58 protein-coding genes, 1 pseudogene and 3 riboswitches (1 of these 62 running past the window's edge) are annotated in these 57,671 nt (G+C 36.3%); of the genes and pseudogenes, 43 read left to right on the top strand and 16 right to left on the bottom strand.

Annotation, left to right across the window (positions count from 1 at the left end; translation table 11 throughout):
• Positions 1-2,184, bottom strand: partial view of an ATP-binding protein gene (locus ACIQ7T_RS22935; RefSeq protein WP_370078947.1) — the 5' portion only. The gene continues 9 nt to the left of window position 1, outside the view; only the first 2,184 of its 2,193 coding nucleotides appear in the window; its start codon is at positions 2,182-2,184; its stop codon lies beyond the left edge, outside the window.
• Between the two features lie 208 nt (positions 2,185-2,392).
• Between ACIQ7T_RS22935 and ACIQ7T_RS22930 the strand changes: the two genes are divergently transcribed.
• The 8 genes from ACIQ7T_RS22930 to ACIQ7T_RS22895 all read left to right on the top strand — a co-directional run bounded on the left by ACIQ7T_RS22930 (position 2,393) and on the right by ACIQ7T_RS22895 (position 10,468).
• Positions 2,393-3,313, top strand: a complete 921-nt coding sequence (locus tag ACIQ7T_RS22930; protein WP_370078945.1) for a hypothetical protein — start codon at positions 2,393-2,395, stop codon at positions 3,311-3,313.
• A gap of 73 nt (positions 3,314-3,386) precedes the next feature.
• On the top strand, positions 3,387-4,364 hold the full coding sequence (locus tag ACIQ7T_RS22925) for a thymidylate synthase (protein WP_370078943.1): 978 nt from the start codon (positions 3,387-3,389) through the stop codon (positions 4,362-4,364).
• Between the two features lie 1,093 nt (positions 4,365-5,457).
• Positions 5,458-5,670: a hypothetical protein gene (locus ACIQ7T_RS22920; RefSeq protein WP_402873855.1), complete on the top strand. Its 213-nt coding sequence runs from the start codon at positions 5,458-5,460 to the stop codon at positions 5,668-5,670.
• A 45-nt stretch (positions 5,671-5,715) separates the two neighbouring features.
• Positions 5,716-5,922 carry a thymidylate synthase gene (locus tag ACIQ7T_RS22915; RefSeq protein WP_370078932.1) on the top strand — a complete coding sequence of 69 codons (207 nt, stop codon included), beginning with the start codon at positions 5,716-5,718 and terminating at the stop codon, positions 5,920-5,922.
• 113 nt (positions 5,923-6,035) lie between these two features.
• Positions 6,036-6,446, top strand: a complete 411-nt coding sequence (locus ACIQ7T_RS22910) for an Rrf2 family transcriptional regulator (RefSeq protein ID WP_402873852.1) — start codon at positions 6,036-6,038, stop codon at positions 6,444-6,446.
• A 76-nt stretch (positions 6,447-6,522) separates the two neighbouring features.
• On the top strand, positions 6,523-7,152 hold the full coding sequence (locus ACIQ7T_RS22905; protein ID WP_402873849.1) for an NAD(P)-dependent oxidoreductase: 630 nt from the start codon (positions 6,523-6,525) through the stop codon (positions 7,150-7,152).
• 448 nt (positions 7,153-7,600) lie between these two features.
• Entirely contained in the window at positions 7,601-9,019 is a 1,419-nt protein-coding gene (gene aspA, locus ACIQ7T_RS22900) for an aspartate ammonia-lyase (protein WP_370078926.1), read from the top strand.
• A 198-nt stretch (positions 9,020-9,217) separates the two neighbouring features.
• Positions 9,218-10,468, top strand: a complete 1,251-nt coding sequence (locus ACIQ7T_RS22895) for a methyl-accepting chemotaxis protein (protein WP_370078924.1) — start codon at positions 9,218-9,220, stop codon at positions 10,466-10,468.
• Between the two features lie 118 nt (positions 10,469-10,586).
• Here the strand turns inward: ACIQ7T_RS22895 and ACIQ7T_RS22890 are convergent, their stop codons facing one another.
• Together ACIQ7T_RS22890 and ACIQ7T_RS22885 are read right to left on the bottom strand one after the other, a co-directional pair.
• Entirely contained in the window at positions 10,587-11,012 is a 426-nt protein-coding gene (locus ACIQ7T_RS22890; RefSeq protein ID WP_402873845.1) for a DUF4181 domain-containing protein, read from the bottom strand.
• Between the two features lie 46 nt (positions 11,013-11,058).
• Positions 11,059-11,736: a hypothetical protein gene (locus ACIQ7T_RS22885; RefSeq protein ID WP_402873843.1), complete on the bottom strand. Its 678-nt coding sequence runs from the start codon at positions 11,734-11,736 to the stop codon at positions 11,059-11,061.
• 203 nt (positions 11,737-11,939) lie between these two features.
• Between ACIQ7T_RS22885 and ACIQ7T_RS22880 the strand changes: the two genes are divergently transcribed.
• Positions 11,940-13,412 carry an amidase family protein gene (locus ACIQ7T_RS22880; protein ID WP_402873840.1) on the top strand — a complete coding sequence of 491 codons (1,473 nt, stop codon included), beginning with the start codon at positions 11,940-11,942 and terminating at the stop codon, positions 13,410-13,412.
• 94 nt (positions 13,413-13,506) lie between these two features.
• Positions 13,507-13,721: riboswitch (cobalamin riboswitch) on the top strand.
• Positions 13,722-13,797: 76 nt separating this feature from the next.
• The gene (locus ACIQ7T_RS22875; RefSeq protein WP_370078916.1) at positions 13,798-14,676 is read left to right on the top strand and encodes a hypothetical protein; all 879 of its coding nucleotides are present in this window, start codon (positions 13,798-13,800) and stop codon (positions 14,674-14,676) included.
• A gap of 626 nt (positions 14,677-15,302) precedes the next feature.
• Here the strand turns inward: ACIQ7T_RS22875 and ACIQ7T_RS22870 are convergent.
• Positions 15,303-15,422, bottom strand: coding sequence for a YjcZ family sporulation protein (locus ACIQ7T_RS22870; protein ID WP_370078913.1), 120 nt, complete (start codon positions 15,420-15,422; stop codon positions 15,303-15,305).
• 106 nt (positions 15,423-15,528) lie between these two features.
• On the opposite strand from ACIQ7T_RS22870, the gene ACIQ7T_RS22865 reads away from it, so the two are divergent.
• From ACIQ7T_RS22865 to ACIQ7T_RS22825, 9 genes are all read left to right on the top strand, one after another.
• Positions 15,529-15,972 (top strand): hypothetical protein, encoded by a 444-nt coding sequence (locus tag ACIQ7T_RS22865; protein ID WP_370078911.1) that lies wholly within the window; start codon positions 15,529-15,531, stop codon positions 15,970-15,972.
• A 184-nt stretch (positions 15,973-16,156) separates the two neighbouring features.
• A riboswitch (cobalamin riboswitch) is annotated at positions 16,157-16,340 on the top strand.
• A gap of 112 nt (positions 16,341-16,452) precedes the next feature.
• Entirely contained in the window at positions 16,453-17,364 is a 912-nt protein-coding gene (locus ACIQ7T_RS22860; RefSeq protein WP_402873836.1) for a tyrosine-type recombinase/integrase, read from the top strand.
• Positions 17,365-18,176: 812 nt separating this feature from the next.
• Positions 18,177-18,503, top strand: a complete 327-nt coding sequence (locus ACIQ7T_RS22855) for a hypothetical protein (protein WP_370078907.1) — start codon at positions 18,177-18,179, stop codon at positions 18,501-18,503.
• Between the two features lie 137 nt (positions 18,504-18,640).
• Complete coding sequence (locus ACIQ7T_RS22850) at positions 18,641-19,750, top strand: hypothetical protein (RefSeq protein ID WP_402873833.1); 1,110 nt, start codon at positions 18,641-18,643, stop codon at positions 19,748-19,750.
• Between the two features lie 12 nt (positions 19,751-19,762).
• The gene (locus ACIQ7T_RS22845) at positions 19,763-19,942 is read left to right on the top strand and encodes a hypothetical protein (protein WP_402873830.1); all 180 of its coding nucleotides are present in this window, start codon (positions 19,763-19,765) and stop codon (positions 19,940-19,942) included.
• 115 nt (positions 19,943-20,057) lie between these two features.
• Complete coding sequence (locus ACIQ7T_RS22840) at positions 20,058-20,288, top strand: hypothetical protein (protein ID WP_402873827.1); 231 nt, start codon at positions 20,058-20,060, stop codon at positions 20,286-20,288.
• A 272-nt stretch (positions 20,289-20,560) separates the two neighbouring features.
• Positions 20,561-21,436 carry an SU10 major capsid protein gene (locus ACIQ7T_RS22835; RefSeq protein WP_402873824.1) on the top strand — a complete coding sequence of 292 codons (876 nt, stop codon included), beginning with the start codon at positions 20,561-20,563 and terminating at the stop codon, positions 21,434-21,436.
• 266 nt (positions 21,437-21,702) lie between these two features.
• A complete protein-coding gene (locus ACIQ7T_RS22830) occupies positions 21,703-22,377 on the top strand; it encodes a hypothetical protein (protein WP_402873821.1) in 675 nt (224 codons plus the stop codon).
• Between the two features lie 956 nt (positions 22,378-23,333).
• Positions 23,334-23,600 carry a hypothetical protein gene (locus ACIQ7T_RS22825; RefSeq protein ID WP_370078895.1) on the top strand — a complete coding sequence of 89 codons (267 nt, stop codon included), beginning with the start codon at positions 23,334-23,336 and terminating at the stop codon, positions 23,598-23,600.
• A 240-nt stretch (positions 23,601-23,840) separates the two neighbouring features.
• Here ACIQ7T_RS22825 and ACIQ7T_RS22820 read toward each other — a convergent pair whose 3' ends face one another.
• Positions 23,841-24,230, bottom strand: a complete 390-nt coding sequence (locus tag ACIQ7T_RS22820; RefSeq protein WP_370078893.1) for a spore coat protein — start codon at positions 24,228-24,230, stop codon at positions 23,841-23,843.
• A gap of 500 nt (positions 24,231-24,730) precedes the next feature.
• Positions 24,731-24,914: riboswitch (cobalamin riboswitch) on the top strand.
• A gap of 30 nt (positions 24,915-24,944) precedes the next feature.
• Here ACIQ7T_RS22820 and ACIQ7T_RS22815 point away from each other — a divergent pair.
• A complete protein-coding gene (locus tag ACIQ7T_RS22815; RefSeq protein ID WP_370078891.1) occupies positions 24,945-25,070 on the top strand; it encodes a hypothetical protein in 126 nt (41 codons plus the stop codon).
• Between the two features lie 87 nt (positions 25,071-25,157).
• Positions 25,158-25,922, top strand: a complete 765-nt coding sequence (locus tag ACIQ7T_RS22810) for a hypothetical protein (protein WP_402873816.1) — start codon at positions 25,158-25,160, stop codon at positions 25,920-25,922.
• A 296-nt stretch (positions 25,923-26,218) separates the two neighbouring features.
• Here ACIQ7T_RS22810 and ACIQ7T_RS22805 read toward each other — a convergent pair whose 3' ends face one another.
• The gene (locus tag ACIQ7T_RS22805) at positions 26,219-28,159 is read right to left on the bottom strand and encodes a GTP-binding protein (RefSeq protein ID WP_402873813.1); all 1,941 of its coding nucleotides are present in this window, start codon (positions 28,157-28,159) and stop codon (positions 26,219-26,221) included.
• Between the two features lie 318 nt (positions 28,160-28,477).
• On the opposite strand from ACIQ7T_RS22805, the gene ACIQ7T_RS22800 reads away from it, so the two are divergent.
• The 10 genes from ACIQ7T_RS22800 (at position 28,478) to ACIQ7T_RS22755 (ending at position 38,306) form a co-directional block, all read left to right on the top strand.
• Positions 28,478-29,479: a LacI family DNA-binding transcriptional regulator gene (locus tag ACIQ7T_RS22800; protein WP_370078885.1), complete on the top strand. Its 1,002-nt coding sequence runs from the start codon at positions 28,478-28,480 to the stop codon at positions 29,477-29,479.
• 39 nt (positions 29,480-29,518) lie between these two features.
• Positions 29,519-30,481, top strand: coding sequence for a nucleoside hydrolase (locus ACIQ7T_RS22795; RefSeq protein WP_370078883.1), 963 nt, complete (start codon positions 29,519-29,521; stop codon positions 30,479-30,481).
• A 22-nt stretch (positions 30,482-30,503) separates the two neighbouring features.
• Positions 30,504-31,103 (top strand): ECF transporter S component, encoded by a 600-nt coding sequence (locus ACIQ7T_RS22790; RefSeq protein ID WP_370078881.1) that lies wholly within the window; start codon positions 30,504-30,506, stop codon positions 31,101-31,103.
• 59 nt (positions 31,104-31,162) lie between these two features.
• On the top strand, positions 31,163-31,906 hold the full coding sequence (locus ACIQ7T_RS22785) for an energy-coupling factor transporter transmembrane component T family protein (RefSeq protein ID WP_370078879.1): 744 nt from the start codon (positions 31,163-31,165) through the stop codon (positions 31,904-31,906).
• Entirely contained in the window at positions 31,903-32,769 is an 867-nt protein-coding gene (locus ACIQ7T_RS22780; protein ID WP_370078877.1) for an energy-coupling factor ABC transporter ATP-binding protein, read from the top strand. The genes ACIQ7T_RS22785 and ACIQ7T_RS22780 overlap by 4 nt, the downstream gene beginning before the upstream one ends.
• Complete coding sequence (locus ACIQ7T_RS22775; protein WP_402873807.1) at positions 32,762-33,571, top strand: energy-coupling factor ABC transporter ATP-binding protein; 810 nt, start codon at positions 32,762-32,764, stop codon at positions 33,569-33,571. Before ACIQ7T_RS22780 ends, ACIQ7T_RS22775 begins: the two co-directional genes overlap by 8 nt.
• Positions 33,572-33,589: 18 nt before the next feature.
• Positions 33,590-34,477: a ribokinase gene (rbsK, locus tag ACIQ7T_RS22770; protein ID WP_370078873.1), complete on the top strand. Its 888-nt coding sequence runs from the start codon at positions 33,590-33,592 to the stop codon at positions 34,475-34,477.
• Between the two features lie 180 nt (positions 34,478-34,657).
• Positions 34,658-36,646 (top strand): S9 family peptidase, encoded by a 1,989-nt coding sequence (locus ACIQ7T_RS22765; protein ID WP_402873804.1) that lies wholly within the window; start codon positions 34,658-34,660, stop codon positions 36,644-36,646.
• A 275-nt stretch (positions 36,647-36,921) separates the two neighbouring features.
• The gene (locus ACIQ7T_RS22760) at positions 36,922-37,710 is read left to right on the top strand and encodes a hypothetical protein (RefSeq protein ID WP_370078869.1); all 789 of its coding nucleotides are present in this window, start codon (positions 36,922-36,924) and stop codon (positions 37,708-37,710) included.
• Between the two features lie 167 nt (positions 37,711-37,877).
• Positions 37,878-38,306 carry a DUF3888 domain-containing protein gene (locus ACIQ7T_RS22755; RefSeq protein WP_370078867.1) on the top strand — a complete coding sequence of 143 codons (429 nt, stop codon included), beginning with the start codon at positions 37,878-37,880 and terminating at the stop codon, positions 38,304-38,306.
• 172 nt (positions 38,307-38,478) lie between these two features.
• Here the strand turns inward: ACIQ7T_RS22755 and ACIQ7T_RS22750 are convergent, their stop codons facing one another.
• From ACIQ7T_RS22750 to ACIQ7T_RS22740, 3 genes are all read right to left on the bottom strand, one after another.
• Positions 38,479-39,021 carry a GNAT family N-acetyltransferase gene (locus tag ACIQ7T_RS22750; protein WP_370078865.1) on the bottom strand — a complete coding sequence of 181 codons (543 nt, stop codon included), beginning with the start codon at positions 39,019-39,021 and terminating at the stop codon, positions 38,479-38,481.
• A gap of 410 nt (positions 39,022-39,431) precedes the next feature.
• The gene (locus ACIQ7T_RS22745; RefSeq protein WP_402873800.1) at positions 39,432-40,628 is read right to left on the bottom strand and encodes a class I SAM-dependent rRNA methyltransferase; all 1,197 of its coding nucleotides are present in this window, start codon (positions 40,626-40,628) and stop codon (positions 39,432-39,434) included.
• 63 nt (positions 40,629-40,691) lie between these two features.
• On the bottom strand, positions 40,692-41,609 hold the full coding sequence (locus ACIQ7T_RS22740) for an alpha/beta hydrolase (protein ID WP_370078861.1): 918 nt from the start codon (positions 41,607-41,609) through the stop codon (positions 40,692-40,694).
• A 177-nt stretch (positions 41,610-41,786) separates the two neighbouring features.
• Here ACIQ7T_RS22740 and ACIQ7T_RS22735 point away from each other — a divergent pair, with 177 nt between their 5' ends.
• The 3 genes from ACIQ7T_RS22735 to ACIQ7T_RS22725 all read left to right on the top strand — a co-directional run bounded on the left by ACIQ7T_RS22735 (position 41,787) and on the right by ACIQ7T_RS22725 (position 43,812).
• Positions 41,787-42,266: a dihydrofolate reductase gene (locus ACIQ7T_RS22735; RefSeq protein WP_370078859.1), complete on the top strand. Its 480-nt coding sequence runs from the start codon at positions 41,787-41,789 to the stop codon at positions 42,264-42,266.
• A 169-nt stretch (positions 42,267-42,435) separates the two neighbouring features.
• Positions 42,436-43,269 (top strand): alpha/beta fold hydrolase, encoded by an 834-nt coding sequence (locus ACIQ7T_RS22730; RefSeq protein WP_402873797.1) that lies wholly within the window; start codon positions 42,436-42,438, stop codon positions 43,267-43,269.
• 48 nt (positions 43,270-43,317) lie between these two features.
• Positions 43,318-43,812 carry an HIT family protein gene (locus ACIQ7T_RS22725; protein ID WP_370078855.1) on the top strand — a complete coding sequence of 165 codons (495 nt, stop codon included), beginning with the start codon at positions 43,318-43,320 and terminating at the stop codon, positions 43,810-43,812.
• A 43-nt stretch (positions 43,813-43,855) separates the two neighbouring features.
• Here the strand turns inward: ACIQ7T_RS22725 and trhA are convergent, their stop codons facing one another.
• On the bottom strand, positions 43,856-44,491 hold the full coding sequence (gene trhA / locus ACIQ7T_RS22720) for a PAQR family membrane homeostasis protein TrhA (protein WP_370078853.1): 636 nt from the start codon (positions 44,489-44,491) through the stop codon (positions 43,856-43,858).
• Between the two features lie 274 nt (positions 44,492-44,765).
• On the opposite strand from trhA, the gene ACIQ7T_RS22715 reads away from it, so the two are divergent.
• The 5 genes from ACIQ7T_RS22715 to msrB all read left to right on the top strand — a co-directional run bounded on the left by ACIQ7T_RS22715 (position 44,766) and on the right by msrB (position 48,267).
• Positions 44,766-45,608 (top strand): DegV family protein, encoded by an 843-nt coding sequence (locus tag ACIQ7T_RS22715; RefSeq protein ID WP_370078851.1) that lies wholly within the window; start codon positions 44,766-44,768, stop codon positions 45,606-45,608.
• A gap of 179 nt (positions 45,609-45,787) precedes the next feature.
• Positions 45,788-46,720, top strand: a complete 933-nt coding sequence (locus ACIQ7T_RS22710; RefSeq protein ID WP_370078849.1) for a GDSL-type esterase/lipase family protein — start codon at positions 45,788-45,790, stop codon at positions 46,718-46,720.
• Positions 46,721-46,724: 4 nt separating this feature from the next.
• On the top strand, positions 46,725-47,300 hold the full coding sequence (locus ACIQ7T_RS22705; RefSeq protein WP_370078847.1) for a YpmS family protein: 576 nt from the start codon (positions 46,725-46,727) through the stop codon (positions 47,298-47,300).
• A 12-nt stretch (positions 47,301-47,312) separates the two neighbouring features.
• On the top strand, positions 47,313-47,846 hold the full coding sequence (gene msrA / locus ACIQ7T_RS22700) for a peptide-methionine (S)-S-oxide reductase MsrA (protein ID WP_370078845.1): 534 nt from the start codon (positions 47,313-47,315) through the stop codon (positions 47,844-47,846).
• A complete protein-coding gene (msrB, locus tag ACIQ7T_RS22695; RefSeq protein ID WP_370078843.1) occupies positions 47,839-48,267 on the top strand; it encodes a peptide-methionine (R)-S-oxide reductase MsrB in 429 nt (142 codons plus the stop codon). Before msrA ends, msrB begins: the two co-directional genes overlap by 8 nt.
• Positions 48,268-48,882: 615 nt before the next feature.
• Here the strand turns inward: msrB and ACIQ7T_RS22690 are convergent.
• The 3 genes and pseudogenes from ACIQ7T_RS22690 to ACIQ7T_RS22680 form a co-directional block, all read right to left on the bottom strand.
• Positions 48,883-49,020, bottom strand: a pseudogene (locus ACIQ7T_RS22690) (formylglycine-generating enzyme family protein); the annotation flags it as partial.
• Complete coding sequence (locus tag ACIQ7T_RS22685; protein ID WP_370078839.1) at positions 49,002-49,220, bottom strand: hypothetical protein; 219 nt, start codon at positions 49,218-49,220, stop codon at positions 49,002-49,004. The pseudogene ACIQ7T_RS22690 and the gene ACIQ7T_RS22685, both read right to left, overlap by 19 nt.
• Positions 49,221-49,364: 144 nt before the next feature.
• Positions 49,365-51,203: a methyl-accepting chemotaxis protein gene (locus tag ACIQ7T_RS22680; RefSeq protein ID WP_402873789.1), complete on the bottom strand. Its 1,839-nt coding sequence runs from the start codon at positions 51,201-51,203 to the stop codon at positions 49,365-49,367.
• Positions 51,204-51,462: 259 nt separating this feature from the next.
• Between ACIQ7T_RS22680 and ACIQ7T_RS22675 the strand changes: the two genes are divergently transcribed.
• The gene (locus tag ACIQ7T_RS22675; protein ID WP_370078835.1) at positions 51,463-51,681 is read left to right on the top strand and encodes a YozE family protein; all 219 of its coding nucleotides are present in this window, start codon (positions 51,463-51,465) and stop codon (positions 51,679-51,681) included.
• Between the two features lie 113 nt (positions 51,682-51,794).
• Entirely contained in the window at positions 51,795-52,502 is a 708-nt protein-coding gene (deoD, locus tag ACIQ7T_RS22670) for a purine-nucleoside phosphorylase (protein ID WP_370078833.1), read from the top strand.
• Positions 52,503-52,792: 290 nt separating this feature from the next.
• Here deoD and ACIQ7T_RS22665 read toward each other — a convergent pair whose 3' ends face one another.
• Positions 52,793-53,242, bottom strand: a complete 450-nt coding sequence (locus tag ACIQ7T_RS22665) for an NUDIX hydrolase (RefSeq protein WP_402873785.1) — start codon at positions 53,240-53,242, stop codon at positions 52,793-52,795.
• Positions 53,243-53,669: 427 nt separating this feature from the next.
• Between ACIQ7T_RS22665 and ACIQ7T_RS22660 the strand changes: the two genes are divergently transcribed.
• Positions 53,670-53,810, top strand: coding sequence for a hypothetical protein (locus ACIQ7T_RS22660; protein WP_402873782.1), 141 nt, complete (start codon positions 53,670-53,672; stop codon positions 53,808-53,810).
• Positions 53,811-53,873: 63 nt separating this feature from the next.
• Here ACIQ7T_RS22660 and ACIQ7T_RS22655 read toward each other — a convergent pair whose 3' ends face one another.
• Positions 53,874-55,052 carry a hypothetical protein gene (locus ACIQ7T_RS22655; RefSeq protein WP_402873779.1) on the bottom strand — a complete coding sequence of 393 codons (1,179 nt, stop codon included), beginning with the start codon at positions 55,050-55,052 and terminating at the stop codon, positions 53,874-53,876.
• A 393-nt stretch (positions 55,053-55,445) separates the two neighbouring features.
• Between ACIQ7T_RS22655 and ACIQ7T_RS22650 the strand changes: the two genes are divergently transcribed.
• Complete coding sequence (locus tag ACIQ7T_RS22650) at positions 55,446-56,228, top strand: hypothetical protein (RefSeq protein ID WP_402873776.1); 783 nt, start codon at positions 55,446-55,448, stop codon at positions 56,226-56,228.
• Between the two features lie 520 nt (positions 56,229-56,748).
• On the opposite strand, the gene ACIQ7T_RS22645 is transcribed toward ACIQ7T_RS22650, so the two are convergent.
• Positions 56,749-57,282, bottom strand: a complete 534-nt coding sequence (locus ACIQ7T_RS22645) for a hypothetical protein (RefSeq protein WP_402873773.1) — start codon at positions 57,280-57,282, stop codon at positions 56,749-56,751.
• Positions 57,283-57,671 lie beyond the last annotated feature (389 nt).

Here is a 57,671-nt window from a genome sequence, read left to right as displayed (position 1 = left end):
TGATTCCACGTCCTCTTGTATTTGAATAAATATTTGCATTCCTTCATTATGATTGGAGGTTATCGTGATGTCTCCATTAAAAGCACGGACTCGTTCTCGAATACCGTTAATACCCATTGAAGCTGAAGATTGCATTAAATCTTCAATATCGCAGCCAATACCATTATCTTCGTATTGTAGGATAAAACCGCAATCGATCACTTGTAGTTTTAGCGAAACTTCAGTGGCCTCGGCATGCTTAATGGCATTATTTAAAAGCTCCTGCACAAGGCGATAGACGACTAAATGTAAGGTTGCATCCTGAAATTGGACGCGTTCTATTTGGGCGTTTAATAAAAAGTCGGCACGTATTTTCACCTTTTGAATCAGTTTTTTTAAGGCGATTTGAAGCCCAAATGTGTCAAGCAATGGGGGGCTTAGATTTTCACAATACTCACGTAAATCCTTCGATGCATTTAGCAATTGCTCTCGAATATCTAATACCTTATCTTTTTTTATATTAGGTGAGCTAGCAAGTACATCTAACTCTCTCGCTAAATGAAGTTGTTCCTGTAATATAGTGTCATGTAATTCCTGCGCTAAAATACTTTTTTCCTTTTCAATGATATTCCATAATAATTTATCGAGCCAAGGAAGCTGTGTATCATTGTGATCCTTCATAAGCCTTATTTCACATACTAAATCTTCTATGAGCTTTAAATTATCAATAAACATTGAAACATAGAGGGCAAGTAACTCTAACCAAAGAAGCTCTTCTTTTTGTAATGCATGTTGAATGTTTAACATGATTTTCTCTTCACCTGTATCATGTAATAACAGGTGAGTCATGTTATTCCCAAAGTTGACTTCACCGCGAGTGAATGGCGTATCTTCCGTTATAGTTGTAATCGTAAAAGCTGTAGTACCAAGCTTTTCTGTTATCTCATATTTAAATTGATCCAGCAATTCTTGCTGATCTTTTGCTTTACCCATTCGATTAACGGCAGCATATAAATTATGTACATAATTGCCAGAAGATGAAAAAATAATTTTTCGATACTTAAAATCAAGCTGCTCTTTTATATAAAAGCTAGCAATAATAACGAGGAATATAAGTATAAAGACGCTCGTAATTTGAATAATCGATAATGTATCAATAAATAATATGGTAATACCTGTAGTTAAGATTAATGCACTAAAAAAAGCAAGTGTTGAATAATAGCGCAAACGAGATAATTGATATTCAATATCGAATAATCGTTCGTTCACTTGAATGAAAATAAAAGAAAAAGGAATAAACAATAAAAATAATGCAGCTACCTCACCATGAAAAATAGGGTTCTGACCTAAAATTACGGGTATAACGAAACATAGTAAAAACGGCAAAAAAGGCGTAATAAATGCAATGGAGATCAGACGGATTTTTGCCAGTTTAGTTCGTAAATAACTCATTAGTAAAATATAGATGGCATAGAGAACAAGTACAGCAAATATGCCTAAATAAATTAATGCTGTTATTACCCTAAAATCAGACTTAACTCTCATTATGAAATTACAGCAAGGTATAAGTAGTAGTAATAAATAAAGCCATTTGGTATTGAGGTACGACCATTTTAGATGGAGGTATCGGAAATAAAATTGTAAAAAGTGAATAAAAAGTAACATGCATAAAACGATACCAATACCTATTACTGCTTCTCCAATTAAATTTCCTCTACTTGAGGCTCCACAACTTATATAAGTCAAAGAACAAGTTAATAAAAATAATGTTAGTAAACTAGTTAGTTGATTATCTTTATTTCTTTGCCATAAATAGATGGCAACTACAAAGGATAGGACAAAATAAAACAGCGGAAAAATAATTTGTAAATAAAATTCTTCCGGAATATCTTTATGCTTAACTTTAACAGTATGAACATCACCATTAGGTTTCATAAACGTCAGTTCTTTAGCACCTCTAACGAAAGAATTGAGTTGGATAGAACGAACATTTTCTGCAGGCTTGCCATCGATTGTCAGTAAAAGATCGCCTTTTTCAATGTTATTTTGCTCGGCCCATATTGAGTAATAGAACTCAGTTATGACCGGTTTTTGACTAGTTGTGTCCACTAAAATACCAATTAAAGGGATTCGCATTGCCACTACGAGCACATAAATACCGAGGAGTAGGTAGGTTATGAAAATACTATATGTCCATTTACTCATCGTTTTCTCTCAAATATTTGCATGATAATATTGCCCCATTTCAATCTTAATTACCTATTTATTATCCATAATTTTTAGTAATTTTGGAATACCGAAATAAGGTGTTTCGGAAAACCACTATTGCTTTTTCGGAAAAACGAAGTGGTTTTTTCGGTATTGCCTATGATAGTGTAAATCTAGCATATGTGTCGAAAAGGGGGATCGTTGCGTGAAAAAGAAAGGATTGCCACTAATCCTTTTTTTTCTAGTCGTCATAATGTCGTACCCGAGTACAATAATCGCTAAGAACTTTGAGAATGATGCGGTGAAAGTTGATATTTGCATTATTGGGGGTGACAATCGTTTTGTCTATAAGATTCCTAAGCATTTACATAATGATACGCCGTATCCTGAAATGAAGAATAATATTGAATCTTCCTTAGAAAGTCATTGGAAGATCGGGGACGCTCGTTATGAAGCTCACCAGACAGATGTTACGTATACTTTTCCCATTAAAGATTTAATTAATGAAAAGCAAAATGGGCAAATGAAGGTAGCGATACCATATACTTTTTTAGTAGGAATGTTTGGTGAAAATGATGCTATTCAACTGCGTATTTTGGCAAGCAAATTAATCGACTGGGAAACCAACTCAAAGGATTGGGCAACGCTCGGCTTTGTGGAACCGCCCACATATTTTAGTAAGCAGGAATATGTTTATGAGGGAGCGGTTAACAAGCTACTACAGCAGCGGGTAGGACATTTTAATGGCACGGTTATGAAAGGGCAAATGGTTTTACATAGTGTTATTTATTTAAGCTTTATTATTGCACAGCTTATCGCCTGTATAGTTTTATCAAGGCGCTTAAAAAAGAGAATTATAGAAGATCCAGAAAACATGCATCAGTTCCGAAAGCTTAACTATATGTACCAAATCATTCCGTTAATGATTATCGGTGTCCAAATTTTATTTTTAGTCATATCAGGGTTACTGACTGCTTTTAGTGTCTATTTTTCCCCAGGGATGGATCTTTTACTGATTATCGTTCCTATTTTATTTAATATTATTTTGTTACCAACGTTTTTTTTCACAATTGAGAGTGAAATCTCAAAAGAGCTAGAAAACAATTTTTTTGGCTCAGAAATGTAAATATTGTTTTTATTTTTGGACGTCCTAGATGTTATAATGGTCAACAGCATACTTGAAGGAGCTGTTGATTAACATGGCGCATCCAGAAATCGCGTACTTAAATTTACTACAACATATACTAGAGAATGGCGTGAAAAGAGAAGATCGTACAGGTACGGGTACATATAGTGTATTTGGCTATCAAATGCGATTTGATTTAAGCAAGGGCTTTCCTCTTTTAACGACTAAACGTGTACCATTTAAACTTGTAGCAAGTGAGCTACTTTGGTTCATTAAAGGGGACACAAATATTCGTTATTTACTGCAAAATAATAATCATATATGGGATGAATGGGCTTTTAAAAAATGGGTCGAGTCTGATGAATATTCAGGTCCTGATATGACAGACTTTGGCCGTCGTTGCTTAGTGGACGAGTCTTTCAATGCTGACTACAAAAAAGAGTTAGCTTCATTTTGTGAGCGTATTTTAACAGACGATGAATTTGCACGTAAATACGGCGAGCTAGGTAATGTTTATGGCAAGCAATGGCGTAATTGGACAACATCAACAGGGGAAAGCATCGATCAATTGCAAGATGTAATCGATCAAATTAAACACAATCCAGATTCACGACGCATTATTGTCAATGCATGGAATCCAGAGGATGTTATCAATGCAGGAGCAAAAGGCAGTAAAGCTGCATTACCTCCTTGTCACGTGATGTTCCAATTTTATGTCGCAAATGGAAAATTAAGCTGTCAGCTAATGCAAAGAAGCCTAGATACATTATTAGGCTGTCCATTTAATATTGCCTCATATGCATTACTGACACATTTAATTGCACATGAATGTGGTTTAGAAGTTGGCGAATTTATTCACAGCATTGGGGATGCTCATATATATTTAAATCACGTGGAGCAAGTAAAAGAACAGCTTTCACGCGAGCCTAAGGACCTACCAACCTTAAAAATTAATCCAAATAAAACGTCAATCTTTGACATAGAACTCGAAGATCTTTCGATTGAGGGCTATGATCCACACCCAACAATTAAAGCTCCAATTGCCGTTTAAACTGAAGCAGCAGCCGTTTTGGTTGCTGTTTTTTTAAAGCGAACTAACTGCGAAGCGTCGAGTAGAAGAGTTGGGACGACGGAAAGAACTGGCGGAGCGAGGGATAGAAGTCAGAGCGATGGAAATTTGAGGCAATGCGAGGGGAAGATTTCAGAGCGACGGATAGAAGGGTCGAAGCGACGGAAAGAATGGCCAAAGTGACGGAAAGAACAGTCCAAGTGACGGATAGCGGACGCAAAGCGACGGAAAGAATACAGAGCGACGGATAGAAGAGTCGAATTCGTGGATAGAACTGGCAGAATCGTGGATAGAAGAACCGAATTCGTGGATAGAACCGGCAAAATCGTGGATAGAATGGCCAAAGTGACGGAAAGAACAGTCAGAGCGACGGATAGAAGAGTCGAAGTGACGGAAAGAACCGGCAGAGCGACGGATAGAAGGGTCGAAGCGACGGAAAGAATCGTCAAAGCGACGGAAAGCAGAGGCAAAGTGACGAAAAGAGATCAGAGCGACGGAAAGCGGAGGCAAAAGTGACGGAAAGAACAGTCAGAACGACGGATAGAAGAGTCGAAGTGACGGAAAGAATACAGAGCGACGGATAGAAGAGTCGAATTTGTGGATAGAACCGGCAGAATCGTGGATAGAAGAGCCGAAGTCGTGGATAGAACCGGCAAAATCGTGGATAGAATGGCCAAAGTGACGGAAAGAATACAGAGCGACGGAAAGAAGGGTCGAAGCGACGGATAGAACCGGCAGAGCGACGGAAAGAAGGGTCGAAGCGACGGAAAGAACCGTCAAAGTGACGAAAAGAGATCAGAGCGACGGAAAGAATGGCCAAAGTGACGGAAAGAATAGTCCAAGCGACGGATAGCGGACGCGAACCGACGGAAAGAACCAATCAAGCGACGGATAAAAGGCCGAACCGACGAATAGAACCGATCAAATAGCTGGATACTACCGCCAAAAGAGAGAGCTTGATTTATTTAGAGCTAAATCCCCTAGCGCTTTATATGAAGGATATTTAAATACATGAAAATTTTTCCGATATAAGTTTTAATATGGAAGTCCTAATAAAAATTTAGAGGTGAATGATGTGAGGAGATCGTTGATTTTTCAAATAGACGGAAGAGGGTATGAGCAACGTTTAAGGACGAAATTGCTGACCAGTACTCCTCAACAACAAGAGGAATTTATTCATCAACATGAGCTAGCGCACATCTCTACAAAATTAACACAGGAGCAAATACATAAAATGATGCAAGTCGTTGAGGATATTCGTCTGAAACGTTATAAAGAAAGACTATAAATGTAAGCGCCTTCTGAGCTATAATAGCTGAGGAGGTGTTTTATTATGAACGTGATCTTTGTAGATTCGGTTTTAGGTACAGAGCTTTTGCAAATGGTGTCACATGATGTGGCAGGCATATTGGCTGCGGCACAAGGAGAAAGTGTGACGTTTCCAGTTGGCCATTTTAAGTATGAATTTCATAACTTAGACTTTTATGAGGAAGATGGGGAACTACGACAAGAATTAGTTATTTACGTAAAGAAATTATAATTATCGTATAATACTTTGATAACGGAATAAAATAAATACAGGTGCAAATAGAGCAATTTGCTTGTTTTTATTTAAACCTGTAACTATAATAGTTACAACAGGTGGTGATACATATGGTGAACAGTCGATATTCGGTAGCGATCCATATACTTTCGCTCATTGCAACAACATCTGATAAGAGCCAGCTGACGTCTGATTTCATCGCAGGTAGTGTGAATACAAATCCAGTTGTCGTGCGACGAATGATTGGGGTACTAAAAAAAGCGGGCTTGCTTACGTCACGACCAGGAATTGCAGGCTATGATCTATTAGTGGAGCCAAAAGATTTAACGCTATTAGCCATTTACCATGCGATTGATGGGCCAGAGCAGCTTTTTGCGATTCATGATGAGCCAAATCCAGCATGTGCGGTTGGTCGAAAAATCCAACGGACATTGGAAGGTGTTTATACATCTGTTTGGCATGCAATGGAAGAACAACTACAAGCACAAACTTTGCAGGATGTGCTAGATCAACTTCGTTAACATCAACGAAGTCGGTCTTTTGTATCTAACCTGTAACTAAAATAGTTACAAATGGAAAATAGGAGGAATTATAAATATGAAAATTGCGGTAATTGGTGCAACAGGGAAAGCGGGACAAAAAATTGTAGAGGAGGCACTACAACGTGGCCATGATGTAACTGCGATTGTGCGTTCAGCCTCGAAAATAACAGCAAATATTCCAGTAATTGAAAAGGCTGTATTTGAATTAGCTCAAGAAGATGTGAAAGGCTTTGACGTAGTCGTAAATGCATTTGGGGCTCCTTTTGGTCAGGAGGAATTACATGTGAAAGCTGGCTGTCATTTAATCGATATTTTCACTGGTATTGATACAAAATTATTTGTGGTCGGTGGTGCGGGTAGTCTGTTTGTTGACCCAGAGAAAACTGTACGCGTAATGGATACACCAGATTTTCCTGAAATGTTTTATGCGACAGCTAAAAACCAAGGTGAAAATCTACATGACTTACAACAATCAACTATTACTTGGACATTTTTAAGCCCATCTGCTTTCTTTGATCCAGAAGGTCCACGTACAGGTAGCTATACTGCTGGAGAAGATCATTTATTAGTAAATGCTGCTGGTGAAAGTTATGTTAGCTATGCAGATTATGCCGTTGCGGTATTAGATGAAATTGAAAATCCAAAGCATGTTAACAGTCGTTTTACAGTTTCTTCTAATAAATAAAAGAATTAACACCAGTGTTCCTGGAATAGTACACATTAAAATAGTTTATATTTAGCTGAACTAACACAAACAATTAGTTCAGCTTTTTTATTGTGCTAAATGAACGAATGGGAATATTTATCTTGCATTGGAATAGCCTGATTGGTGAAGATTAATAATTATGAACCGACTTGTTATGAATCGAAAAATAGTTCTTTGAGCAAGCCAAAAGCCGAATCCGTACGCAATTATGCTGAGGCATAATTGTTTAAAAACGAGAAAAACTGCTAACCAAAGTAAAAAGTGTGTAATCTTATATGTCTTAATAGTTTCAAAGTAGCGCTCGGTTTTTAGGGAATAATAATATCTTTTCATGGGATTTTTCATTTTACAGAAAAATGACTGTTTACAATACTGCATTAATTAGCTACTATCAAGTGTGAGGATTACATAAAAGGAGACGACAATTATGTCCACACAACGTATAGAAAAAGACTTTTTAGGTGAACGTGCATTACCAAGCAATGCTTATTATGGAATTCAGACGCTTCGTGCAACTGAAAATTTCCCAATTACAGGATATACAATTCACTCTGCTCTTATTAAAGCAATGGGTATTGTAAAAAAAGCAGCTGCTATGAGTAATATGGAGGTACACCTACTTTCAACAGAAATCGGAGATGCAATTGTCGAGGCTGCACAAGAAGTTATTGACGGCGAGTGGGATGCTGAATTTATCGTTGACCCTATCCAAGGCGGTGCTGGCACATCTATTAATATGAATGCCAACGAGGTTATTGCTAACCGTGCCTTAGAGATTTTGGGCAAAGAAAAAGGGGACTACAAAACAATTAGCCCAAACAGCCATGTTAATATGTCACAATCAACAAACGATGCTTTCCCAACAGCTATTCATATCGCTGTGTTGAATTTGATAGATGAACTACTTCTTACAATGGAAAACATGCAAGCAGTGTTCCACCAAAAAGCGGAGCAATTTGCGCATGTTATTAAAATGGGTCGTACGCATTTACAAGACGCTGTACCGATTCGATTAGGGCAAGAATTTGAAGCATATTGCCGTGTGATCACTCGTGATATTGCGCGCATTCGCCAAACTCGCCCAAATTTATATGATGTAAATATGGGAGCAACAGCTGTTGGTACAGGATTAAATGCATTCCCTGACTATATTCAATCAGTTGATGTTCATCTTGCTGAAATTTCAGGATTGCCGCTTAAAGGCGCTACACACCTTGTGGATGCAACACAAAATACGGATGCTTATACAGAAGTATCAGGCGCACTAAAAATCTGTATGATTAATATGTCGAAAATCGCTAATGACCTTCGCTTAATGGCATCTGGACCACGTGCTGGATTAGGGGAAATCATTTTACCAGCTCGTCAACCTGGATCTTCTATTATGCCAGGGAAAGTAAATCCTGTTATGCCAGAGGTTCTTAATCAAGTGGCATTCCAAGTAATTGGTAATGACCATACGATTTCTTTAGCATCTGAAGCAGGACAATTAGAATTAAACGTTATGGAGCCTGTGCTTGTCTTTAATTTAATTCAATCGATTAGCATTATGAATAACGTGTTCCGAGCATTTACACAAAATTGCTTGAAGGATATTGAAGCAAACGAAGATCGCATGAAAGAATATGTGGAAAAAAGCGTTGGTGTGTTAACAGCAGTGAACCCGCATATTGGCTATGAGGTAGCTGCACGAATTGCGCGTGAAGCAATTTTATCTGGTCGTTCAATTCGTGAGCTTTGCATTGAAGAAGGCGTCCTAACAAAAGAACAATTAGATTTAATTCTAGATCCATATGAGATGACACATCCTGGTATTGCCGGATCAAGTATTATGAAATTAAAATAATTTATGATGAAAGCACTTTGTCTAAAGCAAAGTGCTTTTACTTTTAGAGCACATCTCCATGTATTTTGGATACTACGAAAGTACTTTCTCTTTTATATATCATTCCTCTTACAAAAGTTGGACTTTTTTCTATGAATTTCAGGAGAATTAAACTATAATAACTACGTTGGAATAATATTATAGTTGGAGGAATTTAGTATGAGCTTACGGAAAAAAAGTATAATTTGCTTTTCTACTTTAAATGTTCTCATGGGTGTTATATTAATTGTAGACCTAGCAAATTTAACTTCATTAAAATGGCTATCCACTTTATTAACAGTAATAGGAATTACGATGACATTATCGTGTATTTTCTATGTGAAATTTAAAATTATTAAGCCTATTAAACAATTATCAGAATCTGCACAAGCAATTGCTGGTGGAAATTTAAGTACTGCTCCGATTGAAATTAATTCCAATGATGAGATATCAGACTTAGCTAAAGCGTTTTTAAAGATGAAGGAACAATTACATACGATGACACAAAATATTGCAAGTAGTTCTTCAGATTTATCTGCGAGCATAGAGGAGCTATCAGCAAGTACAAATGAAATTACAGATGCAGTGAACGAAGTTGATTCACAAATGGAGAATACGACTGATGGCCTTAAGAAAGCAGCACAATCTGCAAATGAAAGTGCTATTGCTATGCAGGAAACTGCTGATGGCATTGAACGTATTACCGTGGCAACGCAAGATGTATTTGATCATGCAAAAGAAGCAAATGGCATTGCAGGCAACGGTGCAGAAATTTTACACGTGGCTAAAAATCAGATGGAATTCATTTCAACTTCTACTGAAAAAACAAGTGAATTAATGCAGCAATTATCTGGAAAAATGACAGATATCAAATCTATGACAGACATGATTACGGCTATTACAGATCAAACGAATTTGCTTGCATTAAATGCAGCGATTGAAGCGGCGCGTGCTGGAGAGCATGGAAAAGGCTTTGCCGTAGTCGCAGAGGAAGTTCGAAAATTGGCAGAGCAATCTAAGCATTCGGCTATTCAAATTGTCGAGCTGGTAGTTGGCATTGAAAGTGATACAAAACAAGTAGCTACCTCTGTCGAAGAGGACTTTAAAAACGTTCAACAGGGCGTCTATGTTATTGATGAGGCTACAAAGTCATTCGGTACGATTTCTCAGCATGTTAGCAAAATGACGAACCAACTTGAGGATATTTCCGCAACAGCAGAAGAGCTTTCAAGTAGCGCGAATGAGGTTACAAACTTAGTATCGACAATCGCAAGTGGAATGGACAGTTTGTCTAATTATACAGAGGTCATTCTGCAGTCAGTAGATGAGCAAAGTGCCTCCATGCAAGCGGTCAACATGGTAGTATCACAAGATTTATGTGTACAAGCTGAAAATTTACAAAAGCTGACACAGAGATTTAGTGGACAATAATTGCAAGAAATATAGTATTCATTTAAAAAGGCTATTTTACAGGAATAGATTTTCTGCGAAATAGCCTTTTTTATTTTATATCAAGTGTATTAATTAATCGGTTTAAATAGCTTCGAAATTAAATATTAAATAAGCCAAAAAAATCGGTTGTTATCGTCAAAAATCCTATGCTAATCATTAACACCATTTCTGCGATAGTAGCAACAAAATCTCTTTTATTTTCAGCGTATTTCCATTCCATAAATGCTCGTAGTATTTCAGATGTTATAAAAAAGACAATTAAGATAAACCATGTTTCGAAATACCAAGGAATTCCAAGTGTATCGTTGCCAATCATATAATACGAACTAATTAAAAATAAACTCATAAATATTATTCGTACAGACCAATCTAGTTTTTTATGTCTTTCGTTAATGTGATTATAAGAAAACCATTTCTTTCTTTCAACACCTAACAGCTTTCTAATGGCAAATCCAAAAATACTAATTACTAAAACAAGCGTAATTAGAAAAAGTATAAATGTTCCAAATCCGATATTAATCAATTTTCAATCACCTCGTAGGCAAGCTTATTTTCTTAAATATTGTCGGTCATAAAATACCACCATTCTTATTGCAATAAAATTCTACATCAATTAAATGAGAAGAAGAAACACCGCTTTCAGAGTATTTTCCACCCACAGTAATGATATAAGAGCGACCATCAGCATCAATTGTATATTTGTATCCTTTTTGGATCCAGTTACCACTACCATTTTCAATTTTCGAAGATAGAGAGTTCATAGCTGAAAACAACTGCCTACTTTCAGTTGTATTTGAATTTAACTGTGTATCAAAAGAGCCTTCAAAACTAATAATAGCAACCTTTGAACCTGTATGTATTTCCACTGTTTTCGGTACTGAAGTTGGAGCATACGCATCATTATTTTTTAACACGATAAATGAAGCATCTACTCTTTCTTTTAACATCTTTTTAAAATCACTACCCTCAACCCAGTATTCATCAGTAAAATTTGATATAGGTTCTATTTCAAAGTTTTCATGATATTCTTCGTTCACTTTCTCTACAAGAGAAATATATTCCTTGTAATACTTTTCTTTTTGTTCCTGCGTTAAATTTAAAGGAGTTGGAGCTACGATTTTTTCTTTTTCTACTGTTTGTTCATCGGTCGATGGTTTGGATGATTTTACATTTTCTGTTTTTTCATTTACACACCCTGTTAAAAAGAAAATTCCCAGTAAAGCTCCTGCAAATATATATTTTTTCAATATCTTCACCTCACAAAAACGAATTAAATAACAGAATAATTAGTTATTTATTTAAACTATAACACATTTACAAATACTGGGGCAGAAAATATATGAAGTAACGAGCCTGAGGGAATGAACTTTGAAATTTCAATAGTTAAAAAAACAATTTAAGCACAAGTTTCCCTTTTTGGTATAATATTGAAAGAGGGGGGGATTTGAAAATGGGTATAAATTTTAATAGTTTTCTTAAAGAAGAATTGTCAGTAATCGATATTCAAACAGCTATGGTACAAGGTGATATAACATCAAAAGAATTAACTATGTATTATTTGCACAGAATTGCTAAGTATGATCAAGGCGGACAGAAAATTAATTCTATGCTTGAAATTAATCCTGAAGCGATATTTATTGCTGAAGCATTAGATGAGGAAAGACTAACAAAAGGGGCTAGAGGGCCTTTACACGGAATTCCGGTAGTTTTAAAAGATAATATCGAAACGAAAGATTTTATGCACACTAGTGCAGGCGTAATAGCATTGGAAAATTATTTAGCTAAGCAGGATGCATTTCTAGTAAAAAAGCTTCGTGAAGCAGGGGCTGTTATTTTAGGGAAAGCAAATATGACTGAATTAGCAAACGCTATGTCGAGTACGATGTGGGCGGGTTATAGTTCTCGAGGTGGCCAAACACTAAATCCTTATGGCGATCCAGAACTTTATGTGGGAGGATCTAGCTCAGGGTCAGCGGTAGCAGTTGCATCGAACTTTTCAGTTTTATCAATTGGAACTGAGACAGACGCCTCGATTTTAAGTCCAGCTATTACAAATTCAGTAGTTGGCATAAAACCGACTGTTGGGCTCATTAGTCGACAGGGCATTATTCCGTTTACATACTCTCAAGACACAGCAGGGCCAATGGCTAGAACAGTAACAGATGCAGCTATTTTATTGGGCGTGTTAACAGGAGTAGATCAAGACGACGTCGCTACATATAAAAGTGAAAGAAGGTTATATAAGGATTACACCCCTTTTTTAGAGGCCACAGGATTAAATGGCGCTAGAATTGGTGTTTATAATAATGCCTCAAAAGCTTATTATGACTCAGAGGAATATGATGAAACACTTTTTAATAATGCAATTCAGGTTTTAAGAGATCAAGGAGCCGATATTATTGAAGGCATCGAAATCCCTTCTTTTCATAGAGACTGGAAATGGGGAGTACCACAATACGAATTAAAGCATAGTTTAAATAATTTCCTTGTAAATCTACCTTCCCACATGCCTGTGCATTCTATCTCTGAGTTAATTCAATTTAATAAACGTTCAAAAGGAAAGTCGTTAAAATATGGTCAGGATAAATTGGAATTGAGAGAGAAACTATCGAACACATTAAGAGACTCTGACTATTTAAATGCAAAACTAGAGGATTTGTATTTTTCTCAAGAACAAGGAATCGATTATACATTAAAAAAATATGAATTGGATGCGATTATCTTTCCATCATATATAGGTTCGACAATTAGTGCAAAAGCTGGTTATCCGTCTATTGCCGTCCCAGCAGGGTATATGAAAACTGGGAGACCGTTTGGCATAACATTCGCAGGAACTGCATTTAGTGAAGATGTTCTAATAAAACTTGCATTTTCATTCGAACAAGCAACTAAACTACGAAAAGCACCGAAGTTGAGTGAGTAGTTTTAAAATATCTAATTGCCTCAATTGACTTTAAAAATACTGTACTTTACTATTAACGGAAAGAAATCTAGTATTTTCCAGTTTATTGACAACTGAATAGCGTAGAGTAATAGGTGTAAATTGCGTGCAATTTACTGAAAAGGGAAGTCGGTGCAAATCCGACACTGTCCCGCACCTGTAAATTCATAAAGTATAAAAAACGTTTCATTCTTTTAATAAACTCGATCAACAACGTTTCAATTCGTTTGTTGGTCGTTCTTTTTTTGCGTTGAAAGTGAGTGACCCAAAAGCCAGTGATTCTGAATGGCCTTGGCATGTTATAGAAGAAGTTCAAGTAGAGTTATTCAAACAATAAGCAAAAAATTCAAGTTGGGGGAAATACATAATGATAATTAAACCGACAAAAAAAGTCTTACTGTCATGGATGAAAAGTTATGTCCCTGAAAGAGATTTATTTTTTCTATCAGAAGAACATCTTAATGAAATTGACTTTACAGATGTATTGTTAATGCCCATAGATGAGTTTTATACTCACAGCACATATCAGCATTTAAATTATGTTAATAGTTATGAATACTGGAATATAAAGAACGCACAATATGTAATTATTGCTGAAAAAGAATGGATTGAGAGCAAATCGAAAGAGGACCAACAATTGATTTTAAGTTTTCAAGTGCAATGTGAAAGAGGGCTTGTACTCCCCGTTAAATTTATAAAGGAGATAGAAAAAGTACCTTCGAGTTATGTACAGAATGGGCACGTTATCATACAGCGTTCAATGTGGGAAGGTCTTGACGAATCATTTAAAGAACAGTTACTTACAACAATGGTTTATGAATGGTGGGATAAGGGAGAATGTGAGGAACCTCCAAAATCATTACCTAGTTTTCTACAGCAATTTGCTAATACTTTTGGGCATCGTCAAGGTGCAAATTGTTTAGCAGCGGTTTTGTTTGCAATTTCAAAAGGGAAACAAAAGTGGTTTATTTATGAATGGATATATCAAAAAACATTTCTTGAAAAATTAAGTCAGTATAACTATGAAGAGGTCCTAGGTGAAGGGATACAACAAGGCGACATTGTGATTTGGAAGGATGAAAATGGTATTATTCAACATGCAGCTTATCATATTGGTGAAGAACTATATTTTAATAAGCATGGACAAACGATGTTTAATCCTTGGAAGATACTTTCGAAAAAGCAACTATATAAAGAGTGGGAGCACCTAACACCTGTGAAAATGAGAAAGAGGATAACGAAATAATAAAAGAGTATCTACAATCCGAGTTAAAAACTAATAAGAACTGGAATATATTATGTTATTCAGACTTTACAGCAGATGCAAATGTTTGAAGAGACACATGGAAAGTTAGGTAATAAGCGAGGAAATACAGAAAAAAATCACGATAATCTAGTTATTGCAGGAGCATTATCCGTACAGGGAATGAAGGCGAATAAGTGGTATGTATAGCAAAATCCTATTACTGATTAGTTAAGTGTAATGTATTACAATTATTGGTATATGGGAGGTGACTAGATGGAACTTATATTAGTCTATAATAGTAAAGAATATTAATTACCGTATGAAACAATTCAATAAATCATTCAAACAAGGAATATATTTGTAGACGGAAAATCGTTAAATATTACATCAGTGACTGTAGATTTAGATGGTAAGGTATATATTCGCATATAATTATAAATACATAAAGGTCACATCTAACAAGGTGTGGCTTTTTATTATGCCTTAGGCGGTTGAGTATGAAATTGAAAGAGGAGAATTTAAAAGGATCACCCGGAGGATAGTGACCCTTAGTAAAGATTTGGAGGTGTAAGGTTAAATTAGTATTACCTTACAATAGTTATGAGAATTTTAGGAGATATAGGGTATTAATAACCTCTATTCATGAAAGTAGCGCCGACAATAATTAGAAGAATGAACAGAACAACGACAAAAGCGAATGGGTTTCGTTCGCGACGCTCTTCGCGAAATTCTCCGCAGTATTCCATACAATATCCCTCCTTTCTATAATCTATAATCTATAATATGTATAGTTTTCAAAAGGGATTGCGGTATTTATCTTAGGATGCGTTAGAAAAATGTTTAAAAATAAATATGTTAAAAATAGGTATACACTATCAAGAAAAAATAATAGATGTTGATCCTGGCAAGCAGTATGCTACTGAATATGTCGAACCAAGTGAAGATGAGAAATTTATTGATAGGTATTTGCTTGACTTAACAGGTAAAGAAGTTCAATATGATTTAGCAAATAATTTAGATAAAGATTTCTACTTAAATGGAACTGCTAAGTTATGTAGTTATTATAATTACGGATACACTAATGAAAAGGATTTCTTTTGCGGAGAATTAACACCTATTGACGGAGGATATTCAGATTCGTGGTATTTATATTTCAGTAGAGATACATTTAAAGACGTATATCAAGAATTATTAAAAGGTGATGTTAATATGAGAATTTCAGCAATTATACCGTCTAAATCATATAAACGTGGTCAAGGTAATATGGCTGGTGTTCGGAGAATGGAAACATACTGACTATAGAGGGGATAATCTCCCTCTTTTTTTATTTGCAAAAATATGAAGAAAAAAGAAAAATTTACTTTTAAACTAACATTAATTGACTTTCAATCCACACACCTTTACAATTAATTTTAATAATTCAACAGGAATGTGGAGTATTTTAATAATCTAATAGGAATACTAGATTCCTTTGACAACTGAATAGCGTGGATTAATAGGTGTAAATTGCGTGCAATTTACTTAAAAGGGAAGTCGGTGCAAATCCGACACTGTCCCGCAACTGTAAATGTGAGCGACTTTTCATAGACCACTGTTTAACGACGGGAAGGAGAAAAGTAGCGATGATCATGAGTCAGGATACCTGCCTATTATGAGTACACACCATAACCCTACGAGGAATCACCTAAGTTACTGATTGTGTAAGTCAGATATATCAAGGGTTTGAAGCACTCTAAGGAATATGTAGTAGTAGATTCCACTTTAGGAGGAATCGCTATGACATTAGTTAAATTTGCTGTACAAGATTTTATGGATGAAAGAGAATTGATGAATGTTAGTAAACACACTATCACCAATTACAGAAGTTTCTTTAAGGGATGGTTAGAATGGTTGAGGGAGAATAACATTCAAGATATAGAAGAGGTCTCTACGAATACACTACGATTATATTTATCATATTGTAAAAATGAACTAGGTAATGGTTCAAATACAATCAATAACAAAATTAAACATCTAAGAGCATTCTTTAATCATCTTATGGAAAATGAATTTATAGAACACAATCCATGCCTCAAACTAAAGAAACAACAGACAGATGAACGTATAGAAGTTTTTAATGATTTCCATATTCGTATGATGCTCCGATACTTGAGACGTATAAAACGTAAAGACCACGAATTTACAAGTGTGAGGAATACCTGTGCCATCAAACTCTTGCTAGGGACAGGTATACGCTTGGGAGAGATGCAGGGACTTCGGTGGTCTGATGTAACTAATAGTTATATCACAGTATTTGGGAAAGGTCGAAAGAGTGAAACAGTGCCATTGTCTAAAAAAGTGTATGAAAAATTAATGGATTGGAAGAAGTACCAAGAGAAATATTTTAATTCTAATATAGAGTATATATTCGTAGACAGGTCTGGAGTTCAATTGTCATATGAAGCATGTAAAGGTATCTTCAAGGGTTTACAAAGTGCGCTAGGATTTAAAGACGTGAGATTATCAGCGCACACATTTAGACATACATTTGCACAGCGTTATCTTCTTGCGGGAGGCGACCCATTTAGTTTGCAACGCATTTTGCGTCATACTAATATCAGCATGACCGAAAAGTATACCTCAATGTGGGGAATGGCTTTACAGGAACAAAACGAGAAATACAATCCATTGAATAACATAGAAATATAGAAGGGGGTAGCATAACGCTACCTCCTTTATTTGTGTCTAAATTTTTATGTTTAAAAATTGTGGTAAGAAAGCCATACATTATATAAAGGTTGCTCCCTATGGTAGTAGATGGTTAAAAATAAGTTGTCAAAACAGGTCAACTTTTTGGCTTCCCAACGCCTTATATAGTAGAAGGTATTTTTTTGATACCCACTCAAATATTTGAATGGTAGTTTTTGACTCGAAATTGTCGCAATAGTGTTGATGAACCGTTGATACTACTGGGTTCCTATCTTCGGCTATAGGAAGAGTTACAGTGTGTTGTTATTGCTTGCCATGTTTTAGTTTCCCACTGGCTACCTATTCAAATTGTTACGCTTTCGGATTCTACAGACCTCAGTCATACCAAGGGTTGAGACGGTACTTTTTTTAAAATGCTCGCATCCCTTGTGGCTCTAAGGGGTGTAAATCTGCAATAAGGGAACCCGATTATTAATCGGATGTGCAATTCAGTGTATATGTTTATGTGCCAATAAACCCCTAGTTATACACTGATAGTAATGTCTGATTGTTTTTATTTTCATAATAATTTCTCCTCGTACTAGTTTATTTCTCCTAGTTTTCTAGTACGGTCGGTTGTGAGACCGATAAGGCATACTTTCGTGGTTGTAAGTGTGTCTTTAGGTTTCATACCTTTATATGATTGGTTGTCATATTATAGGTTCCTCTTAAGGGGCTAGTGCTTGTCACACTGGCTCCTTTTTCTAATACATATAAACGTAATACAAAATATATACATACCACCAATATAAAAATGAAATGGAGTGTTTTTAATGGCTGAAATTACAAGTTATGCATACGGTGATTTACGAGAGTACATGAAGAATACCTATAAAGCGGTTGCAATCGCTAACGCTACAGCAGAAGTTAAACGATATACAAATGTTGATATCACTGTTGAAGGCGGAAAGGTTAAATATAAGGTCTTAGCAGACAATACAGACGGTTCACTAACTGGTAAGAAAGTAGACCGATTCAAGATTTACAAAACTGGTACTTCTACAGATGTTATTGCAGAAGATACGTTTGCAGTATTCACTTATGAGAACAATAACGACACATTAACTATTGAAATTGAACTAATCATTCCTTCTGTGTAAGGGGTGGTTAGATGTTTGGTCAAGGAACTTTACAAGACCCATATATCATTTCTACTCCAGATGATTACAAGGAGATATTCCTACAACTGGATAAGCATTTTAAGTTAGGTAATGATATAGATTTCACTGGCTACGATTTGTCATCGTTCAATATCACAAGACAATTTACTGGTTCTATTAATGGTAATGGATTCACCGTTAAGAACGTCAACTATCAACATCTTAGTAATGTTGGTATGGTGCCTCATTTGTATCCTAACGCAGTATTAAAGAATATCAGTTTTCAAGATATCAATCTATCAACTGCTACTGGTGCTACATCTCGTGCCGTTGCTATTGTTGGCGATGTAAGAAGTGCCACACTAGAAAACGTAGAATTTGTTAACTGCTCTGTAGACGTTGGAGAGAATACTCCTATTGCTTCTATAGTTCGTAATCTTACAGGAACATTCAAGGTTAAGAACATTAGGATGATTAATGTAACAGTTAAAGGCGGTACTGGTAATACTGGCTTCTTCTCATCTGTCAATACTGCTGTAGCAGGTTATTCTTTCTCAGATGGTGTATTCACTGGTAAGTTTACAGGACAATCAGCAGGCGTTAAGTCAGACGGTATATTCGGTCATATTCCAGATGGTTCGCTATTCTTCTACAAGGTTTATGTACTTGATAAGGATTTGCCACAATTTGACCATTCAAAAGGGTGTGCTACTTATGTTACAGATGCACAGTTAAAAGACCCAAACCAGATACCTTTATCAACTGATTGGAATCACAGTTCTGGACAGTATCCAACGTTAAAAATCTTTAGCGGTGACACTGGTAAACAGATTACTGTTAGAGGCACTATCAAAGCGAAAAAAGGTACTGTATCCGCTACTAGAGGTAGAGGAAAGGCAATATCTAAAACTGTAACAGCAAGGAAAGCAGTTACAAAGGATTCACTACATTATTCTACTAGAATGTTCGTTACTGCTAAGAAAACTATCGTCACAGTTAATACGTATAAAGTTAGATTGAAGAAGGTTAACTCTACTTTCAAGTTAGGTAAAGCGACAACGAACTATAAGTTGCTGAGAAATGTTTTAAGGTCGTTTCCAATTGACTTAGGACGTGTAACGCTACTCAGTAATGTTGTCTATCCTTCATTGGGTAACGTGCCTGTTTATGCTTATACGGGTATTATAACAGGTCGCTCAAATACCGAGTGCAGAACAACACAATCTAGTATCTATAGAATATTGTAAGGAGTTGATAGTATGTCGAGAGTTTTCAGAAATGATACAGCGAGATTAATAGTTGAGTTTAGAGATTACAAAGGCAATACAATCAAGCCAATGAATATATCTTTAACTATATATGATGAACGTGAGAATGTGATTGTCACAATCGAGTCATCTGGGATTAAGCAAGAAGACAATTTACGACTACACGCATAGTAGTAGGGACAATTACATTTTTGAGTTCAAAGGGATGTATGAGAACTTACCAGTGCTGTGTAGACAATTTGTAGAAGTAGCATTTGTTTAACTATACGAAAGGGGAATCTATCCTATGGAAAACCAAGAAGAGTTAGAAGTAGTAAATACAGAAGGTGAACAAACACCAGAGCAGGCGACTAATGAACCTGTTGAGGAAAATGTTGCTGAGAATTTAGAAGAGCAAGCGAAGGCACAAGAGGGACTAGATAATGACCTAGAAACTCAGAAGCAGGAAATTGCACAAATTAAGGCACAGTTAGAAAAACAACTATTCGATGCTCAGTTAAAAGAGCGTGGTCTATAAGTATTCGCAGATATTAACCGTTTAGGCGAGTTAGAAGGTACTGACAAGTTAGATTATCTACAGTCGGTTGTTGACGCATTACTTGCTAAACACTCATATAAGCCATTAGCAATGAATGGTGAAGCGGTTGACGCTGTACAAGAGGCATTATCAAAAGGTGACGTTCAAACTTCGATTGGTCACAAGTTTAAAAACTGGTTTGGCAAATAAGAACTAGTTAAATATAATCACACAAATATAATGGCTATTATGCCCAAAGGAGAAATACATTTATGTTTAAAAGTAATGATTTCCAAGCAGTAGAAACTATTAGCGTATCAGCAGAATTAGCAGTATTAGCACCACAACAAACGCCACTTACAACTCTATTAATGAGTAAAGGTAACTTCGAGAATGCGTCTTCTACACTATTCCAATGGTTAGAGAAAAAGTTATCAGCAGATACAGATTTTGACCTATTAGAAGGGGCGGACATTACTAAGTTCCAAGAATCTCGCCGTCGTACATTAAGCAATGTTCAACAAATCTTTGCTCGTGCGGTTGCTATCTCTGGTACAGCGGACGCTATGAAAAATGGTCGCTTCACTGAGGAAATTCAAGACCGTTTACTAGAAATGAAGTTAGAAATTGAGCGCGTATTAATCAAAGGTATCTTTGACGATGGCTCGACTGGTAACCCTCGTAAAATGAAAGGTTTAATTAATTGGATTGAAGCAGGTAACAAGATTACTTACACAAACAATCCTACTAAATTAATCAAAGAGGGTATGGAGAAATTATTCACAGCAGGCGTTAACGGTGGAGAGTTCTATCTATTAGCATCTCCTGCTTATAAAGAAATGCTTGACGATGCATTAGCAGGCGTTACAACTTACACACAAAAAGAAACTACTTTCGGTTCTCTAGTGTCTGTATACGTAACTAACTACGGCAATGTTAACATCATGGTTTCTCGTGACGTAGGTAAGCAAGAAGCGATTCTATTCAACGATTCTTACATTTCACTGGCTCCATTACGTGAAGCACAAGTTGAGGCACTTGCTAAAACAGGTGACTCTAACAAAGCAATGGTAATCGCTGAAACTACATTACGTGTAGGTTCTCCAAATGCTCTTGTATTACTAACTGAGGAAGCAATTCAAGAATAACTAAGGTATGAGGGGGTTTATCCCTCTCTTACTTTTATTTTTTGATTCAAATATTTGAGTGAAAGGATACCTCTACATGGAACTACTAATTATGAGACGTAAAAAGAAAATCACGCTTAAGGAATTGTCGGAGTATATAGGTTGCTCAATTTCACTACTATCATTACATGAAAATGAAAAGGTAGCACTAGACACAATCAAACTACAGAAATATAGACAATACATCCTAAACAAATAATAGAAGAAGAAAGAGGAACTCAATTAATATGATGGACACAACTTTATACAACCAGTTTCCAAAATGGAGTAAAGAAAAACAAGAAGGTTACTTCGTAGTAGGAACTGATGACCTCGACTCACAAGCAAGTATATCTATACTCAACCAAGTATTCGGGTATGAGCAAAATTGCTATGTAACTAGAGAGGGATTCTATATGATTAATAGAGATATACGTAAGCATATCGCTGTTGATTTAGCGTTGCATGGTGACAGAAAATGTTATGATAATCATGTCACTATGAGCGATTGTAACAGTCCTATTAACCCTAACAAACGTCATAGCAAATACAAATCAACTGCTGAGTATTGTAATGCTCCGCTAGAGTATTGGTTATTAGAGAAAAAGGAAACAGGTAGGGATGACTTAGACCGTCCTATCTATAAGGAAGAATGGAAATTGAAGCGGTTAGAGTATGCAGTACAGCGCAAGGAAACTAATATCAGTGTCGATTCAAACCAAGCAATTAACTTATTCGATTATAGATATGAATTTAGAATTAGGGATATAAAAGAGAATGTGGAAATCTATACGACAAATACAGAGATACGTGTTAATGGTCACTGGTTCAAAGTAATAGAGGCGAGACGGCTTAAGAATGGACTCTTGAATGTTTCCGTAAAAGATTCGAGTGCGCCTAATGGATTCCCAAAGGACAGATAATTATATTCGTAGTGAAATCCCAAACTAGAAGCGGTTGTTGAGCAATTACCCCAATTAAAAAAATCGTCAAATTACCTATTTTGATTACACACACGCGAAAAAATTGGACTATTTCGGACTCTCTACTTATTAAATGTTAATCAGAATACCTGACCGCCATAATTGGTCGGTGGCTGAACGTACTAATAGTACATGCAGATAGGAATAATTTTCCCGACAGATTAGGAAAACTTCCACGACTAACTGAGGGAAACAATCCTTACCTCAGACCTAAACAATGTTTAGGTGCCTTATCTGATGCAAACATTGTATGCATGAGGTCTCCACAAGTGGGGAAAGGTAGTAGCAAATCACGACCACCTTACAAGGGTATCTAAATTAAAGACACCAGATATGAATCATGCGTAAACAATCCTTACGCATTGAAGGCGATACTATCGCACTCAGGTCAAAATCGTGAAATGTAGATGCTGACGAAAAGATGAACTCAACAATCCTTAGTGCAGGTCAAATGTAAGTAAGATGTTAAACTCAGTAGATGAAGAAGAAAAAGGTCTCCGCTTAATAAGCGGTGATAATCGTCCGAAGAATTTCCTTACAGAAGATGGACTATATGAATGCAAGTAGAATGATTAAAAATGTAGACGTAGACGAATGTATTACCACTCGTCATAATAAGACGACTACCTCATCCTTACATTATAAGGGTCAGATTCGAGAAACAATTTTTGACGACTAGCAATATTAGTCGTGAAATGTGGTTCCTTACAGTAGACGAGAGCGAAAAGGCACTATATACAATGTATAGAGTGGACGGAAGTACTCATGCAATTACGTAAAAAATAGTAGAAAATGTACTCTACTTATCAGGTGTTTAGATATGGTTATTCTCCACTAGTATAGGTTTATGTTTCCATATATAATGGATTATGGAGAAAGGTGTGGAGAAATTGAAAGTGTCTAATAAAATGAAAGTAAATATTATTATTTGTCTAATAGGTGTTATCTTTATAGGTTACTTTACAGCAAAACAGTATATTAAAGTGAGTAATTGTATGGAATCATCCGGAGATGGGCTGTTAGAGCAGGAAAGATGTTACCGCAATCAGAGTAATAAACACGAGGTAGAAGATTGGGAGCAATACAAGCGAGATATGAAAGAAGCAGAGTTTAAACATGACCTATACAAAGAAGCAGAAAGATTACAAAGAGAAGGGCGCTAAGTAGCCCTTTTTTTATTTTGGGTGTTTTCGTAAAGACTGTTGCTCTTCAGCGGAGCAGTTTAGTTGAACAAGAAAAAGTAGAAGGTGACTTTAAACAGAAATACCAAAGTGAAACTATAAATTTCATAACTATTATTTAATGAATATCTTAAAGAAAATGTTCAGCAAGGAAGGAGGAATCTTGCTGAACATTAATTTAAATATGATGAATAATAATTTTATTAAAGGTTGGATATTTTATTAATTAATGAAATCTTGAGGAACACATTCACGAACACCAGCATTTCTCAAGGAGTTAAATAATGCTGCACCGATTCTTAATAAAACATTGTTATCTGTTCCATTTTCTAAATCATAAATTACGTAGTATGCATTATCTACTGTAAAAATACATTTTCGTTCTAATTTAAATCCAGGTGGTACAGTTGGAAGTTTAATAACTGGTCGAATCACAGGTGTATCTCCTTCATCTCTGATAAAGTTGAAAGTTTGTTGGTCAATCTCATAGATATTAACTGGGTCAATCTCTACACCTTGGGCTGGAATTGTAATTTCATCTTCAACTAATAGGAAAAAGCGTTCGTTTCGAAAGTTGAAAAGACTTCTTGCTCCAATTTCAAATGATGCCATTTTATATTCACCTCCTCTTCTAACAACATTTTATTCATATCGAATATAGTTGTTTGGACAAAAAGGAAGGTGGAGTGAAGATATAGTAAATATTATTTTTTCAATACGTATAATTAGACATGTTGTTTCTAGACCGAAGTCAATCCTATAGGGTACTTTTAAGTAAAGAAACTATAAAAAGGGTCACTTGGGATAGGAGTGACCCTTAGTAACAAGATTCGGAGTGTAATGCTATGGTTTATGCATAGATAACCTCCGTATCCAATTTGCATACGCAGATTCACACAAGGGTTAATTTTTGCCTTACAAAAAAAACTACCTAACCGAAACATTTTACAGCGGTCATGTTCGGGAAAATTAGAATAATTAATAGGGTTATCTCATTAATTTGGGATAGCCCTTTTTGTCTTTTGACAAATACTAGAATACATATTACAATTTAAACCAGAAATACAAAAGGAATATCTACTCTACATGAATTAGTGTGTTAAATTACAATTTAATATTAATAAATAATAGGTGCGTTTATCTCTTGATAACGCCAAAAGGGAAGTCGGTGCAAATCCGACACTGTCCCGCAACTGTAAATGTGAGCGACTTTTCATAGACCACTGTTTAACGACGGGAAGGAGAAAAGTAGCGATGATCATGAGTCAGGATACCTGCCTATTATGAGTACACACCATAACCCTACGAGGAATAGGAGGTGGCATGTTGACAAAACAGAATGCTCTGTTCGTCACTGTACGTCAAACGCCTAGAAAAGAAGGTATTAGACATCGAGCTAATTCTTTCATATTTGGGCATTGTTTGACATTATATGATGAACGAAAAAGATAGAATGAAGGATTTCCTCGCGTTAATGGGAAATCCTTTTTTTACTGATGACTTCCGTTTTGAAAATATGTACGAAAAGAGGATGCACATATGACGAATATTCATGTATGTACAGCACAGGAATCACAATATTTAGATATGAAAATTTGTAAGCAGCCCCGCACTGAAGTTACTAAAAAAGCTACAACAAGAATGGTTATAGAATCACTTGTTGATCAATTAATAGCTAGCAAACTAATTAGTAATGAACGATTATTTGAGCAAATTTTATATAACAAAGATATTATTTGGATACAAAATGAAAGTTTTAATGGGCACCTTTTTGCAAAGGCGAATATAACAGATCAGCTTAAAACAAAAACAAATAGTTTTATGATGTATATGCCGACAAATCCAATTGTCTATGAGGTGAATGATGAGCATTATCATTTAATTACACGCATTGACTCGACTCGTGCAAAACCAAATTTAGAGCGACTTTCCCATGCTCCTAATCCAATATTAAGTGCTGCCCGGGTCAATGATTTATTGTGCTCGATAGTAATGCGCTTTTATGAAACATATTTAGAGGATTTATCACAGGTAGCTCATAAAAACAAACAACTGATTAATTTTGTAGAGCGCGAGTATCATCAATTTTTAAAAGCTGTGAAAGAACTAAATGAATATCATTTAAACTGGCACCCACGTGGTAACGGTCATGAACTATTGCTGGAATTAATTGATAATTTACAACTTTTGAAAAGTCGACCTGGCAAGGTTTTAATTGATTTTTCTAATTCCCATAGCTACATTGTTGTGGACCCTTCATATCACATTGTCAAGCCAGCGCAGAAAACAGTACAAGCTTTGTGAATTAAATTCGTGCTGGGTGAAGATGGATACTCGCGGAAGGAGAGCAAATACTCGCGGAAGGGAGTAGAATATTCGCGGAAGGGAGGGAATACTCGCGGAAGGAGAGTAAATACTCGCGAAAGGGAGTGGAATACTCGCGGAAGGAGAGTAAATACTCGCGAAAGGGAGTAGAATACCCGCGGAAGCCAGAATACCCGCTGAAGGAAGTCAAATCCCCGCAATAGTATAGTAAATCCCCAAGAAACATAAAAAAACAGGACAATGATTCTAACAAATCATGTCCTGTTTTTATGATTTCAGTCAATACAATGCATCGCCGCCTCTGCCTCATGCCATGGGACGGAGTAACCCTTGCCTTTTGCACAAAAAATACTAGAAGATGTATATTCGGGGTCGGCGTTTTTATCGTAGCCAATTTGTGCAATAATGTCTTCTGTATTGTGACACACATCATAGCCATCAAATTGTAGAGAAAGTACGCCTTTACCATTAGTGTAGGCGGCAAAGGTTGTGCTGTAGCTCATGAATGTTGCGACAGGGGCACGACCAGTTATAATCGCATCATGTTCAGTTAAGATTGGCGCATCAAATGTACCAGCAGCTTGTTGAATATCGGTCATCATGCGGCCAATAAAATCACTTGGAGCTTTAAGTTTAAAGCGGTAATACGGCTCCAGTAATACATTTTCTGCTTGCTCCAGCCCTTGCCGTAATGCACGGAATGTTGCTTCTCGGAAATCGCCACCATCTGTATGTTTAATATGGGCGCGTCCTGTTAAGAGAGTGAAGCGAATATCTGTCACGGGGAATCCTGTTAATAGCCCATGATGATCGCGCTCGAATAGATGTTTTTCAATGAGTCGTTGGTGCCCAACCGATAAATCATCCGCATGACATGCATTAACAAATGTGTTGCCAGTACCGCGGGTATTTGGCTCCATCAATAAATGTACTTCTGCATAATGCTTTAAAGGTTCAAAATGACCATAGCCGGTCACGGTTGTTGCAGTCGTTTCCATATATAAAATCTGTGGTTCGCTAAATGAAATGTCTAGTGAGAAGCGTTTGTTAAGCACATCGATAAGAACCTCGAGTTGGATGACACCCATAATATGTACATGAATTTCTTGGGATTTTTCATGCCATAGCACATGTAATGATGGTTCTTCTGCTTCAAGTGTGCGGAAAATTTTTAGAACTTCCTTTATATGCTGATCGCCTTCATATTGTACTTTTGCCTGCAAAGTCGGTACTAACTCATAGGGCTGCGGGTTACCTGAATAACCAATGATATCGCCGATGTTTGCTTCGCTAATCCCTTTTACTGCGAAAATCTCTCCAGCCTCGACCTCTTGTGCTGTTACATAACGGCTGCCATTGTTTAGCCGAATCTCAGTCACTTTCTCGGTTTCATCTCCAAAAGAAATTTCATCACGCACATGTAACGTCCCTTGCAATGCCTTAATAAAAGTTAAACGTTGATGCCCATCATGACGAATTTTAAAAACTTCACCTTGGAACGGAGCATTGTTATTAAAATGTGTTTTTGTAAGTAGAGGGAGCTGTGCTAAGAATTCCTTTATTCCAATATCTTTTAAAGCAGAGCCAGAAAAACATAGGAAGGCCTTTTCCTGTTTAACCATCGTTTGTAAATGAGTAAGGCAGTTAGAGCTATCTAAAGTCTCATTAAGAAAAGCATCGAGAAGCTGCTCATCACGTTCAGCAAGCCACTCCATCACGTGAGTTGAAACATAATCCGAACGGAGCGGTTCATCTACGAATAATACATCCTCAGAACACTCCTTTTGAAGCTTTGTCATAACGGCCTCAACATTTGCCCCTTCACGATCAATTTTGTTAATAAAGAAAAAGGTTGGGACGTGATATTGGCGTAAAAGTTGCCACACTGTTTCCGTATGACCTTGGAGTCCTTCAACCGCACTAACAATAATTATGGCATAATCCATAACCCGAATGGCACGTTCCATCTCTGGAGAGAAATCTACGTGTCCGGGTGTATCGATTAACGTATATGTATCATTCCCAATCGTCATGCGACCTTGCTCTGCAAAAATCGTAATGCCTCGCTGACGCTCCAGCTCATGATTATCTAGAAATGTATCCTGGTGATCCACTCGTCCACGTGCTTGAATACTGTTTGTATGAAAAAGTAACTGCTCAGAAAATGTTGTTTTTCCTGCATCCACGTGAGCGAGTACCCCGATTGTTACATGCATAAAAAAATCCTCGTTTCTATTAATTCGTATATCAATATTGTAACAGAATTGGGTAGAAAAATATTTCGAATAAAGTGTTTATGTACTGGGCTATCAATATTATTTGCAACAAAATTAAATACGACGTATGGGTGCAAATTCGATGCTGTGCAGCAACTGTAAATGGGGAGTCCATAAAGATGCCACTGAAACTATAATTTTCTGATTTTTCTGAAAAAATAATGACAATAAATCTATGCCGTGATATGGTAATTAAGAAAACGTTTTCGTAAAACGTTTTCTTAAAGTGTGATCTTATAGTAATGGTAGGTGAAGATTATGAAACGATGGACCATTAAAGATATTGCGAAAAAAGCGGGTGTTTCCATTACCACTGTTTCGCGAGTGTTGAATGAAAAAGAGGAGGGAATGTCCCTAAAGACACGTGAAAAGGTACTTAAGGTAATGGAAGAGGTAGATTTCCAGCCAAACCAATTTGCTCGTGGTCTAGTTACGAAGCGATCGAAGATATTCGGATTAATCATTCCGAATATTTCTAATCCATATTTTCCTGAATTATGTCGGGGGGTGGAAGATGAAGCGAATGAAAGAGAATATAGCTTAATCATCTGTAATTCTGATGATCAATCTGATAAAGAAAAGCGATACTTACGATTATTAGAGGAACAGCAGGTAGATGGTATCATTTTTTCGGCAAAAGATTATTTGGAGCCATCGGATGAAGAGCAATTATCACGTGCAAAGATTCCTTTTGTTCTCGTTGATAGAGGAAAGAATGAAAAAAAACATTCCAGTGTCTATATAGATAATGATAAAGGTGGATATTTAGCAGGAATACATTTAGTAGAACTCGGTCATAGGAAGATAGCATGCATGATTGGACCAAGCTCTCTTTCTTTGTCTAATGAACGTTTAGCAGGTTTCAAAAGAGCGCTGTCTGAATCAGGCGTTGAACTTTTACCATCACATATTATTGAAGGGGATTTTCAGATGGAAAAGGCATACCAAAAGTCCAAAGATCTCCTGAGGAAAAAAGAAGTGACGGCTATATTTGCCTTTAATGATGTAATGGCATTCGGTATTTACCGAATGGCTCACGAGCTTGGAATTCATATACCAAAGGATTTATCCATCATAGGCTTTGACGACATTCCGTTAGTATCTGCATTAATGCCAAAGCTTACTACAATTCGTCAGGATACTTATCTTATGGGGAGGGAGGCAGTAAAGCTATTAATACAAAAACTTGAAAATAACGAAACGCAATCTGTTATGTTTAACCCGACTCTGGTAGTACGTGAAAGCACTACAGCACCATAAAACATCAAGAAATGTAGATGAACTAGAGGAGTGAAATTGATGAAAAAAATACCAGTGATTATTGATTGTGACCCAGGAATTGACGATGTTATGGCGTTATTATTAGCCTTTTCCCGAGATGATCTGGATATAAAATTAATTACAACGGAACCAGGAAATCAAACGCAAGATAAAACGGTCTACAATGCTAGAGCATTCACAAGCTACATGAAACAAAATATTGAAATCGCAAGGGGGTTTGATCATCCTTTCTTCCGTGAATTGGAGGTTGCTGATGATGTTCATGGGGAAAGTGGGTTAGGAGAAGTCATTTTACCGAAGCCGGATTTACTCGAAAGTGATAGAACAGCCATAAATGCTTTAATAGATGTTTTAACTGAAAGTGAGGAACCGATTGTTTTAATCGCAACTGGACCACTTACAAATATCGGAGCATTGCTGCTTGCTCATCCAGAAGTAAAAGAAAAAATCAGCTATATTTCGTATATGGGTGGTGCAGCTATAGCTGGCAATATGAGTCCTTTTGCAGAATTTAATGTATATGTTGATCCACATGCAGCCGATATCGTTTATCGTTCAGGAATTCCTATTATCATGAGCGGACTTGATGTTACTCATAAAGCGTATGTCAATATGGAAGAGTTACATCAAATTGAAAGTATGGGGACAGATTTATCACAAAAAATTGGCGCAATGCTTCGCTTCTATATACAAAATGCAAAAAATAATGATTTCCAAGAAACTGATTTCGAAAATGGGTTTCGTTTGCATGATCTATGTGCTGTGTCATATGTTGTCACGCCAGAACTTTTTGAAGGAGAAGATTGCTTTGTAGCGGTTGAGACAGAAGGGCGCCACACTGCTGGTGCGACCGTTGTAGATTATATGCACCGTTCCGGAAAACCTCGTAATGTAAAAGTATTGCACTCGGTCAATCGTGAAGCCTTTGTTAATCAATTTATGGAAGCGGTTGCAAAAATGGGCCGTCAAATCAGTCAATAATTAAAAAAGGTGGGAAACCAAGATGAAACGTAGTTTTAAAGATGACTTTAATATGATGTCTATGCTTCTTATTCCTATTGGTGTAGCAGTGAATATTGTCGGTTTTCAAATTGCTAACGTTTTAAGGCTCCCTATTTTTCTTGATACGATTGGAACCATATTAATCGGGGTCGTTGCTGGTCCTTGGGTTGCATTACTTGCTGGATTAATTACAAACCTTATAAATGGTATTTTTAATCCTACGTATTTTCCATATGCCATTACATCTGTGGCGATTGGAATAGGGGTAGGATACTTGTCTAAAGGAGGAATGTTTAAAAATATTCCTAAAACGATTATTTCCGGTATTGTGATTACTTTTATTGCTGTTATTGTATCTGCTCCAATTACGGTGTTAGTTTTTGGAGGAGCTACTGGAGGTACAGGATCTATTCTTACAGCTACATTCCTTGCTTCAGGACAAAAAATTTGGAGTGCCGTATTCGCTTCATCCTTTATCTTTGAAATTGCGGACAAAGTTGTATCGGCTCTAATCGTTTACTTTATTGTAAGAAAAATGTCTGATCGTTATTTATCAAAAATGAATTATGGGACTCTGTATATGAAACGTGAAGACCGATAATTGAACTCTTTCCGTTCTGCCTGAGCGGAAAGATCTACTTTTTTTGAGGAGGGTTCGTCGTGCAGAAAAATTTCATTCAGCGGTTGCATCCAATGACTAAATTCTTCTTTGCATTACTTGTATCAGCTGCCGTTCTTATTATTCCCGAGTTTATATTCTCATTTCTAGTTTTCCCAATTTTACTTCTTATAGCTGCCGCTGCAGGCATTGTGAAAGAATTTTTGGGTACTGTCATGAAGGCTTTGTTATTTTTACTAATCATCATTTTCTTCATGCAGCTCTTGTTCTATCCAGGTGATCATGTGATGGGACAATGGGGAATATTTAAGTGGACTGAGGAAGGCTTGGATTATGGATTAACGCTTACGTCTCGCATTCTGGCGATGGGTTCTGCCTTTATATTATTTTTCCGTTTGACAGATGTTCGTGACTTCGTAAAATCGCTAGAAGATGCAGGCCTCCCTCCAATGGGAGCTTATGTAGTTTTATCAACATTGCAAATTATTCCTGAAATGCGACGCCATGCGAACACAATTATGGATGCCCAAAAAACACGTGGGGTAGAAACGGAAGGATCATTGTTAACGAGAGCGAAAGCATTTATCCCAACCTTAACTCCTCTCATATTATCATCTATATCAAGTACTGAAGAACGAGCAATTACTTTAGAGTCGAGAGCTTTTTCTGCTCCAACAAAGAAGACTAGCTTGCATAAGCTAACAAAAAGTACAGCTGATCGAATTTTGCCATTCGTCTACATGATCATTTTAGTAGGTTTGGTGTTCTGGAGGGTCCTCACATGAATTTTATCATTGAAATGAAAAATGTCTCATATCGATATCCAGTTAGTGATGATTGGAACATAAAAAATGCGTCTTTTAAAATTGAAAAGGGGAAATTTACAGCCATTATTGGCAATAATGGCTCCGGTAAAACGACCCTATGTAATATCATACGAGGATTCATTCCACACTTTTATAAAGGAGACCTTGAAGGGGACGTTATTGTCGATGATAAAAGAATAGTAGAATATCAATTAGGACAATTAGGAGGAAAAATTGGATATGTCTTTCAAAACCCTTTCATCCAAGTATCAGGTGTAAAAGATACTGTCTTTGACGAAGTAGCGTTTGGTCTCGAAAATTTAGGTGTAGAAGAAAATGAAATTATTGACAGAGTAAATGAAATATTAAAGCTTATAAAAATCGAACATTTACGAGGAAAGCATCCAATGGGACTTTCAGGTGGTCAACGTCAACGTGTTGCACTTGCTTCGATCATCGTCATGAATCCCGATATTCTTGTCATTGACGAGCCAACATCTCAGTTAGATCCAATTGGAACAGAGCATGTATTTGATATCATTCGTCTCATGAAAGAACAGGGAAAAACTATTATCCTAGTAGAACATAAAATGGACTTAATTGCTGAATATGCGGACAATCTAATTGTCCTCAATAATGGAGAAATAGTATTACAAGGTCCGACTCGAGGAGTTTTTGCGGACCCACGATATGGGGAATATAACATTCAATATCCTCATGTAACCGAGGTCGCTCTAAATTTACAAAAAGACGGAGTTCATTTAAAATATGTTCCAATTCGCGATGAGGAATTACCTGAAAGCATAAGTTGGGCAAGTGTAGGGGAGAGTGCTTATGACTGAACTTCAACTGAAAAACGTTAGTTTCGCTTATCCCGATGGAACAAAAGCATTAGAAAATTTGACACTTACGGTTCCGGCTGGTCAACGTCTAGCGATTATTGGACAAAACGGGGCCGGAAAAACAACCGCAGTAAAATTGATGAACGGCCTCTTAAAGCCAACTGAAGGTGAGGTATATGTTGCGGATTGGAATACAAAAGATTATACGACAGCTCAAGTATCTCGAAAGGTTGGTTATGTATTTCAAAACCCGGACGATCAAATTTTCCACAATAATGTAGAATTAGAAGTACAGTTTGGACCTAAAAATATGGGCTTTGATCCAGAACGTGTAGCAATGCTAACGGATTGGGCTATGGAATTATGCGGAATTAGTAATGTTTCGCAAGAAAATCCTTATAATCTCCCATATTCTGTACGTAAATTTGTTACAATTGCTTCGGTTTTAGCAATGGATTCCGATGTGATTATTTTAGATGAGCCGACAGCTGGACAGGATCGTGTCGGATTAGATTTATTAAGTGTGCTCTTAGACGAATTGGAGAGAAAGGGAAAGACTGTTATTGCGATTACACACGATATGGAATTTGTCACGAATTATTTCTCTCGAATTGTAGTAATGGCAAATCGTAGGATTATTGCAGATGATGTTTCGGAACATATTTTTTATAATCATGCGATATTAGAAGAAAGTATGCTAAAGCCACCTGCAGTTGCTAAAATGGCCAACATATTGGGTTTGGAGAAAGGAATCATGACAAAAGGTCAATTATTATCCGTATTAAAGAAAAAGAGATTTTAAGAAAGGATGATAGCTGGCATGGATATTTCATTAGTCGGAAGCATTAATATAGATCTTGTCTATCGTGTTCCCTACATTGTAAATAAAGGTGAAACACTTCACAGTGCGTCTCATAGTGTTCATTTCGGTGGAAAAGGTGCAAACCAAGCAGTAACAGCAAGCCAGCTAGGAGCAAATGTTCATTTTATTGGGAAAGTAGGAAAAGATGATTTCGGGGAACAAGCGATAAACAATTTAAAAGATAGAGGCGTTTATATTGATTCCGTTCAAAAGGAAGGAGCTACTGGGCAAGCGATGATCCAAGTGACAGATGCCGGTGGTAATGCGATTGTTTTGTTTCCTGGTGCAAACTTTTTAGTTACTCCTAAACAAATTGAACAGGAAGCTACTATCATTTCTTCAAGTAAGGTACTCCTTCTTCAGCTTGAAATACCGCTTGATGCAGTTGAAAAGGCAGTGGAAATCGCATCTCAACATGGGAAAATCGTAATCCTTAATCCAGCTCCATCTCAAAAATTACCAGATTCTTTATTGAAGAACATTACATTATTAACACCGAATGAAACAGAACTTGCGCAGTTGACGGGTATTGAAACGACAACGGAAGAAGATATTCGCTCTGCATGTAAGTTATTGCTAGATAAAGGAGTCGGAACAGTAATCGTTACACTTGGATCTAAAGGTTCTTTTTATATAAACCATGTAGAAAGTGGCTGGGTTCAAGCGTTGAGCGTTGACACGATCGATACAACTGGTGCGGGAGATGCATTTAATGGAGCTTTAGCAGTAGGACTATGCAGGGGTGATTCGCTTCGAAGTTCGATCGATTTTGCCACGAAAGTTGCGGCATATGTCGTTACTCAAATGGGCGCACAGCCTCTTATCCTACAATCAGTCTTGAAATAAATTCTATCCGTAGCTCTTCGTAATTATTGCGAAGCAGCTACGTTTTTTTAGATGTATTCTTGCTATTGTAAAATCTTCGCTAGGTAAAAAAACAAATTCTTCTTAAAAGGAGGAATAATACTTAGGGTGTCGAAATATTGTACTAAGTAATGAAATTTCAACACAAAGGGGAAATAAAATATGACATTGAAACAAGGGATAAAACCAGAAAATCTATATCAATTAAAATCAGTGGCAGATCCACAAGTATCACCTGACGGAACAGAAGTTGTGTATGTAGAGACGCATATTGATGAGAAGAAAAAGGACTACGTATCTAATTTATTTTACATAAACTTGCATGAAAAAAAGCCACAACAATGGACATTTGGAGAAGATAAAACGAATTCACCAGTTTGGTCTCCAGATGGCAGTAAAATCGCATTTGTATCAACGAGACATGGTAAGCCACAAATTTTTGTGCTTTCTAAAGCAGGTGGGGAAGCGAAACAAGTTACTAATTGTAAAAACGGTGCGACATCGCCTGTATGGTCTCCGTGTGGTAAGAATATTGCATTCTCAGTAAAGCTAGGTGAAAATGAAAGTATTTATGATAAAGCTGATAATGATAAGAAAGATGACAAAGAACTAAAACCACTTGAAATAGAAAACATGAAATATAAATCAGATTCAGCCGGTTTTATTGATATGGAACAATTTTCTCAAATTGCCATCGTCAATCTTGAATCTGGAGAATTAGAGCTAGTTACGGAAGGAAAACATAATTTACAACTTTGTTCATGGTCTCCAAATGGAAAATATCTTTCTTACATTGCTGACTTAGCAGAGGATTTAGATTTTTCATTCGTGGTTGATATTTACTTATTGGACTTAGAAACAAAACATGGCCGCAAGCTCACGGAAGGAACCGGGGTGTTTTACCAACCTTCATGGTCCCCGAATAGCCGTTACGTATCTTATGTTGGAAGTGAACGAGAATTTGAAAATGCAACACAAGCAAAGTTATGGATTTATGATTTGGAAAATAACAATACGACGTGTGTAACGAGTGAATTTGATGCGCCAGTCGGTGATTTTGTTGTCGGTGATTTCCTTCAAGGTGTCGTTGCTCCGAGTGTACAATGGTTGGAGGATAATAAAAGCTTTTACTTCCAAGTGACAGATCACGGAAATACTGCGATTTATTTTGGTAATCTTTCTGGAGAATTATATCCGGCTATTAATGATGATCAATACGTATATGGTTTTTCGCTTGATCAAAAAAATGATAAAGCGGTAGTCGCAATCAGCACTACTACAAATCCTGGCGATCTATTTTACGTGAATTTAAATACTGGTGAAAAGGAACAGCTGACGAAAGTTAATGAAGAATTTTTAAAGTCGAGAGAATTATCTGTTCCAGAAGCAGTTGAATATGAAGGGGCAGATGGCTGGAAAGTAAACGGTTGGATGATGAAGCCTATTGGCTATGAAGAAGGGGAGAAATATCCACTTATTCTTGAAATCCATGGTGGACCACACGCTATGTATGCCAACTCATATTTTAACGAATTCCAAATCCTTGCCGCAAAAGGTTATGCGGTTCTCTTTACGAATCCTCGCGGAAGCCATGGATATGGTCAAAAATTTGTTGATGCAGTCCGTGGTGATTATGGAGGCAATGATTATAATGATCTTATGGCTGCTGTTGATTATGCATTGGAGCATTATGATTTCATTGACAAAAACCGTCTCGGTGTTACAGGTGGGAGCTATGGGGGCTTCATGACAAACTGGATTGTCGGACATACAAATCGCTTTAAAGCAGCTGTTACGCAACGTTGTATTTCTAACTGGATTAGCTTTTACGGTGTAAGTGATATCGGCTATTACTTTAATGACTGGCAAATCCAAGCGGGACTAGACGATATAGAGAAGCTATGGAACCATTCGCCACTTAAATATGTGGACAATGTGGAGACGCCACTGTTAATTTTACACAGCGAAAAAGACTATCGCTGTCCGATTGAACAAGCAGAGCAATTATTTATTGCCTTGAAACATCGTAAAAAAGAAACTAAATTTGTTCGCTTCCCAGAATCCAATCACGAACTTTCTAGGAGCGGAAAACCAACGTTAAGAATCAATAGACTAGAATATATTAGGGATTGGTTTGTGAAATATCTATAAAATAAATATAGGTGGCAAAAGAAGTGAAGATACTTCTTTGGCCACCTTTATTTTATAGTAATTTTGAGAGAGAGAATGCTTTGTAATAATCAACATAGATGTAAAGTGATAATAAAGTTATTTAATTTTGCTATAAAAATAGGAGAGCCTTGTTACATTTTGTTGTAGTCAGACCCTTTAAGGTTGTTTAATTCTTATGCAATTAACGCATTTAATAACTAATCTTATGCATAGCTCACTCGTAAAAGCAGAAAATATGGTGAGGTGATTAGAATATGTTAAAAACAAAGATTGGTTATATTATCTGTTTTTTGATTATTTTAAGCTTATTTGTTTACAGTAAGTCCATAAATGCAAAATCTTTGGAGTTATCCTTCTCGCAATCGAATAGTGACAAAAGTGAACATAAACGAATTCAGGAATTGGAACAACGTTTAGATAGACTCGAACCACCTGAACCTACCACTATTCTTGACTCACCTTTCCCTTTTGAAAAAGTAACAGAGGTGCAATTTCCTACCGATGACATCCCCATTTCAGAAGTGGAAAAAGAAGGAGCGAAAATTCCGTTCAAAGTAATAAAAAGCGAACCGAACTATATTAGACCACTATTTAAAGAACAATGGCATAGCACATATGCGGGTGGGAGATGGAGTTATATTCCTTCTCGAATACACTATGCTCTCCACCGTATATTCCCTTTTTATGCCATTGGGTTATCTGCTGAATTTAATTTTCAACAGGAAGTAGGTATTATTTTTCCAACTGATGCAAATGAAGCAGACCTTGACCTGTATATAGTTGTGTTTCAAACAAATATTACAGATGTTTATACAAAAGGAAATCAAGTTGTTGTTGTTGGAACACCTAAACGAACAGGAGTAGAGGTTATAAGTATTAAAACAGCAGATATACACCCGAGTAATAAGGAGAAGTTTTTGTTAATTCAGTTAGCAACGAATGGGGCTGAACTTGATTATTCTTTAATTAGTTATCAACCACCCGATTTTTGGTTAAAACAAAAACAAAAATTAAATGAACGTGAAAAATCTAAAAAAGAGTGAACCTTTGCCTTATTAAGTAAGTTGAATAGCTGTTATTTTATATAATCATTCTTCTTCAACTAACCAGCACTGTCAGCACAAAAAGTGATTGCTCTAATTGAACAATAACCCCATTAGCTTGAAAACTCTTTTACGAACAAAGTACACATTAAAAAGGAGGTGCAAGTATGAAAAAAATTATTCTAGTTCCTTGTTTTTTACTGTTATTTCTATTTTCAACAACATTAACTTATGCTGAATCAGATTATTATCAGCCAGCTAAAGGGTCAAAAGAAGAAATAGTAATGGACTCGTTTTTTTCACTACTATTACCCAAAATCCAAGAAGCAGTTTCTAATTACTATTCGGATTATCTTACAGAGAGTCCTTTGGTGTATCCATATCAAATAAAAATTTTGGATTTGGAAAGAATAGGAACAAGTTTTATGTTTTCAGTAACCCTTGAAGTCACTCCAGTTTTGGGTGCACATAACCCAGTTGGAAGAGACCAGCTAACGTTTTCTATAACTCCAAATGAAGCCAAGCTTAAAGAATTTAAACACATGGAAACTTTTGAACTTCCACCGCATTTGCAAAATATCATAAAGAAAAAATAAATGATTGTAATGTTTAAAATTTGAATTTGGTCCCTAATTTCGGAATTTTTTTATACTTAACCTTAAAATAATCTAGTCAATATCTTCGGCTTTTTTGGCAGCTAGTCCAATAAGAGTTACTTTATTGTCACTAAGGAACTACAAGGTCGAAAACACCTTTTGAGAAACTGATCTAATCATTAATTATTCCATAATACACCAAATCCTCATATTTACCATCTTTCATGATATGATCCTTTAAAATTCCTTCTTGTTTCATGCCAATCTTCTCCATTACTTTTCCTGAAGCAGGGTTTGTTGAAAAATATCGGGCAAACACTTTGTGCAGTTTCTTTTCTTCAAAAGCAAATTGTACAATCGATTGTGCTGCCTCCGTTGCATAGCCTTTTCCCCAATATTCCTCGCCAATCCAATAGGCTATTTCACCTTGATTAAAATGTTTATTATTCGATAATGCAATGGCTCCAAATAATTCACCAGTTTCCTTATCTGTAACAGCAAACTCGTACGAAATATCCTCCATAAAATGATCGTAATGATGTTCCATCCATGATAATGCATCATTTAAACTATATGGATAAGGTAGGTACATGGTACTTTTATAAATATTATAGTTATTGCAAAGCTTTGCAACCGTTTCTGCATCGGATGTTTGAAATAATCTAAGAACGAGTCTTTCTGTAGTAATCATTAATTTTTCATGAACATATCCCATTCAATCATCTCCTCTATCGATATTTTATAAATTACGTGACATATCACCAAAGCGTGGGGTTCTATTTGAATTTGAGTGTTCGATCCACGACTTTTGGTGCTCTATCCACGACTTTGGGTGAATTCCGTTACGACTGGGCGCTTTGTAGCTGCCGCTTTGCTTTCGCTACAGAAAACATTTGTTGTTTCGCACAGGGAAAAGCTTCCTGGGGCGTCAGATGAGCGGCTGCGCTTCATTCAACTCATTTACATGGCAAAGGCAAACAATAAAAAATGTCATCCTAAATTTTGGAATGAGATGAATCTATTATATAGTAAACGGAAAATTCTAACAATATAAATAGGGGGAATCTAAATATTTCTCCCAAACAAAAAGACAGAATCACCAGGAAGTGATTCTGTCTAGGTTCATTAGTTAAGTTTTTTAATAAAAACAACCTTTAAGTAATTAAATTCTGGATATTCACGTGAGGCGCGGAAATCCTTTGGTAAGTTGTATTCTTCAACAATTTTATAGGCTGTTTTAGTTGTTTTAAATGCTTGGTCAATAAAGCTCTTGAATTTTTTCATACCAAAGCTTGAATTGTTCGTGGAAGCAACAATGACACCGTTTTTCTCCGTAATGGCGATTGTATCTACGAGTAATTTAGGATAGTCTTTCGCTGTTGAGAATGTTCTTTCTTTCGTACGTGCAAAGCTAGGTGGATCTAAAACGACAAGGTCAAATTTTAAATTATGGCGCTGAGCATATTTAAAGTAGTTGAAGACATCCATTACTTTAATATCTTGTGATTCGTAGTCGACGCTATTAACACTAAATTGCTCAATTGTTTTGGCCAAACTACGCTTCGCAACATCTACACTAGTTGTTTTTATTGCTCCACCAAGTGCCGCTGCAACAGAAAATGCCCCCGTATAGGAGAACGTATTTAGCACATTTTGACCGTCTGAATAACGTTCACGAATGGCAAGTCTTACATCTCGTTGGTCAAGGAAAATACCTGTCATGGCTCCATCGTTTAAATTGACAGCGTATTTCATACTATTTTCCGTTACGATAATCGGAAATTCACCAGGTGTTCCCATGACGAAATCGTCCTGTTCCATATACTGTCCTTTCGTATCGAAACGTTTTTTCTCATAAATGGCTTTGTAATCTACTGTCTCTGCAAGTGCTTCATATACCATTTCTTTAAATGAATAAATGCCTGCGCTATACCAGCTCACCATATAATAAGATTCGAAAAAGTCGATGGTTAAACCGCCGATACCATCACCTTCACCATTAAAGATTCGAAAGGCTGTTGTGTGAGGATTGTTGAAAAATGCTTCACGATTTTGTAGGGCTTTTTTTAATTTTTTCATAAAAAAGGCTTTGTCTATTTTTTCGTTAGCATCGGTTGTTAGCACCCAACCAATACCTTTGTTTTGTAAGCCGTAGTATCCTGTGCCAATAAAACGGTTATGAATATCCGTGAGTCTCAGTATTGCACCTTCCTCATTTGGAAGATGACGTGCATCAACTGCATCTTTTGAAATGAGAGGATAGCCTTTTTTTAATTGATTAGAAAATGGATTGTTAATTTGTAAAGCAATAGTTTGTGTCATGTTGTCATCCTTTAAAAAAACATTTTGCTCTATTATCGCATTATTTTATGCTGATAGACAAACTTATTTTACGAAATTAGCAATTTTTTCAGCTGTTTCAATCGTTGCTTGTTCGAAAAAATTCATTTTACTAAAGTAACTATGGATTAAACCAGGCATATTTACATGCTCAACAGTCACTCCGGCATCTGTAAGCTTTTGTGCGTATGCAATACCTTCATCGTAAAGGACATCCGCCTCTGCAGCTATAATGATCGTTTTCGGTAAAACACTTAAGTCGTCAATCTGAAGTGGGGATACAAGTGGATCCATATAGTTTTCTTTATCTGTATAATGACCTGCAAACCACTGCATTCCTTGTTTGTCTAAGCCAAAGTGTTCTCCGTAAGCATTGTAAGAGGCTGTTGTAAAATCTACATTAACTACAGGATAAATAAGTGCCTGCGCTTTGATCGCTGGTCCATTTAATGTTGCAGCTAAGTAGGCAACAACTGTTGCTAAATTTCCGCCTGCGCTATCACCAGCAACAGTAAGATTTACTCGATCTCCACCGAAACTTTCGATGTTTTCGTAAACCCACATGAAACTGTCATAGGCATCGTAGAGCGGTGTAGGGAATGGATATTCTGGTGCTAGACGATAATCAACCGATACAACGATTGCTTGCGCTTTTGCTGCTAATAGTTGACAGCCTGCATCCGTAGAGTCACAATTTCCAAATACCCAACCGCCTCCATGATAATAAACAATGACTGGAAGTTTTTTGTTTAAAACAGGTCTATAAATGCGCACATTAATTTGTGCGCCATCTCGAACTGATATTTTTTTATTTTCGATAGCCGCAAGCTGTGGGCTATGAGGTGATGTCCATTTTGGCACTATTCGAACGGCTCTCGCTTCATGTGGTGTTAAATCATAATATTGTTTAGAAGAATCACTTACTTTTATATAACGGACTGCTTCGTCTCTTAATTTTGTCATCTTCATCAATCCTTTAAATTTCTTTTGTGCATCTCATTATAAACTATTCATATAAAATTACTAGGATTTAATATCGGAATAGAAAATAATTTACTTTCTAAGCAGAAATAATCTGATTGTAAAGTAAAATTATGTTTATAATATAATGGACGAAAGTATTTGGAGGTACGTGACAATATGATTTCTTTAATTGTGGCACATGATACTAATTATGTGATTGGCTATGAAAATGGCATGCCATGGCATTTGCCTGGGGATTTAAAATATTTTAAGGAGAAAACGATGGGGAAGCCAATGATTATGGGGCGTAAAACATTCGAATCCATCGGTAGACCGCTTCCTGGTCGACGTAATATTGTAATTACGCGTGATGAAAACTATCAAGCGGATGGGATTGAAGTGGTGACAAGCTTAGAGGATGCCCTCGCCCTTGCTGGGGATGTCCCGGAAATTATGATTATTGGCGGCGAGCAAATTTTCCGCTTATCCATGGATATCGCAGATCGCTTGTACATTACAAAAATCAATCATTCGTTTAATGGGGATACATACTTCCCGAATTATGAGCAGGATTTTGTACAAGTATCCTCAGTGGAGCCAGAAACAGCACCAGAGGGTTACACATTCCAATATGAGATTTTTGAACGTAAGAACTAAATAAAATAGCAACTAATAAGCACGGTGATGAATGACTGTGCTTATTTGGCGTTATTAAAAACATTGTTAAAGGTATTTGGGAATATTTGTAGAATTAATAAATACTATATCCATCTTAAGGCCTGATGAGTGCAGACATTATTATTTTTTTTGAGAGGAGTCATTGACAATGTGGAAACAATACTTTATCGAAACAAGCAGAGGACGATTTGAATACTTTGTACGTGGAGAAGGTGAACCATTAGCTATTACACATCTTTACATGGGCTTTGATGAACGAGGTCATTTATTTGCGAATCCTTTTACCGAACAATACAAAGTGTACTTAATCAATGTTAGAGGTGCTGGGAATTCAGCAGATATAGAGGTTGATGAGCAATTAAGCTTCACAGAAATTGTAAAAGATTTAGAGGCGATTCGAGAAGCATTAAAGCTTAAAGAATGGGCTTTTGCAGGTCATTCAACGGGTGGAATGCTTGCACTTCAATATGCAATAGATTCACCACACTCTTTAACAAAAATAGTAGCTGGATGTACAGCAGCAAGCAAAGAATACGGAAGTCACCCAAATAGTATCTATTGCGCTGAAAATAAACATTTCAATCGCATAATTGAAATAATGGATTTACTGAATAATCCGGATACAGTTCGAGAAGAGCGTCAGAAGTTAAGCTATGAATGGGCTTTAATGTCATATCATTCTGAGGAAAAATTAAAAGTAGCAATAACTCGTCCAAATAGTGGTCGCACAATAGGAAAAAATCTTGATTATTTTAGAAAAGTAGAAGTAAAAAGCTTTGATATTCGAGAACAATTGAAATCAATACATATACCAACCTATGTGTTTGCAGGTAGACATGACGCACAATGCCCTATTGAATTCGGTATTGAAATTGCCGATTTAATTCCTAATGCAACATTAACGATTTTTGAACAATCTAATCATAACCCGTTTATCGAGGAAGAGGAAGCTTTTGAAGAATTTGTCCAATTAACCTTATAATGGGAGTTGTTAATTCCAAAATTAGAATCAAACAAAAGGGGAACATCTATGAGAAAAATAACCTTATCAAATGGAGAAACAGTAGAAGTTGAATGTTTGAGCTGTGCAATAACGAGTGGGCTCATTAAACCTGATGGAGGTGTGGTCATTGAAACAGACTATTTTCATGCCCATCAAGATGTTGCTTATCCGATAAAGGGACTAATCATTTTAGCTTCCAAGCGCCATATAAAATGCTTTGATGAGCTAAACGATGAGGAAAAAATAGATTATATAAACCTCTTATCAAAAATCAGAAAGGCTCAAAGGGATGTATTAGGTATAGAGTACGTTTATTATTTTTATAATGAAGATACGACACATCATTTTCATACGTGGATGGTGCCTCGCTATGAATGGATGAACGAATTTGGACGTTCCGTAGAATCGATTAGACCGGTTCTACTTCATGCGAGAAATAAAATGAATAATGAAGTAAATAAACTAGAAGTGATGCATGCAATAAACGCATTAACGAGGCAATTAAAAGTTAGTACCCTATAAACAAAAAAATCGCTCCTTTGCATAAGAGAGCGATTTTTTATATTTATAAGTAAAAATAAACACAAGCATACATCGAGGCACAACCAGCTAACACAAATAGATGCCAAATCGTATGGTTATATGGAAGTGAACGCCAGGCGTAAAAGATAGCACCAATCGTATAGAAAAGCCCACCTGCTAACAGTAAAGCAAAACCATGAAAACCTAAGAAAAGATAAATAGGCTTGATGGCAAAAATAATTAACCAGCCCATAGCGATGTAAAAAATTAAAGAAAGCTTCTCAAATCGATTAATAAAAAAACATTTAAAAATAACGCCTAGTATGGCCAGTGACCAAATTATACATAATAAAGTAATACCTAGCGTGCCACCAATTGAAATTAAAAGGAAAGGTGTATACGTTCCTGCAATTAAAATATAAATAGAAGAATGGTCAAGAATAGCGAAAAAGTGCTTGTATTTTTCTGGCATACTATGTAGCAGTGTTGACATTAAAAATAAAACGATCACAGAGACACCAAAAATAGCAAACGTTGTAATTTGGAGTGCACTACCGGTTTGTACAGCTGCTAAAATAAGAACAACTAGTGCTGGAATACTTGCGATAAATCCAATGCCATGTGTAATGGCATTCCACAATTCTTCCTTCCATGTTTTATAGTCAAAAGAATCAATCATTTCGAACACTCCTTTCGTGTATACATTTACTATACCCCGATAATTTTCATCCTGGTATTTACATTTGTCATGTTTTCGACATCAAAAGTGTCATATAAATGTTTCTGTGCTAGAGGGACTTTGTTAGACAAGGATGCAACAAAGCGCTATAGTATCCAAGGTATCGGTTTAAAAATGGACTGAAATGAATGAAACCTAATGACAAATGTCATGTTTACATAATGATTCATTAGTCTATATAATAAATTTTAATGAAGTAAAAGGATGTGTCGAAGTGGGACGAATTCATATAGTAACGGACTCAACTTGTGATTTAACAAAAGAAGAAATAGCGCAGCACGGTATACATATTGTGCCTTTAACGATTCAAATTGATGATAAAACTTATATAGATGGTATTGATTTAGAGCCACAACCTTTTTTAAGTTTAATGAAAAATGCTAAAAACTTACCGAAAAGCTCTCAGCCTGCGCCGGGAAAATTTAAAGAATTATACGATGAGCTTGGTAAAGACGGAGATCAAATTATTTCCATTCATATGACAGGTAGTATGAGCGGAACAGTGGAATCAGCTCGTCAGGCAGCGCAAATGTCAGACTCCGATGTAACTGTGATCGATTCACGTTTTATTACCACAGGTCTAGCTATTCAAATTCGAGAGGCTATTAAAATGCGCGATGCAGGTGCTACTGTCGAGGAAATTATTAAACGTCTTGAGAAAGTGCGCGAAAATACGTATTTATATGTTATTGTCGATACACTTGAAAATTTAATTAAAGGCGGACGAATTGGGAAAGGAACTGGTTTTATCGGTTCTTTGCTGAACATAAAAGTAATTGCAAACTTAGAAGGTGGCGCATATAATCCCGTATCCAAAGTACGTAGCCATAAACAGGTTGTGAACTACTTATTTAAACAATTCCAAGCTGACACTGCTGGTAAAACAGTAAAAACAGTTGGGATTTCTCACGCTGAGGGTATGACAACAATGGGTGGACCTTTAAAAGAATTAATCGAGGGCACAGGTTTTAATGAAGTAGAAATTAACTTTACTTCACCAATCATCTCGACACACACTGGCCCAGGTGCCATCGGTTTTATTTATTTTGCAGAATAATTTAAGAGGGCTACTACATAAATAATTGTAGTGGCTTTTTATTGTTGAAAAGTGTCATGCCATTTATACGAAAAACCGTTGTAAACACACTTTTTTACTCAATACCTAGGTATAGTCACTTTTCATTGCAGCATGAACTATTCTATAATAGAAGTAAGCAAATGATGGAAGGTGGTCAAATGAGCATTTGGCGAATGATAGTTTTGTCATGTTTGACCGTCTTAGTACTAAGTGGTTGTGCAATATCAATAGATGAACCGAATCCGCAAGCAGAACCAGAAGGGGAGCACGCAGGGACGGAGCAAGATATGAAACAGGATGAGCAACAAACAGAAAATGAGGAAAAAACCTCAAAGAATGTATTGACGCAAATTTTTGAACATTTTTTTGAACCATCACCAGAGGATTTACGGAAAATTGATGATAAAAGCGCAAAGCAACTACAGTACCTAGCACTCGGCGATTCTTTAACGGCCGGTGTTGGTGATGAGTATAATAAAGACGGTTTTGTTGGAAGATTAGCAGATTCATTGGTAGCTTGGCCTTCGATTTCTGATGTTGAAGTCGATAATCGAGGAAAAAGAGGAAGACGTAGTGATCAGCTATTAAAATTAGTGGAAAAAGGGCATTATGATGAAGAGTTGCAAAAAGCACAGCTCATTTCAATTACAATGGGTGGAAATGATGTCATGAAGATTGTCAGGCAAGATCTGTTTAATTTGAAACGAGATGCTTTTGATAAGGAATTGAAGGCATATAAGAAACGTTATAGTAAAATTGTTGAAGGCATACGAGAAAAAAATCCAACAGTGCCTTTATTACTTATCGGTTCTTATAATCCATTCTCAATCGTCACAAATGAAGCGAATGAATTTGATACGATTATTACAGAGTGGAATAAAGTCATTGAAAACATAGCAAAGAAAGATACTAATGCGTGCTATATATCAGTGGAGGACTTGTTTGATTCAAATAAAGAGCTCGTGTATCATACGGATTTCTTCCACCCAAATGCAAAAGGCTATGACAAAATGACAGAGCGAATTAAAAAAGCAATGGAGAAATGTAACATGGAACAAAAGATTAACAAGGAAATAGGCTTCGAGGAGTGACGAAATGAATAAATGGAAATTCGCATTTTTTGCTTTAGCGGGCACAGTGCTTTTTGCAATCCTCCTCGTCGTTTTTTTAGCAACTAGACCAGTAGACGGAGTAAATTTAGCAGAGAGTTCAAAAGGTGAAAGTGAAGTAAAAGGAAATGTACTCGTTGTCCAAACAACAACGAAGGAATTAGAATCTATATCGAAGAAGTATTTAAAAGATGCGGGGTCACCATTACCGTTGGACTTTACGATTGGTGATGATATTCAATTAAAAAGTACATTAAAGGTGTTCTACACTGAAATTCCTATTTCAATGAACTTTGATCCGATAGTGGATGAGAAAGGGAATATCATTTTAAAACAGACAGGAATGAATGTGGGGCTGTTAAATATTCCACCTGAGACAACGATGAAAATGATGCGAGACACGGTGGAATTCCCTTCTTGGATTTCAATCGATCCTAATAAGGCAGAAATCTATATTGATTTATCGCGCATTAACATTGCTTCTGGATCTCGTATTAAAGCAAAGGAATTAGACTTACCAAAGGATAAGATTCTACTGGAAATTATTGTACCTGGTGAATAAGGAGTGAGATAAATGGCAAAGCAATTTGCAACGTTTGCAGGTGGTTGTTTTTGGTGTATGGTCAAGCCCTTTGACGAAACACCTGGCATTGAATCGGTAATTTCCGGCTATACGGGTGGACATGTTGTCAATCCAACATATGAACAAGTATGCTCTGAAACGACAGGGCATGTTGAAGCGGTTCAAATAACGTTTGTTGATGAGTTATATTCTTACGAGCAATTACTCGCGACATTTTGGACACTAATTGATCCAACAGATGCTGGAGGACAATTTTATGATCGTGGGGAGTCCTACACAACGGCGATTTTTTACCACAATGATGAGCAGCGTGATTTAGCTGAACGTGCTAAGGCAGATTTACAGGCATCTGGTAAATTCGATAAGCCAATTGCAGTGAAAATTTTACCGGCAAGTTCGTTTTATCCAGCTGAAGACTATCATCAATATTATTATAAGAAAAATCCAATGCACTACGAGCGCTATGCTGTCGGGTCTGGTCGTAAAGCATTTCAGGAGACAAACTGGGGGCTGAAAAATGAATAAAGAACAACGTTTAAAAGAGTTAACGGACATGCAATATTATGTGACACAGGAAAATGGAACAGAGCCACCGTTCCGCAATGAATTTGATAAGCACTTTGAAGAGGGTATTTATGTAGATATCGTTTCAGGGAAGCCGTTATTTAGCTCATTAGATAAATTCGATTCAGGCTGTGGTTGGCCAGCATTTGCAAAGCCAATTGAAAAGGAAGAAGTAGCAGAGCATTTCGATACATCTCATGGGATGCGTCGCGTAGAGGTTCGTAGCAAAGAAGCTGATTCCCACTTAGGACATGTCTTCCCAGATGGACCAAGTGAACTTGGAGGCTTACGCTATTGTATTAACTCCGCAGCACTCCGCTTTGTACCAAAAGAAGATTTAGAAAAAGAAGGCTACGCAGAGTATCTTTCATTATTTAAATAACAGCAACTCCTAGCAGGATAGATCGTGCTAGGAGTTTTTTATGGTTTTAAAATGTTTTTGAATCGGTAGCGACGGAAAGAACCATCGAAGAGACAGAAAGAAACGTCGAAGAGACGGAAAGAGCCATCGAAACGACGGAAGAACAATCAAGCGACGGAAAGAGCCTTCGAGACGACGGAAAGAGCCTTCGAGACGACGGAAAGAGCCTTCGAAGCGACGGAAAGAAACGCCGAAGCGACGGAAAGAGTCATCGGAACGACGGAAGAACAATCAAGCGACGGAAATAGCCATCGAAGTGACGGAAATAGCCATCGAAGTGACGGAAAGAAACGTCGAAGCGACGGAAGGAGTCATCGGAACGACGGAAGACTAATCAAGCGACGGAAAGAGTCATTGAAACGACGGAAAGAAACGTCGAAGCGACGGAAAGAGTCATCGGAACGACGGAAGAGCAATCAAGCGACGGAAAGAGCCATCGAAACGACGGAAGACCAATCAAGTGACGGAAAGCCCCTTCGAAGTGACGGAAAAAGCCATCGAATCGCCGTTAGAACCGACAAAGCGACGGAGAGCCCGTCGAATCGCCGGATAGAACGTCATAATTGTTTAGAGCTATTAAATGATGGAACGAGCAATTCTAAATCCGATATCATCAAAAAAGAAATCAGGCATACTCTTACGGCGACAGGTAGCTCCACAACCACGTTCTTCTTCAGCCCAACTACCGCCTCGGATTATTCTGTAATGGCCAAATGTCTCTTCAACGTATATGTTAATGGCTGTATCTCAACGTTCCAATTAACTTCCTTTAAATTTTTCCTTTTCCCCGGCATTCCAAATTTATAGTTTGAACTAATCCATTTTTGTTCGTTTCGAAAATCTCGTAGGCGAATTTCTCCTTCAGGAATATACACCATTAATTCTTTTAAGTAAGGATTTAAATTCGTTAACATTGTCCTCTCCAAATTTTAACCTACTGTTTTTAGACACTACGATCTCCATTAATATTCGGCGCTAGATCATGTATCTGCTTCATTAAAAATGAACATCTTTCAAACGATTTTTTAAAACTATAATAATAGCGATTCTGAGATATTTTAAACTTTAAATTCACTAACAAGATTACGCAGACTATCTGCTTGTTGAGCAAGCTCTGTGGCAGAGGCATTGATTTCCTGCATGGAAGCAGATCCTTGAGTGGCTGCAGCGGCAGAAGTGACTGTGTTGGCAGCTGATTGTTCTGCATAGGCATTCACATGGACAAAATCATTCGCTACAGCATTGCTATAATCAAGTGTTAAGGCAATTTTCTCTACCATAGTCGCGATAATTGTCGTCGTTTCTTGAGTGTGCGTCAAAATATTGGCTAAAGATTGATTTGTTTCATTCGTTACTTCAACGCCGCGAATAACGGAAGATACACCCTCGTGGTTTTGAGAGATGATGGATGTTACTTCGTCTTGAATGGACGTTACAATGGATGTTACTTCTTTTGCGGCATTTTGTGATTGCACGGCTAGCTTTCGAACTTCATCAGCGACAACCGCAAAGCCTCGTCCGTGCTCACCGGCGCGTGCTGCTTCAATCGCTGCATTTAAGGCGAGTAAATTCGTTTGCTCAGAAATAGCAGTAATCGTCCCGATAATTGATGTTATGTCGGCGGATTTTCGACCGAGTGCTTCGACTGTGGTAGTCGTTGTGGCCATCGTTTCTTCTATAGCTTGCATGACTAATGAAGATTGTTGAACGGAGCGACTACCTTCATCAGCGGCTTGCTGCATAGCTAAGGATGCACGCTGAACAGCATTTGCTTGCTCATTTAAATGGTGCACAGAATGCTCAAGATCACTCATTTTTTGTTGTGCGCTAGTCATACTAAAAATGGTATTCTCACTATCACTTGCGATATCAGCTGTAGCATCAGCAATATTCTGTATAGTGCGGGCATTTTCATCGGCTAAAGACATTAGCTCTTGGCTACTGCTTGAAACATGGTCCGCCAGATTACTGACACGTTTAATCAAATTAGATATCGATTCAATAAGAGTATTGGTTGAAGCAGCAATAGTTGAGAATTCGTCATGATTACGAACTTTAACACGCCTTGTTAAATCGCCACCAGCCTGTGCAATATCGAGAATGGAATGGTTAATGGCCTGTGTATTGTTTCTTAATGATTTAAATAACATATAACCAAAAATAATAATTGCAATAAATCCAAGTATTGAAATGAAGAAGAAAGAAGTAATAGATAGTGTAACTTGCTTATTAAGCTTATCTAATTTTGCTTTATTAGCATCATCCATAACCGCATTAATGGATTCGATATTTTTATCAATATAATTCTTCATCGTTTCTCCAGTACCGCCCATCATAAGTTTACGAGCTTGTTCGAGACCAAGTTCATCACGCATTGTCATGACCTTTTTGGAATATTCAAGGTAATTTTCGTAATATTGATCAATCGCCTGTATATGACTTAACTCTAACTCTCTTGCTGTAAACTGCTCTTCTAAGGCTTTCATTTTTTTATCGATCGTATCAATTTTCATTTTATAAGAAGTAGCAAAGTTCCCGTCCCCGGTAATTAAATAAGCTTGTTCTAAATTGGTGAGCCTCGAAATTTCATAAGCAAGTTGGTTGACAGTTAATTGTTCCTGGACGTTCTTCTCAGTAAAGTCCTTCATTTGTCTTTGCAGATTCTGAATATTGATATACGATAATAAACCCATTGTGCCATTTATAACAATAAGGAGAGAAAAAATAATAAGGACTTTGCCTCGTATTAAATGGTAAAAACGTTGTCGTTTTTCTTTAGTGGGAGGGAGATTACGACTATCTTCTTCCAAATTACTTACTTTCTTTTTTAAAAAGCTAGTTTTAAAGAGAGACGGGCGTTTCTGTACGGAAATCCTGGATTTATGAGAGTTTTTCATCGCCATCACCTTCCTATTTTTGAATATTTGGTTTAAATTTTACCTTATTTTACTAGGTATTTCTATCCTTTTTTCTAAAAATTTTCATTTTTCAGATAAAAAATACATATTATTTTTCTGTGACGAAAGTCCAAAGATTTTGAGAGAATAGTACTGTTAGTGTGAATAGGAGAAAATGCTTAATAGATATTTTTGTGACGAAGAAGATATTTTTTGATAAACTAGCGGAAAGCAGAAGAGTAAAGAGGGGATTTCTAGTATGAAAAAGAGCTTTTATTTATATGTACTGACATTTAGAGGTGGAGATTGGTCAGATCCGAAGGTGCGATTTGCAGAGGAAGTGTTTAATGAGCATAATTTTCCGAAGCAGAGCTCAGAATTTGATGAGCTTTCTTCGTACATTGAATCCTACGCCACTGACAACTTAAAAACAGAAGTATTTGACGAGTTGTGGGCATTATACGTAGATCATGCATAATGTAAGTTAAAATAATATAATTTAATTTAAGTTGCTAGACGTCTAGCGTTGCGAAAATATGAGAAACACAGTATTATTTATAGTGATAACTGACAGAAAAGAGGGATTGCAGTATGAGTATTCATATTAATGCAAAAAAAGGCGAAATCGCTGACACAATTTTACTTCCAGGAGATCCATTACGTGCAAAGTATATTGCTGAAACGTTTTTAGAAGATGTTACTTGTTATAACGAAGTTCGTAATATGTTTGGTTATACAGGTACGTATAAAGGTAAACGTATTTCTGTACAAGGTACTGGTATGGGTGTGCCTTCAATCTCGATTTACGCTACAGAATTAATGCAAGAATATGATGTACAAAAATTAATCCGCGTAGGTACTTGTGGTGCAATTCAAAAAGATGTAAAAGTTCGTGACGTAATTTTAGCGCAAGCAGCAACATCTGATACACGTATGAACCAAATCATTTGGAACGGAGCTATCGACTTCGCACCGATTTCAGACTTTGATTTACTATTAAAAGCATACAATGCAGGTAAAGAAGCTGGTTTAAACTTACAAGTGGGTAATATCTTTACAGCGGATATGTTCTATTCTGATGAAAATCAAAACGAAAAATTAGCTCAATATGGCGTCCTTGCTGTAGAAATGGAATCAGCAGCACTTTACACATTAGCTGCAAAACACGGCCGTAAAGCACTTTCTATCCTAACAGTAAGTGACCACATTCTAACTGGTGAAGTAACAACATCAGAAGAACGTCAAACTACATTCAACGATATGATCGTTGTAGCTTTAGAAGCAGCAATTCAAGAATAGTCTGATCTAGGTTTTGAAGTTTAGAATAAATTTCAAAGGGACTAACATTTAAAGTTATAAATAAATTGCCTGTTAGGTGACTGAATAACTCAGAGCCTAATGGGCTTTTTAATTTAATACAGAATCTTCTAAAAGTACACTTACTTGAATCTGTTGGTCATCAAAGTGATGAAGGAGGGCTTAAAAGTGGTTGAGGAAGCATAACAAAAGGGCTTGTGTGTAATTTTATGCACAAGCACAGATTGATGGTTAGCTTTTTGTTTTGGATAACGAAATGTTGCCCGCCGTATCTAATCAGTTGAAATATAACCAACCTTTTCTAGTAATTTTAATGTTGTATAATTTAAATTTGGAAGCTTTTCTAAAGGGAAATATTTTAAATCTTTACTCTCCTCATTTTGCTTAATAATGCCTTTAACCGCAGTTGCTTTAAAAATTGCCGTCGCGTTATAAATTTCATCCCCATGTGGAAATTTGTAATATAACTCTTTCCCTGAAGCTAATCCAACCAATTTCAATTCTTGTGCAATTAATCCTGTTTCCTCATACAACTCATTTTGTGCAGTTTCTTCAAAACTATCTCCTATTTCCATTCCGCCGCCTGGAAGCCCCCAATCATCTGTATCTGAACGTAATTGCAATAGTATTTCATTCTTTCCGTTTAAAACAATGATTGCTGATCCTGGTGCAATAATAGGACTTGTTCCAACATATTGGCGTAAAGATTTTATATAATTCATGTTTCCACCTACATTTAACCATATTTCTGTTCTTTTAAATGGAAAATTTTATCTGTAAAGTATCATAACATAGCAAAGTTATAGTTGGAAGAGAAATGGTAACATACATGTTCATCCAACGTTCAGTAAATTGTTCAAAAGTTATTTTCTCTAAACTGACTATTCAAAATCACAATTGATATAAAAGATGGTGTACTAACAGTTACAAGCACATTAAGAGCTGTATTTGTATGGGCATATAGTAAAGCTGTAGAGCGTTTGAGTAATAAATCGAATAAATCATCATATATAGAAGAGAAGAAACAGTGAGTAGAGAACTACCAGTACCGTTTTATAACTGGCTTAATAAACGTGATGATCGTACACAAATAAATAGCAGACCAAACTTAGAAAATTGACTGGAATAGTAGAGAGGGGAATATAAGATATGGAAGAACAAAAACAAATGAATATGTATGATTTTATAAAACAACCAATTAAAACACCTTCCAAAGATGTTAATAAAACTGTTGATAAGAAGAACGCCGTAATAGTGCCTCGTGTAATAGGGTATATTATCCGGAGATAAGAAAGGGGTTAATCCCTAAAACATTGTTTAATAATTTTTAGGATAACCCCGAATTTTTACTGGTTAATGTTGTGAAAGATAGTCTTGGCCGTTTATCGTTATTTTAGAAGCAGAGATAAGAATTTCTTCATTTGCTTTAATATATGGGGCTAAAATATTGTAAAAAGCTTCCCATGTTTCTTCGCTTTTTTCTTGTTCTCTCTTTTTATCAAGTGCTTCGTATTCTTCATAAAGTTGTTTTAATTTCTTGCTATCTGCTTCACTAACTTTGAATTCAAAGTTAGCCATGAATTCTTCAAATGTTTGAGGCTTTTCGAACTGATTAAGGAGTTCATTGAATTCTTCGTGTAACTTATCATACAACTCATCATTTTTTTCTTCTAATGCTTTTTGTAAATCCCCATGAAGAGTTTTTAGTTTGGCTAAAGTTTCAGCGGGGATATCAAAAAATTCCGTGACTTTCTTTAAGCTATCCATAAATTCTTCAAATGTTTCTGGTGCATTTAGCGCATCAAAATAAGGTTCAAGGATTTTATAAAACTCTTCATATTTTTTGTTAGCTTTTTCCTCATCACCACTTTTTTTAAGCTTTATCCATTCTTCGTAAATAGCTTTGAGCTGTACGTTATCGTTTTCTTTAATAATAATATTTTTCCTATTAAATCCGTAGTCTTCCATATATTCTTCAAATGACTGAGGTTGCCAATTAGCTAATATATACGGCTTTGTGATTTGATGCATTTCTTCGTGAATTTTTTGTAGTTCCTCACGTTTCTTTTCTATCTCTTCATCTGTTAGTTTTTCCACTCCTTTTTTAATTTCATTTTGTACGTGTTTCATTTCATTAAACAATTTTTCTAATTTTGTTAGATCTTCTTTTGTTATCTCTTCAGGTATGCCTTTTTTAAATACTTCAAACGTGAAGAAGTCGGAAAAACTCTCAGCAGTATAACCTTCTATAGAGACCTCTTGTCCTTCTACTAATTTCATTTTTTCTATTTGTTCATCAGAAAATTTGTGGAAACTGATAAAATAATTTTTACCATCTTTTCCTTTGAGTTTCATTCCATTATCGTAGATGTTTTTAATAGTTCCTGTAATTTTTTGTTCAAGTTGAACATTAATACTACTATTATCTGTTGTTTCTACAGATGCAGCTCCTGCTTGAAGTGGTGTCAGAACAGCCATTCCTATTGTAAGTGCTGAAGCAATCATCCAAGTTTTTTTAATCGTATTTTTCATTTGTATTTCTCCTTGTATTTTTAAAATTAGTTTTTACTAATAATTGGACGATTTACCATATAAAAAAGTTCGTTGTTTTAAAAAATAAAATGGAGAATGGGTGAAAAGATCACTCCTTGGCGGGTGTTTTTTGTTAGATAATATAGTGAACGTCCTGTGCATTTCTATAATTGGTTAAATGAGCATGATGGCCTTCCACAACCAATAAGTAGTAGACCATAAAATTTAGAGTATTGAGTAGAATGGTAGATGGGTGAAATTTTTAATAGAAAAACACTCTACTTTTGTTGGATATTTTACATCATTATATTTTTATTAGCAGAATAATGGATTATTAGTATATAATACTAAGAAATTATGTTTTCTAAAATAAAGCTGAGTAGGGGGAGAATAGTGAAAAAGCTTTTTATTATGTTACTAGCCACATTAGTATTAGCAGTAACATATCCAACAAAATCAGAAGCGAAAGTGATGTATGATGGAGCAGAAGTTGTAAAAGGGCAAACAGGAAAAATGACCTTTAAAAAAGACATCAAGGTATATAAGAAAAATCCAGATGGTACGTTTGATTCGCTAGTGGTTAAGCGAAATAACTTCCTTAGAACGTATGATATTGAAAAGTATGATGGCAAAACATTCTACCAGATGGGGCAATATCGCGTACAAGCGACTGATTTGGTAGTGTTCAACGAAGTACCAATCGATATTCGTACATCTTTCTATAACAATCCAGTCTACGTCATGATTAATCATCAGGGTGTGAAAATTCCTTACCAATATCAAGACATCGCATATGGTCAACCTTTAATAGTCGGAAAACGAGATGAGGTTTGTACTGGTCCAAAATCAAGTTTAGTTTCTATGGAGAAAGGCAAATTAAATTACCATTATTGTGCTGGAGATATTGAAGGAGGGCCTGTAATTAAAACAGCCATTATTGATGGTACTGATGTTCGTATTTTCGAAAAGATAAATAAAGGTTCTTATGTATTAACAGAAGATACAGAACTTTTAAGTGCTCCGATGAAGGGGGCTCCTAGTCATACAAAAATGGTGAAGGGAACTATCTTCCAGTTATCAGGGATTGAGATCGATGGTTTTGTAGAGGTGGGTCTCGATAAATATTATTTCAATTACATTCCAGCAAATCTACTGAAACCAGTGAATGGCAAGTAAGGAACTAGGAATCAAACCTTAAAAAGAGAAATTGTACTTGCGTTCTGAGCTAACAGAGGATACACGAGTGTAACTTAGTCTAATAGAAGGATACGTTCTAGCTGATGATAACAGAATGTATTCAAAGGAAAGTGCTTTTTCATCGTTAGGAACTGATCTTTATGTAAAGAATGAATCGGATTCGAAAGTTAGCTATTTTCCAGTAAATTTATTAAAGTCTGTTGGAGATAGGTGAAGGACTATGCATTATATAAAGCCCTCTTATTTATTTGATAAGGGGGCTTATTATACGGTTGTTTGTCGATGTCTTGAGCTTACCTAAATAAACTATAACTTTAAGGGGTCACTACCTGGGTGGTCTTAATTATTTAAAATAAAGCGGAATTATATAAAATTCTGAAGATGCTTCTAAAAAATCTATAATGTGCTGTGCTTAAAGATAAAAATAATCTGAATTGAAGTGGTAGTCTAGGTAAACAATAGGAATGTAATAACGTAAACACCCGGCTGTTAGGCTTGCTTAAAAAGAGCTTACATCGGGATCAGCGGTATTAAATTGTTTGGAGAATAGAAATCCTGTGGTATATGGTGAAAATTGACCTTTTAATCGGAAAGCTTTTTCGATTTCGGTTGCAGCATGACGAGCGTCTTCTACGGACCGCTTTCCGGTAACGATGTCGTTCATTAAGTTTAAAGCCATAAAATTCGCTGCTTCTTGATCGCATTTTGCCGTAGCTTCACCAGCCGTTCGGTCCGGATATAAGCTACCATCAAACCGTGCTAAATTATCAAAAAAATGAACAGGCACTTTATAATCTATTGTTTGTTCCAAATAATCAAGATGGGGAGTAGGAGTGTTATGAGGTACTATATCAAGATGAACAATCGTACGTTTCCAAGGACCATTGTTATACCAGATGATTCTTCTAGAACTTGCTTCATTTGGTAAACCATATTTATTTATTAACAAATAAACAGTATTTTTTGGTTCTCCAGTCCAGCCCTCTAAAATTTGATATAAATTTGGATGATAACCGCTTAATCCATAATACATTAAAATACCTCCAAATAGTTTTTTTATTATATGCCGAGCATTTGTACATAGTTACAGGTGTAAATAGGAGGGTAACAAACAAAAAAGTATGTTTAAAGTTACTTAGAATTAGTGAAAAAGACCGCTCTAAGATGGAGGGATCTTTATTGCTAAACAAACGACCAATTTAACTGGCTAAAAGTTTGTAGACAATTAAATACTGATATATCAAGCTTTTGTCTACCAGTGATTTTCTATGTTAGTTCGGATAATTCAACGATATGAGGCAACAATTCAATAAAGGTATCAAGGGTTTCTGACTACTCCCACAGCTAAAGCAGTGGGGTTCTTATGTACTTAAGAGAAGCGTTACAAAGCTCTCCACAGATGGTGTTGCCATGTCCTGTGTA

Origin of the sequence: Lysinibacillus sp. NPDC096212 (genome assembly GCF_044763105.1) — a bacterium.
In the GTDB taxonomy this organism is placed as follows: domain Bacteria; phylum Bacillota; class Bacilli; order Bacillales_A; family Planococcaceae; genus Lysinibacillus.
The sequence above is the reverse complement of the archived record's forward strand: the minus strand, read 5'-3'. Positions and strand labels throughout refer to the sequence as shown.

Bases quoted from the DNA above. Each gene is read 5' to 3' on its own strand.
- ACIQ7T_RS22925 (WP_370078943.1), top strand. From the start codon at position 3,387: ATGGCGCATCCAGAAATCGCGTACTTAAATTTACTACAACATATACTA.
- ACIQ7T_RS22915 (WP_370078932.1), top strand. From the start codon at position 5,716: ATGAACGTGATCTTTGTAGATTCGGTTTTAGGTACAGAGCTTTTGCAA.
- ACIQ7T_RS22910 (WP_402873852.1), top strand. From the start codon at position 6,036: ATGGTGAACAGTCGATATTCGGTAGCGATCCATATACTTTCGCTCATT.
- ACIQ7T_RS22905 (WP_402873849.1), top strand. From the start codon at position 6,523: ATGAAAATTGCGGTAATTGGTGCAACAGGGAAAGCGGGACAAAAAATT.
- aspA (WP_370078926.1), top strand. From the start codon at position 7,601: ATGTCCACACAACGTATAGAAAAAGACTTTTTAGGTGAACGTGCATTA.
- ACIQ7T_RS22895 (WP_370078924.1), top strand. From the start codon at position 9,218: ATGAGCTTACGGAAAAAAAGTATAATTTGCTTTTCTACTTTAAATGTT.
- ACIQ7T_RS22880 (WP_402873840.1), top strand. From the start codon at position 11,940: ATGGGTATAAATTTTAATAGTTTTCTTAAAGAAGAATTGTCAGTAATC.
- ACIQ7T_RS22875 (WP_370078916.1), top strand. From the start codon at position 13,798: ATGATAATTAAACCGACAAAAAAAGTCTTACTGTCATGGATGAAAAGT.
- ACIQ7T_RS22870 (WP_370078913.1), bottom strand. From the start codon at position 15,422: ATGGAATACTGCGGAGAATTTCGCGAAGAGCGTCGCGAACGAAACCCA.
- ACIQ7T_RS22865 (WP_370078911.1), top strand. From the start codon at position 15,529: ATGTTAAAAATAGGTATACACTATCAAGAAAAAATAATAGATGTTGAT.
- ACIQ7T_RS22860 (WP_402873836.1), top strand. From the start codon at position 16,453: ATGACATTAGTTAAATTTGCTGTACAAGATTTTATGGATGAAAGAGAA.
- ACIQ7T_RS22855 (WP_370078907.1), top strand. From the start codon at position 18,177: ATGGCTGAAATTACAAGTTATGCATACGGTGATTTACGAGAGTACATG.
- ACIQ7T_RS22845 (WP_402873830.1), top strand. From the start codon at position 19,763: ATGTCGAGAGTTTTCAGAAATGATACAGCGAGATTAATAGTTGAGTTT.
- ACIQ7T_RS22840 (WP_402873827.1), top strand. From the start codon at position 20,058: ATGGAAAACCAAGAAGAGTTAGAAGTAGTAAATACAGAAGGTGAACAA.
- ACIQ7T_RS22835 (WP_402873824.1), top strand. From the start codon at position 20,561: ATGTTTAAAAGTAATGATTTCCAAGCAGTAGAAACTATTAGCGTATCA.
- ACIQ7T_RS22830 (WP_402873821.1), top strand. From the start codon at position 21,703: ATGATGGACACAACTTTATACAACCAGTTTCCAAAATGGAGTAAAGAA.
- ACIQ7T_RS22820 (WP_370078893.1), bottom strand. From the start codon at position 24,230: ATGGCATCATTTGAAATTGGAGCAAGAAGTCTTTTCAACTTTCGAAAC.
- ACIQ7T_RS22810 (WP_402873816.1), top strand. From the start codon at position 25,158: ATGACGAATATTCATGTATGTACAGCACAGGAATCACAATATTTAGAT.
- ACIQ7T_RS22805 (WP_402873813.1), bottom strand. From the start codon at position 28,159: ATGCATGTAACAATCGGGGTACTCGCTCACGTGGATGCAGGAAAAACA.
- ACIQ7T_RS22800 (WP_370078885.1), top strand. From the start codon at position 28,478: ATGAAACGATGGACCATTAAAGATATTGCGAAAAAAGCGGGTGTTTCC.
- ACIQ7T_RS22795 (WP_370078883.1), top strand. From the start codon at position 29,519: ATGAAAAAAATACCAGTGATTATTGATTGTGACCCAGGAATTGACGAT.
- ACIQ7T_RS22790 (WP_370078881.1), top strand. From the start codon at position 30,504: ATGAAACGTAGTTTTAAAGATGACTTTAATATGATGTCTATGCTTCTT.
- ACIQ7T_RS22780 (WP_370078877.1), top strand. From the start codon at position 31,903: ATGAATTTTATCATTGAAATGAAAAATGTCTCATATCGATATCCAGTT.
- ACIQ7T_RS22775 (WP_402873807.1), top strand. From the start codon at position 32,762: ATGACTGAACTTCAACTGAAAAACGTTAGTTTCGCTTATCCCGATGGA.
- rbsK (WP_370078873.1), top strand. From the start codon at position 33,590: ATGGATATTTCATTAGTCGGAAGCATTAATATAGATCTTGTCTATCGT.
- ACIQ7T_RS22765 (WP_402873804.1), top strand. From the start codon at position 34,658: ATGACATTGAAACAAGGGATAAAACCAGAAAATCTATATCAATTAAAA.
- ACIQ7T_RS22760 (WP_370078869.1), top strand. From the start codon at position 36,922: ATGTTAAAAACAAAGATTGGTTATATTATCTGTTTTTTGATTATTTTA.
- ACIQ7T_RS22755 (WP_370078867.1), top strand. From the start codon at position 37,878: ATGAAAAAAATTATTCTAGTTCCTTGTTTTTTACTGTTATTTCTATTT.
- ACIQ7T_RS22750 (WP_370078865.1), bottom strand. From the start codon at position 39,021: ATGGGATATGTTCATGAAAAATTAATGATTACTACAGAAAGACTCGTT.
- ACIQ7T_RS22745 (WP_402873800.1), bottom strand. From the start codon at position 40,628: ATGACACAAACTATTGCTTTACAAATTAACAATCCATTTTCTAATCAA.
- ACIQ7T_RS22740 (WP_370078861.1), bottom strand. From the start codon at position 41,609: ATGACAAAATTAAGAGACGAAGCAGTCCGTTATATAAAAGTAAGTGAT.
- ACIQ7T_RS22735 (WP_370078859.1), top strand. From the start codon at position 41,787: ATGATTTCTTTAATTGTGGCACATGATACTAATTATGTGATTGGCTAT.
- ACIQ7T_RS22730 (WP_402873797.1), top strand. From the start codon at position 42,436: ATGTGGAAACAATACTTTATCGAAACAAGCAGAGGACGATTTGAATAC.
- ACIQ7T_RS22725 (WP_370078855.1), top strand. From the start codon at position 43,318: ATGAGAAAAATAACCTTATCAAATGGAGAAACAGTAGAAGTTGAATGT.
- trhA (WP_370078853.1), bottom strand. From the start codon at position 44,491: ATGATTGATTCTTTTGACTATAAAACATGGAAGGAAGAATTGTGGAAT.
- ACIQ7T_RS22710 (WP_370078849.1), top strand. From the start codon at position 45,788: ATGAGCATTTGGCGAATGATAGTTTTGTCATGTTTGACCGTCTTAGTA.
- ACIQ7T_RS22705 (WP_370078847.1), top strand. From the start codon at position 46,725: ATGAATAAATGGAAATTCGCATTTTTTGCTTTAGCGGGCACAGTGCTT.
- msrA (WP_370078845.1), top strand. From the start codon at position 47,313: ATGGCAAAGCAATTTGCAACGTTTGCAGGTGGTTGTTTTTGGTGTATG.
- msrB (WP_370078843.1), top strand. From the start codon at position 47,839: ATGAATAAAGAACAACGTTTAAAAGAGTTAACGGACATGCAATATTAT.
- ACIQ7T_RS22685 (WP_370078839.1), bottom strand. From the start codon at position 49,220: ATGTTAACGAATTTAAATCCTTACTTAAAAGAATTAATGGTGTATATT.
- ACIQ7T_RS22680 (WP_402873789.1), bottom strand. From the start codon at position 51,203: ATGAAAAACTCTCATAAATCCAGGATTTCCGTACAGAAACGCCCGTCT.
- ACIQ7T_RS22675 (WP_370078835.1), top strand. From the start codon at position 51,463: ATGAAAAAGAGCTTTTATTTATATGTACTGACATTTAGAGGTGGAGAT.
- deoD (WP_370078833.1), top strand. From the start codon at position 51,795: ATGAGTATTCATATTAATGCAAAAAAAGGCGAAATCGCTGACACAATT.
- ACIQ7T_RS22665 (WP_402873785.1), bottom strand. From the start codon at position 53,242: ATGAATTATATAAAATCTTTACGCCAATATGTTGGAACAAGTCCTATT.
- ACIQ7T_RS22660 (WP_402873782.1), top strand. From the start codon at position 53,670: ATGGAAGAACAAAAACAAATGAATATGTATGATTTTATAAAACAACCA.
- ACIQ7T_RS22655 (WP_402873779.1), bottom strand. From the start codon at position 55,052: ATGAAAAATACGATTAAAAAAACTTGGATGATTGCTTCAGCACTTACA.
- ACIQ7T_RS22645 (WP_402873773.1), bottom strand. From the start codon at position 57,282: ATGTATTATGGATTAAGCGGTTATCATCCAAATTTATATCAAATTTTA.